Source organism: uncultured Jatrophihabitans sp., from assembly GCF_964252635.1.
In the GTDB taxonomy this organism is placed as follows: Bacteria; Actinomycetota; Actinomycetes; order Mycobacteriales; family Jatrophihabitantaceae; genus Jatrophihabitans.
Genome location: NZ_CAXUNP010000036.1, coordinates 1 through 41,608, shown reverse-complemented (window position 1 = coordinate 41,608; position 41,608 = coordinate 1). Strand labels below are relative to the sequence as shown.

Annotated in this window: 39 protein-coding genes; 7 read left to right on the top strand and 32 right to left on the bottom strand. The window is 71.9% G+C overall.

Annotated features, from left to right (window positions below; translation table 11 throughout):
- Window positions 1–126 precede the first annotated feature (126 nt).
- Window positions 127–420 (top strand): excalibur calcium-binding domain-containing protein, encoded by a 294-nt coding sequence (locus ACFFCA_RS15045; RefSeq protein WP_375486179.1) that lies wholly within the window; start codon window positions 127–129, stop codon window positions 418–420.
- A 3-nt stretch (window positions 421–423) separates the two neighbouring features.
- Here the strand turns inward: ACFFCA_RS15045 and ACFFCA_RS15040 are convergent, their stop codons facing one another.
- From ACFFCA_RS15040 to ACFFCA_RS15005, 8 genes are all read right to left on the bottom strand, one after another.
- Window positions 424–4,092: a helicase-related protein gene (locus tag ACFFCA_RS15040; RefSeq protein WP_375486177.1), complete on the bottom strand. Its 3,669-nt coding sequence runs from the start codon at window positions 4,090–4,092 to the stop codon at window positions 424–426.
- A 35-nt stretch (window positions 4,093–4,127) separates the two neighbouring features.
- Window positions 4,128–4,952: a shikimate dehydrogenase gene (locus ACFFCA_RS15035; RefSeq protein WP_375486175.1), complete on the bottom strand. Its 825-nt coding sequence runs from the start codon at window positions 4,950–4,952 to the stop codon at window positions 4,128–4,130.
- 3 nt (window positions 4,953–4,955) lie between these two features.
- Complete coding sequence (gene mltG, locus ACFFCA_RS15030) at window positions 4,956–6,233, bottom strand: endolytic transglycosylase MltG (RefSeq protein WP_375486173.1); 1,278 nt, start codon at window positions 6,231–6,233, stop codon at window positions 4,956–4,958.
- Window positions 6,234–6,294: 61 nt separating this feature from the next.
- Window positions 6,295–6,741, bottom strand: coding sequence for a Holliday junction resolvase RuvX (gene ruvX / locus ACFFCA_RS15025; RefSeq protein WP_375486171.1), 447 nt, complete (start codon window positions 6,739–6,741; stop codon window positions 6,295–6,297).
- On the bottom strand, window positions 6,741–9,452 hold the full coding sequence (alaS, locus tag ACFFCA_RS15020) for an alanine--tRNA ligase (RefSeq protein WP_375486169.1): 2,712 nt from the start codon (window positions 9,450–9,452) through the stop codon (window positions 6,741–6,743). Before alaS ends, ruvX begins: the two co-directional genes overlap by 1 nt.
- A 45-nt stretch (window positions 9,453–9,497) precedes the next feature.
- Window positions 9,498–9,761 carry a hypothetical protein gene (locus ACFFCA_RS15015; protein WP_375486167.1) on the bottom strand — a complete coding sequence of 88 codons (264 nt, stop codon included), beginning with the start codon at window positions 9,759–9,761 and terminating at the stop codon, window positions 9,498–9,500.
- A complete protein-coding gene (locus tag ACFFCA_RS15010; protein WP_375486165.1) occupies window positions 9,761–10,174 on the bottom strand; it encodes a DUF948 domain-containing protein in 414 nt (137 codons plus the stop codon). Before ACFFCA_RS15010 ends, ACFFCA_RS15015 begins: the two co-directional genes overlap by 1 nt.
- 81 nt (window positions 10,175–10,255) lie before the next feature.
- Window positions 10,256–11,527 carry a replication-associated recombination protein A gene (locus tag ACFFCA_RS15005; protein WP_375486189.1) on the bottom strand — a complete coding sequence of 424 codons (1,272 nt, stop codon included), beginning with the start codon at window positions 11,525–11,527 and terminating at the stop codon, window positions 10,256–10,258.
- A 353-nt stretch (window positions 11,528–11,880) separates the two neighbouring features.
- Between ACFFCA_RS15005 and ACFFCA_RS15000 the strand changes: the two genes are divergently transcribed.
- Genes ACFFCA_RS15000 through ACFFCA_RS14990 form a run of 3 tightly spaced genes read left to right on the top strand, consistent with a single transcriptional unit; the run spans window position 11,881 to window position 15,749 of the window.
- On the top strand, window positions 11,881–13,608 hold the full coding sequence (locus ACFFCA_RS15000) for a phosphatidylglycerol lysyltransferase domain-containing protein (RefSeq protein WP_375486187.1): 1,728 nt from the start codon (window positions 11,881–11,883) through the stop codon (window positions 13,606–13,608).
- On the top strand, window positions 13,605–14,591 hold the full coding sequence (locus ACFFCA_RS14995) for an alpha/beta hydrolase (RefSeq protein ID WP_375486163.1): 987 nt from the start codon (window positions 13,605–13,607) through the stop codon (window positions 14,589–14,591). Before ACFFCA_RS15000 ends, ACFFCA_RS14995 begins: the two co-directional genes overlap by 4 nt.
- Before the next feature lie 12 nt (window positions 14,592–14,603).
- On the top strand, window positions 14,604–15,749 hold the full coding sequence (locus ACFFCA_RS14990) for an alpha/beta hydrolase (RefSeq protein WP_375486162.1): 1,146 nt from the start codon (window positions 14,604–14,606) through the stop codon (window positions 15,747–15,749).
- Here ACFFCA_RS14990 and ACFFCA_RS14985 read toward each other — a convergent pair.
- Genes ACFFCA_RS14985 through ACFFCA_RS14965 form a run of 5 tightly spaced genes read right to left on the bottom strand, consistent with a single transcriptional unit; the run spans window position 15,718 to window position 20,771 of the window.
- Window positions 15,718–16,137, bottom strand: a complete 420-nt coding sequence (locus ACFFCA_RS14985) for a nitroreductase/quinone reductase family protein (RefSeq protein ID WP_375486160.1) — start codon at window positions 16,135–16,137, stop codon at window positions 15,718–15,720. The genes ACFFCA_RS14990 and ACFFCA_RS14985 overlap by 32 nt on opposite strands.
- Complete coding sequence (locus ACFFCA_RS14980) at window positions 16,137–16,967, bottom strand: SseB family protein (protein ID WP_375486158.1); 831 nt, start codon at window positions 16,965–16,967, stop codon at window positions 16,137–16,139. The genes ACFFCA_RS14985 and ACFFCA_RS14980 overlap by 1 nt, the downstream gene beginning before the upstream one ends.
- Window positions 16,964–18,754 (bottom strand): aspartate--tRNA ligase, encoded by a 1,791-nt coding sequence (gene aspS / locus ACFFCA_RS14975; RefSeq protein ID WP_375486156.1) that lies wholly within the window; start codon window positions 18,752–18,754, stop codon window positions 16,964–16,966. Before aspS ends, ACFFCA_RS14980 begins: the two co-directional genes overlap by 4 nt.
- Before the next feature lie 2 nt (window positions 18,755–18,756).
- The gene (hisS, locus tag ACFFCA_RS14970; protein WP_375486154.1) at window positions 18,757–20,109 is read right to left on the bottom strand and encodes a histidine--tRNA ligase; all 1,353 of its coding nucleotides are present in this window, start codon (window positions 20,107–20,109) and stop codon (window positions 18,757–18,759) included.
- Window positions 20,106–20,771 carry an MBL fold metallo-hydrolase gene (locus tag ACFFCA_RS14965; protein ID WP_375486152.1) on the bottom strand — a complete coding sequence of 222 codons (666 nt, stop codon included), beginning with the start codon at window positions 20,769–20,771 and terminating at the stop codon, window positions 20,106–20,108. Before ACFFCA_RS14965 ends, hisS begins: the two co-directional genes overlap by 4 nt.
- Before the next feature lie 119 nt (window positions 20,772–20,890).
- Here ACFFCA_RS14965 and ACFFCA_RS14960 point away from each other — a divergent pair, with 119 nt between their 5' ends.
- The gene (locus ACFFCA_RS14960; RefSeq protein WP_375486150.1) at window positions 20,891–21,631 is read left to right on the top strand and encodes an FKBP-type peptidyl-prolyl cis-trans isomerase; all 741 of its coding nucleotides are present in this window, start codon (window positions 20,891–20,893) and stop codon (window positions 21,629–21,631) included.
- 4 nt (window positions 21,632–21,635) lie between these two features.
- A complete protein-coding gene (locus ACFFCA_RS14955) occupies window positions 21,636–21,809 on the top strand; it encodes a hypothetical protein (RefSeq protein ID WP_375486148.1) in 174 nt (57 codons plus the stop codon).
- 3 nt (window positions 21,810–21,812) lie between these two features.
- Here the strand turns inward: ACFFCA_RS14955 and ACFFCA_RS14950 are convergent, their stop codons facing one another.
- The 9 genes from ACFFCA_RS14950 to ruvC all read right to left on the bottom strand — a co-directional run bounded on the left by ACFFCA_RS14950 (window position 21,813) and on the right by ruvC (window position 31,549).
- Window positions 21,813–24,215, bottom strand: a complete 2,403-nt coding sequence (locus ACFFCA_RS14950; protein ID WP_375486147.1) for a RelA/SpoT family protein — start codon at window positions 24,213–24,215, stop codon at window positions 21,813–21,815.
- 120 nt (window positions 24,216–24,335) lie between these two features.
- Window positions 24,336–24,881: an adenine phosphoribosyltransferase gene (locus ACFFCA_RS14945; RefSeq protein ID WP_375486145.1), complete on the bottom strand. Its 546-nt coding sequence runs from the start codon at window positions 24,879–24,881 to the stop codon at window positions 24,336–24,338.
- Window positions 24,878–25,966, bottom strand: a complete 1,089-nt coding sequence (secF, locus tag ACFFCA_RS14940; RefSeq protein WP_375486143.1) for a protein translocase subunit SecF — start codon at window positions 25,964–25,966, stop codon at window positions 24,878–24,880. Before secF ends, ACFFCA_RS14945 begins: the two co-directional genes overlap by 4 nt.
- A complete protein-coding gene (secD, locus tag ACFFCA_RS14935; RefSeq protein ID WP_375486141.1) occupies window positions 25,966–28,368 on the bottom strand; it encodes a protein translocase subunit SecD in 2,403 nt (800 codons plus the stop codon). The genes secF and secD overlap by 1 nt, the downstream gene beginning before the upstream one ends.
- Window positions 28,369–28,428: 60 nt before the next feature.
- Window positions 28,429–28,758 carry a preprotein translocase subunit YajC gene (gene yajC / locus ACFFCA_RS14930; protein WP_375486139.1) on the bottom strand — a complete coding sequence of 110 codons (330 nt, stop codon included), beginning with the start codon at window positions 28,756–28,758 and terminating at the stop codon, window positions 28,429–28,431.
- Window positions 28,759–28,769: 11 nt separating this feature from the next.
- Window positions 28,770–29,807 carry a Holliday junction branch migration DNA helicase RuvB gene (gene ruvB, locus ACFFCA_RS14925; protein ID WP_375486137.1) on the bottom strand — a complete coding sequence of 346 codons (1,038 nt, stop codon included), beginning with the start codon at window positions 29,805–29,807 and terminating at the stop codon, window positions 28,770–28,772.
- A 61-nt stretch (window positions 29,808–29,868) separates the two neighbouring features.
- Window positions 29,869–30,486 carry a Holliday junction branch migration protein RuvA gene (ruvA, locus tag ACFFCA_RS14920; RefSeq protein WP_375486135.1) on the bottom strand — a complete coding sequence of 206 codons (618 nt, stop codon included), beginning with the start codon at window positions 30,484–30,486 and terminating at the stop codon, window positions 29,869–29,871.
- The gene (locus tag ACFFCA_RS14915) at window positions 30,483–31,037 is read right to left on the bottom strand and encodes a hypothetical protein (RefSeq protein ID WP_375486133.1); all 555 of its coding nucleotides are present in this window, start codon (window positions 31,035–31,037) and stop codon (window positions 30,483–30,485) included. Before ACFFCA_RS14915 ends, ruvA begins: the two co-directional genes overlap by 4 nt.
- Window positions 31,034–31,549: a crossover junction endodeoxyribonuclease RuvC gene (gene ruvC, locus ACFFCA_RS14910; RefSeq protein WP_375486185.1), complete on the bottom strand. Its 516-nt coding sequence runs from the start codon at window positions 31,547–31,549 to the stop codon at window positions 31,034–31,036. The genes ACFFCA_RS14915 and ruvC overlap by 4 nt, the downstream gene beginning before the upstream one ends.
- 185 nt (window positions 31,550–31,734) lie before the next feature.
- Between ruvC and ACFFCA_RS14905 the strand changes: the two genes are divergently transcribed.
- Window positions 31,735–32,568: a site-2 protease family protein gene (locus tag ACFFCA_RS14905; protein WP_375486131.1), complete on the top strand. Its 834-nt coding sequence runs from the start codon at window positions 31,735–31,737 to the stop codon at window positions 32,566–32,568.
- Between the two features lie 21 nt (window positions 32,569–32,589).
- On the opposite strand, the gene ACFFCA_RS14900 is transcribed toward ACFFCA_RS14905, so the two are convergent.
- From ACFFCA_RS14900 to pgsA, 10 genes are all read right to left on the bottom strand, one after another.
- A complete protein-coding gene (locus ACFFCA_RS14900) occupies window positions 32,590–33,357 on the bottom strand; it encodes a YebC/PmpR family DNA-binding transcriptional regulator (RefSeq protein ID WP_375486129.1) in 768 nt (255 codons plus the stop codon).
- Window positions 33,358–33,391: 34 nt separating this feature from the next.
- Window positions 33,392–33,988, bottom strand: a complete 597-nt coding sequence (pdxT, locus tag ACFFCA_RS14895; protein WP_375486183.1) for a pyridoxal 5'-phosphate synthase glutaminase subunit PdxT — start codon at window positions 33,986–33,988, stop codon at window positions 33,392–33,394.
- Window positions 33,989–33,996: 8 nt separating this feature from the next.
- Window positions 33,997–34,374 carry a hypothetical protein gene (locus ACFFCA_RS14890; RefSeq protein ID WP_375486127.1) on the bottom strand — a complete coding sequence of 126 codons (378 nt, stop codon included), beginning with the start codon at window positions 34,372–34,374 and terminating at the stop codon, window positions 33,997–33,999.
- Window positions 34,375–34,613: 239 nt separating this feature from the next.
- Window positions 34,614–36,107, bottom strand: coding sequence for an asparagine synthase B (asnB, locus tag ACFFCA_RS14885; RefSeq protein WP_375486125.1), 1,494 nt, complete (start codon window positions 36,105–36,107; stop codon window positions 34,614–34,616).
- Between the two features lie 67 nt (window positions 36,108–36,174).
- Complete coding sequence (gene pdxS, locus ACFFCA_RS14880; protein ID WP_375486123.1) at window positions 36,175–37,083, bottom strand: pyridoxal 5'-phosphate synthase lyase subunit PdxS; 909 nt, start codon at window positions 37,081–37,083, stop codon at window positions 36,175–36,177.
- Window positions 37,084–37,130: 47 nt separating this feature from the next.
- Window positions 37,131–38,195 (bottom strand): DUF3048 C-terminal domain-containing protein, encoded by a 1,065-nt coding sequence (locus ACFFCA_RS14875; protein ID WP_375486121.1) that lies wholly within the window; start codon window positions 38,193–38,195, stop codon window positions 37,131–37,133.
- On the bottom strand, window positions 38,192–38,794 hold the full coding sequence (locus tag ACFFCA_RS14870; RefSeq protein ID WP_375486119.1) for a hypothetical protein: 603 nt from the start codon (window positions 38,792–38,794) through the stop codon (window positions 38,192–38,194). The genes ACFFCA_RS14875 and ACFFCA_RS14870 overlap by 4 nt, the downstream gene beginning before the upstream one ends.
- A gap of 24 nt (window positions 38,795–38,818) precedes the next feature.
- Entirely contained in the window at window positions 38,819–39,940 is a 1,122-nt protein-coding gene (locus ACFFCA_RS14865) for a glycosyltransferase family 4 protein (protein ID WP_375486117.1), read from the bottom strand.
- Window positions 39,941–39,956: 16 nt separating this feature from the next.
- On the bottom strand, window positions 39,957–40,886 hold the full coding sequence (locus ACFFCA_RS14860; protein WP_375486115.1) for a phosphatidylinositol mannoside acyltransferase: 930 nt from the start codon (window positions 40,884–40,886) through the stop codon (window positions 39,957–39,959).
- Window positions 40,886–41,572 (bottom strand): phosphatidylinositol phosphate synthase, encoded by a 687-nt coding sequence (gene pgsA / locus ACFFCA_RS14855; protein ID WP_375486181.1) that lies wholly within the window; start codon window positions 41,570–41,572, stop codon window positions 40,886–40,888. Before pgsA ends, ACFFCA_RS14860 begins: the two co-directional genes overlap by 1 nt.
- Window positions 41,573–41,608 lie beyond the last annotated feature (36 nt).

Below are 41,608 nucleotides of genomic sequence, written 5' to 3'. Positions count from 1 at the left end.
GCAGTCGGCCGCGCAGGCCGCGTCGGACGCATCGGCATGGCGCGGTTTCGACGGCGTGGTTTACCCTCTCTTCACACGACGTCCGGCCGGTCGGCCGCCCGGAGTCCGCGACCCTGAGGACCGACCGTGCCCACTCCCCTGACCCGGACCCTGCTCGCCACCGGTGCGCTCGGCCTGTCGCTGCTCCCCGTCCCCGCCCAGGCTGCGTCCGCCCACGCCGCCTCGACCGGCGCCAAGCATTACAAGAACTGCACCGCGCTGAACAAGGCCTACAAGCACGGTGTGGGCAAGGTCGGGGCCCGCGATCACGTGAGCGGACACACGAAGCCGGTCACCACCTTCAAGCGCAGCAACGCCCTGTACAACGCCAACCGGGGCAGCGACCGCGACCACGACGGGATTGCCTGCGAGAAGCGCTGACCGTCAGGCGAGAGCTGTCGCCCCGTGACCGACCGACGCCTCGAGCGCGGTATCGATCTCGGCCAGCCGCGCCTCGGCGGCGGCCAGCTCGTCCGTACGCGTGAAGCGATGGGCGTCGATCAGTCGTTTCGCGTCCTCACCCGCCCGGTGTGCGTCCAGCGCCTCCTGCTCGACGGCCAGCATCCGCTCGTCGAGGCGGGCGACCCAGCGGCGTAGCTGGGTCACGACCGATTTTGCGCAGGCGGCCGCGCTGCCGCGCAGCAGGGACAGTGGCAGCGGGATCTCGTCGGCCCGCCGGTGCGCGACCGTGATGCGCAGCGAGACCACGTCGGCGGCCTGCGCGTGCCAACCGCCGTCGGGCAGCAGCTCGACGCCCAACCCCCGCCACGGCGCCCGCACCGGAGCCGGGTCGTCCGACCCGTCGGCCACCAGCAGCCGCTCCCGCAACGCCCGCGCCGCCAGGCGCACGTCGGCCTCGGGATCGCTCACCTCCGGGGCGCGCCGGAGCCGTTCACGGGCCTCGGCGAGCAACGTCAGCTGCTGGTACAGGCGGTACTGGTCCTGCTCGGCCCCTTCCAGGCGCGCCCGCGCACCGGTGAGCTCCTGCCGGTTGATCGAGCGCAGCAGGCGCAACCGGGCGACGTCGGCGGCGGCCTGGGCCTGGTCGAGCAGCAGCGCGTTGCCGGTGGCCAGCGCCTTGACCTCGGCGTAGGTCAGCACGGCGTCGCCGAGGTCGTCGACGGTGCGGACGCCCGGGTCGATGCGGTAGAGCTGCTCGACGAAGGCCGCCTTGCGCTGCAGCGCCTGCCACATGTACGCGTCGAACGTGGCCTTGGTGACGTAGCGCCGCACCTCGACGACGGGGTTGAGGTTGCCGGGGCGGAAGGCGCGGCCCTCGCGCTGCTCGATGTCCGAGGGGCGCCACGGGGCGTCGGCATGGTGCACCGCCCGCAGCCGACGCTGGACGTTGGTGCCGACGCCGAGCTTGTCGGTGGAGCCGATGAGCACCGACACCGCACCGTCGCGGCACTGGGCGAACAACCGGGCACGGGCCTCGGGCGTGCGCGCCTCGTGGACCCAGCGGACCCGGTCGGCCGGGACGCCGCGCTGCGCCAGCAGGATGCGCAGGCGGCCGTAGCTCTGCGGACCGTCCGACCCCGGGGTGCCCTGGTCGCAGAAGACCAGCTGCAGCACGCCCGGGACGTCGCTGCCCGGGAAGCGGTGCCCGGCGTGCTCGTGGTGGATCTCGGCAACCCCGTCGGCGACGGCGGCCAGCTTCGCGGACGGCTCGTCGATGCCGACCAGCCGCGGGTCGAGGGCGGCGCGCCGGCCGTCGCCGCACACCGCCAGCATGTTGTCACCGCCGGGTTCGGAGCGGACCTGTTCGCGACGGATCTTGTCGACGCGTGCGCCGAGGGAACGGACGTAGCTCAGCTGCCCGTCGCCCGGCGCGCACACGACGGTCTGCTCGGCACGCTCAGGGCGTTCGAGGCCCAGTTCCTCCGGACGCAGGATGTCCGAGCAGCCGGCGAGCATCCGGCGCAGCTCGGGCAGGTTGCGGATGCGCGCGGCCCGTTGCACCAGCCGCACGGCCGACGCGTCCGGCGTGATCTCGACGGTCGTGGCGTAGTCGACGAACACCGCCGCCCACGCGTCGAAGTGCTCGACGCCGGCGGCGGCGAGCGCGTCGGGCTGCAAGTAGGTCTGCCAGACGAAGGTCTCGGCGATGGTGTTGGACCACGGGGTCCCGGTGAACAGGGCCAGGGTCGGGCGGCGGCCCCGGCGACGGCGCAGGAGCTGCGCCTTGAGGTGGAGGTCGGCCGCGCGGCGCGACGAGCCCAGCGAGATGCCGGCCATGCGCGACGCGATCGGCAGCCGTTTGAAGTAGTGCGCCTCGTCGACGAGGAGCAGGTCGACGCCGAGGTCGTCGAAGGTGATGGCCGGACGCGGCGCGACGCGCAGGTGCTCGATCCTGGCCTCCAGTGCGGCGACCCGGCGCTGCAGCACCGAGCGCCCGTGCCGCCCGCCCTGGCCGGCGGCGATCTGACGCTGCGCAACCGCGACCTCGTCCTGCAGGTGCGCGATCTCGGAGTCGGCCTGCACCGGGAGGGCGCTGAACGTGCCGTGCGAGACGATCACCGCGTCCCAGTCGCCGGTCGCGCAGCGGGCTGCGAGCTGCTCGCGATGTCGCGGCTCGTCGGTGCCGTCGGTGCCGCCGTGCACGAGGAAGCGCCCGAAGGGGTAGGCCTGGCGGGCCTCGCGCGCGGTCTGCTCGACGAGGTGGGCGGGGACCGTGATGAGCGGTTTGGCGGCCAGCCCGAGCCGCCGGGCGGTCAGCGCGGCGCACACCATCGAGCGGGTCTTCCCGGCCCCGACCGCGTGGGCGCACAAGGTGGCCGGCGACGACACGATCTGCGCCACGATGTCGCGCTGCCACGGCCACAACTCGAGCCCGTCGGCGAGCCCCGGGAAGGTCAGCGCCGAACCATCGTGCCGGCGTACGAGGTGGGTGTTGAAGCGACGGTTGTACTCGCGGGTGAGCCGTGCCGTGCGCTCGGCGTCCTCCCAGAGCCAGGTGCGGAACCGCTCCTGCAGCGCAGTGAGCCGTTCGACGGCGGCCAGGCTGGCCTCGGCGTTGCGCAACCGCAGCCGGCGCCCGGTCATGTGCACGGTGTCGAAGACGACGGGGGCCCGCCCATTGAGGCCCGCCGTCAGCAGATCGTAGGCACCCATCCGCGGCGTGCTGTAGAGCCCGAAGCCGCCGACGGGGGTCTTGCCGAGCGGGACGATCTTCCAGGACGCGGCCGAGGGCAGGTGCCAGACCTTGACCCGCCCGCCCAGCACCTCGTGCACGAACGCCTCGACGTCGCTTGCGGCGACCCACCGCGCGCCGAGGGACACGAAGATCTCGAGCGGACCGAGGTCGGCCGGCTCGACCTCGGCCAGCGCCGCGACGTTGCGGCGGTAGCGGCGGTCGTCGCGGGCGGCCCGCTCGGCCACGGCGCGCTTGGCCCGGACGTCGCCGGTGAGGTAGTCGCGGCGGCTGACCCACCGTCCGTCGCAGTCGGGGTCGCGGAACACGAGATCGCCCAGCGCCTCCACGGCGTCGGCCGCGGTGCGCAGGCCGAGCAGCTCGGCGACCCGCGCGGGGTCGACACCGTCGCCGCCCTCGCCGAGGCACACGAGCAGCGCCTCGTGCGCGTCGGCGGCGCGGCGCACCGGTTCGGGACGCCCGTGCACGCGGCGCAGCAGGATGGGGGCGGGTTCGGCCGCGCGGGTGGCGGAGTCGAACACCTCGAGCGCCATCACCGGGTGGTAGTCGGGGTCGAGGCGGAACCCACCGAGATCGGGACGCCGCCAGACCAGGTCGGGCTCGCCGGTCTGCGGGTCCGGACGGCCGCCGCGCAGCTCACGCAGCTCTCCGCGGTTCAACGGACCGAACCGCTCGACGTAGGCGGTGTAGAGCCCGAGCGCCCGGGCGCGGGTCGGCGCGATGGCCACGTCGTCGAGCGTGGCGTCGGCCTCGAGGGCGAGCAGGGCGAGCGCGGCGTCGCGCAGGTCGATCAGGGCACGTAGTTCCGGCGTGTCCGCGACAGCCTCGGCCCCGCCTGCTGCGTCCAGGCGCACGGTGCGCCCGTCGCGCACCGCGAACGAGCCGGCCTGTTGCGTCACCGCGCCATTCTCGCCCGCGCCACCGACAGTCGGTCCTACAGGCCGGCGTGCGGGGTCGCCGCGCGCAGCGCCTCGCGCATCTCGTCGACGGGTGGTTCCTGGCCGGTCATGAGCTCGACCTGGACGGCGGCCTGGTGCAGCAGCAGCAGGGCCCCGCTGATCACCCTCGCCCCGCCCCGACCCGCCGCCTCGGCGAGGGCGGACGGCCACGGGTCGTAGGCGACGTCGAACAGCGTCTGCGTGGGCGCCCAGGGCCGGGTCGCGAACGGGTCCGCCGCCCCGCTCGGCAGCGTGGACACGACGAGGTCCGCCCCCAGCGCCGCCGCGTCGGGGTGCAGGGTCTCGACGGCCACCGCGACGCCGAGCCGCCCCGCGGTGTCCAGGGCACGGTCGATGCGGGCCGGGTCCCGCACGAGGACGGTGCACGCCGGCACCCCGAGCGCCAGCAGCGCCGCGAGCACGGCCTGCGACGTGCCGCCCGCGCCCAGGACGGTCACCGTCCGCGGGGCCACCGCGAACTCGGCGAGCGCGGCCACGATGCCGGCGACGTCGGTGTTGTCAGCGACCCAGCCGTCGGGGCCGGGCAGCAGGGTGTTGGCCGAGCCGACGGCGCCCGCGAGCGGGCGCACCTCCGCGGCGATCTCGAGCGCGGCATGCTTGAGCGGCATGGTGCACGAGAACCCGGCCCAGTCCGCGCGCTCGGACAGCACGCCCGGCAGGTCTTCGGCGCCGCACTCGATCGCCTCGTAGGTCCAGTCGAGACCGAGCGCTGCGTAGGCGGCTCGGTGCAGGACGGGCGACAGCGAGTGCGCGACCGGCTGCCCCAGCACCCCGGCGCGGCGCCCGGTCGAGGTGGCCATGCGTTAGCCGCAGCCCCAGTTGTTGGCCCGGCAGGTCGCCGCGGCCTTCGCGAACGCGGTCTCGCTGTTGGTGAAGAACAGATGGCCTGCCGCGTCTGAGTTGACGTAGTACAGCCAGTTGCCCGCCGTGGGGGCGGCGGCGGCGGCCATCGCCTCGGTGCCGGGGTTGCTGATCGGCGTCGGCGGCAGACCTGCGTGGGTGTAGGAGTTGTACGGGCTGTCGACCTGGGCGTAGACGCACTTGGTCGCCGGCGTCCCGGCCACCTTGCAGGCGTAGGCGCTGGTCGCGTCGATCTGCAGCGGACGCGCGGCCTTGATGCGGTTGAGGATGACCCGCGCCACCTTGGCCATGTCGGCGGGGAAGCGGGCCTCGGCCTGCGCGATCGAGGCCACGATCAGCTGCTGGTACGGGGTCAGGCCGAGCGCCTTGGCCTGCGCGCTGAACCGGGTCGTCCGGGCCTGGTCGGTGAACTTGCCGACCATCTGCTGCAGTGCCGAACCGGCCGAGGTGGTCTCGTCGAAGGGGTACGTCGCCGGGAACAGGAACCCCTCCACCGAGGTGGGGACCTTGCCGTTGACGGTGAAGTCGGTCGGCAGGCCCAGCGCGCCCACGTTCTTCAGCGCCTTGTCGACCTGGGCCGCGGGCAGCCCCAGCCCGCACACCGTCCCGGAGGGCGAGCCGGCGGTGCACGGAGCGGCGACGAGGCGGTTGCGCACGTCGAGGCTGGTGGCGCCCTCGGTGACGACCACGTCCGAGTTGACCCGTGCGGACGGGTCGAGCAGCAGCGCGACCGCGCTCTTGGCCGACATGTGGTGGCGCAGGCGGTAGGAGCCCGGCTGGATGTTCGCCGACCTGCTGTTGTCCTTGGCGGCATCGGTGAAGGACCGCTGGCTGGCCACCACACCGGCGTCGTGCAGCGTCTTGCCGATCTGCGCCGCGCCGTCGTTGGCGCGGACGGTGACGACCACCGTCCCGGTGCCGGTGCCGCCGTAGTCGGCCGGGTTGAAGTAGCGGTAGACGGGGACGCCGATGAGCCAGCCCGAGACGCCGACCACGACGACGAGCAGGAAGGCGAGGAAGACCAGCAGGCGACGGCGGTGTCGGCGGCGGGAGTCCAGGCGCTTCGCCACCCGGGACGGGCGTTGCTCGGAGCGCGTCGCACCGCCGTCGTCGCGCTGGTCGTCAGCGACCTCGGCGTCGTCGGGGTGCTCGCCGGGGGTGCCGAACAGCAGGCCGTGCGGGTCGGAGTCGGTCGCCGACTCGACGTCGCGTTGCCTCACGCGCCTGCCCGTCCCCTTCTGCTGTGTCGCTCCACCAGATCCGGACATCGTGTCACAGCGCTCACGGCCGAGCGTCGAGCCAGTGCTGAAGCAGTTCCACGGCGGCGGCCTGGTCGATGAGTGTGCGACCGGCGCGCCCCCGCACCCCGTTCTGGTGGAGCTTACGCTGCGCGGACACCGTGGTCAGGCGTTCGTCCAGGAACTCGACAGGACGTGGCGCGACGAGGGCCGCGAGCTGCGCGCCGTAGTCACGGGCCATCTCGGCCGACGCGCCCTCGCGTCCGGCCAGGGTCCGCGGCAGCCCCACGACGACGCCCACGGCCTCGTACTCGGTGACCAGGTCCCGCAGTTGCGCCAGGTCGCGCCCGCCACGGACGTCCCGGGCGAGGGTCGCCACCGGGACGGCCAGCACGCCGCGCGGGTCGCTGCGCGCCACGCCGACCCGCACCGTCCCCACGTCGACCGCGATCCAGACCCCGGTCGGACCGGGCGTGTCGCCGTCCGACATCAGGCCCGGACGGCGGCCAGCTCGGCGCGGACGGCGGCGAAGGCATCCGCCAGCTTGGCTGCGTCCCCGCCGGCGCCCTGGGCCAGGTCGGCCTTGCCACCGCCGCGGGCGCCGAGCACCGGCGCGAACGAGCGCACGAGGTCGCCCGCCTTGAGCCCGTCGGCCTGCCCGCGCTCGTTGACCGCCACGACGAAGGCGGCGCCGCCCTTGTCGTCGGGCGAGGCCAGCAGCACCACGGCGGGGTCCGACGCCCGCAACCGGCCGCGCACGTCGAGCGCCAGCGAGCGGAGGTCGTTGCCGCCGACGCCCGGCGGGGCCTGGGCGGCGACGAGCTGCACGCCCGCCACCTGCTCGGCCTGCTCGGCGAGCGACCCCGCGCCGGCGAGCACCTGGCCCACCCGCAACTGATTGAGCTCCCGTTCGGCGGACTTCAACCGGTCGAGGACACCGGCGATGCGCTCGGGAAGCTCCTCGGCGGGGGCCTTGAACTCGGTGGCCAGCGACTGCACCAGGGTGTGCTCGCGGGCGAGGTAGGAGAACGCGTCGAGGCCGACGAGCGCCTCGACCCGCCGGACGCCCGAGCCGATGGACGCCTCGCCGAGCAGCTTGACCATGCCGATGACCGAGCTGCGCGGGACGTGTGTGCCGCCGCAGAGCTCGCGCGAGTAGTCGCCGATCTCGACGATGCGCACCTGCTCGCCGTACTTCTCGCCGAACATGGCGATGGCACCGAGCCGGCGGGCCTCCTCCTGGTCGGTGACGAACCAGCGCACCTCGAGGTCGCGCAGCAGCACCTCGTTGATCTCGGCCTCGACGTCGCCGAGGACGCTGGGCGGCACCGCCCCGGGCGTGGTGAAGTCGAAGCGCAGCCGTCCGGGCGCGTTCAGCGAGCCGGCCTGCGCCGCGGTGTCGCCGAGCGCCCGGCGCAGACCCGAATGCAGCAGGTGGGTGGCCGAGTGGCTGCGCGACACCGAGGCACGTCGCCGGACGTCGACCTCGGCGAGGACGAGGTCGCCGGGGCGCACCTCGCCGGACAGGACGGTGGCGCGGTGGGCGATGAGCCCGGGCAGCGGCTGCTGCACGTCGACGACGGTGAGCACGGCCTCGCGGTCACCGGAGTTGACCGTCAGCCGTCCCCAGTCGGGCTGCTGGCCGCCGCCCTCGGCGTAGAACGGGGTGACGTCGAGGACGACCTCGACCTCGTCGCCCTCGTGCGCCGCGGACAGCAGCCCGGACGCCCCGATCAGCGACGCGACCGTGGCCTCGCGCGTGACCTCGGTGTAACCGGTGAAGGCGCCGGGCCCGCTCTCCAGGGCGGCGCGGTAGACGGAGAGGTCGAGGTGGCCGGTCTTCTTGGCCTGCGAGTCGGCCTTGGCGCGCGCCCGCTGCTCGGCCATCAGGCGGCGGAAGCCCGCCTCGTCGACGTCGATGCCCGCCTCGCCTGCCATCTCGAGGGTGAGGTCGATCGGGAAGCCGTACGTGTCGTGCAGCTGGAAGGCCTTGTCACCGGGCAGCGTCGTGCCGCCGGAGCGCTTGGTCTCGTCGACGGCGAGATCGAGGATGGTGGTGCCGGCGCGCAACGTCTGCCGGAACGCCTCCTCCTCGTTGTAGGCGTAGGTGGAGATGCGCTCGAAGTCGGTCGCGAGCTCGGGGTAGGACGGCGCCATGCAGTCGCGCGCCACGGGCAGCAGGGCGGGCAGCGCCGGGTCCTCGTAACCGAGCAGCCGCATCGCGCGGATCGCCCTGCGCAGCAGGCGGCGCAGCACGTACCCGCGACCGTCGTTGCCGGGCGTCACGCCGTCGCCGATGAGCATCAACGACGAGCGGACATGGTCGGCGATGACGCGCAGCCGGACGTCGTCCGGGTGCGACTCGGTGGCCGCGTGCCCCGAGTGCGCGCCGTAGGTCTTGCCGGACAGCTCCGCCGCGCGCCGCAGGATGGGGCCGGTCTGGTCGATCTCGTAGAGGTTGTCGACGCCCTGCAGCAGGGTGGCCATGCGTTCCATGCCCATGCCGGTGTCGATGTTCTTGCTGGGCAGTTCGCCGAGGATCTCGTAGTCGCCCTTGTGCGGGCCGTTCGACCGGCCGCGCTCGTACTGCATGAAGACGAGGTTCCAGTACTCCATGTAGCGGTCCTCGTCGACCGCCGGCCCACCCTCGGGTCCGTAGTCGGGGCCGCGGTCGTAGAACAGTTCACTGCACGACCCGGCCGGCCCGGGGATGCCCATGTCCCAGGTGTTGTCCTCCTTGCCGCGACGCACGATGCGCTCGTCGGGCACGCCGATGACGCGCCGCCAGATGTCATAGGCCTCGTCGTCGTCGAGGTAGACGGTCGGCCAGATGCGCTCGCCGTCGAGGCCGAACCCGCCGTCCTCGACCGAGTTGGTCGACAGCTCCCAGGCCAGCTGGATGGCGCCTTCCTTGAAGTAGTCGCCGAAGCTGAAGTTGCCGTTCATCTGGAAGAACGTTCCGTGCCGCGTGGTCTTGCCGACCTCCTCGATGTCGAGGGTGCGGATGCACTTCTGGATGCTCGTCGCCCGGGCCCAGGGCGGCGTCTGCTGGCCGATGAAGTAGGGCACGAACTGCGTCATGCCGGCGACGACGAACAGCAGGTTGGGGTCGTCGAAGGGCAGGGGCGCGCTGGGGACCACGGCGTGGCCGTGGCGTTCGAAGTGCCCCAGGAACCGGGACCGGATCTCAGCAGATTTCACGACGACAACTGTGCCAGACGGGCCGTGTCCGGTTTTCCGGAACGGCTACTGCTGGGGCGGGCTCTGCCGCTGGACGCCGCCGGCGGAGCCGTCCAGGCCCGTGCTCTCGCGCAGCTGCGTCTCGCGCTCGCTCATCGCCGTGCGCACGTCGGCGGCGAAGTCACCGATCGACTCGGCGAGGTCGGACAGCCCCTGGCCGATGCCGGCGGCCATGCCGCTGGGCGTCAGCTTCTCCGCGGCCCGGCTGATCTTGCGCACGATCAGGGCGCCGATCGTGATGCCCATCGCCAGCCAGAACAACCGGCGCATCAGGCTTTCCCGTGCTTGGCGCCGGCGGTGCGCCGCTTGCGGCGGGCGGTCTTGATCGCGTCCGCGTCGCGGCGGTCGGAGACCGTCTTGCGCACGCCGTAGGTGAAGGCGGCCGCCTTGATCATCGGGCTGCCGAGCGTGCTGGACACGACCGACGTCATGGCCGCCACGTTCGTGGTCATCGAGTTGACGTTCGCGGCGATGCTCTCCAGCTGGCCGAGCTGGGCGTTGAGCTGGAGGACCGTGCTCTGCGCCTCGGTGAGGATCGGCGCCGCGCCCTCGTGGGTCTTGCGGACGGCGAGCGTGGCCTCGTCCAGGGTGCGGCCGAGCTTGAGGAGCGGGAACGCGAGCAGCAGGACCAGCAGGACGAACGCGCCGGCTGCGATCAACGCAGCGATGGCGGCTCCGGACATCGGGTCTCCCAGGCAGTAGCGACGGTCTACGTGCGGTCCCCGCGGGTTCGGGGGGTCGGCGTACCCGACGACCCTAGCGGGTCACCGTCCGGCGCCCGGGCGGCCTCGGACCGCCGACCGCAGCCGCTCCAGGCGCTCGGCCACGGCGCGCTCCGCGCCACGCCCGGCCGGGTGGTAGTAGTCGCGCCCGACGAGTTCGTCCGGCGGGTACTGCTGGGCGACCACGCCGTCGGGGGTGTCCGGGGGGTAGACGTAGCTGGCCCCGGCCCCGAGCTTCCCGGCACCGGCGTAGTGGGCGTCGCGCAGGGCGGGCGGGACGGCGCCGGCGAGGCCGGCCTTGACGTCGGCCTGGGCCTCGCCGATGGCGCGCACCACGGCGTTGGACTTGGGGGCCAGCGCGAGGTGGATCGTGGCCTGCGCCAGGTTGATCCGCGCCTCGGGCAGGCCGATCAGTTGCACGGCCTGGGCCGCCGCGGTCGCGGCCAGCAGCGCGGTCGGGTCGGCGAGGCCGACGTCCTCGCTGGCGTGCACCACGAGGCGGCGGGCGATGAAGCGCGGGTCCTCCCCCGCCTCCAGCATCCGGGCCAGGTAGTGCACGGCCGCGTCGGCGTCCGACCCGCGGATCGACTTGATGAAGGCGCTGATGACGTCGTAGTGCTGGTCGCCGTCGCGGTCGTAGCGCACGGCGGCGCTGTCGACGGCCTGCTCGAGCGTGGCAAGGTCGACGACGTCGCGGGCCTCGGCCGAAACCGTCCCCGCGGCGGCCTCGAGGGCGGTGAGGGCCCGGCGGGCGTCGCCACCGGCGATGCGCAACAGGTGGGCGCGGGCGTCGTCGTCCAGCGTGACCGCACCGTCGAGCCCGCGCTCGGAGCGCAGGGCCCGGTCGACGAGGCGTCCGACGGCCGCGTCGTCCAGCGGTTGCAGGGTGAGCAGCAGGCTGCGCGAGAGCAACGGCGCCACGATGGAGAAGAACGGGTTCTCGGTGGTCGCGGCGACGAGGGTGACGTGGCGCGCCTCGACGGCGGCGAGCAGCGAGTCCTGCTGGGTCTTGGAGAAACGGTGGATCTCGTCGATGAACAGCACCGTCTGCCGACCGGTGTGGTTCAGCTCGGCCTTCGCCCGGGCGATGACCTCGCGGACGTCCTTCACCCCGGCGTTCAGGGCGGACAGCTGCGCGAACCGCCGGTTCGTCGCGCTGGAGACGATGAGCGCGAGCGTGGTCTTGCCGGTGCCGGGTGGCCCGTAAAGGACCAGCGACATCGGGGCGTCGCCCTCCACGAGCCTGCGCAGTGGCGAACCGGCCGCCAGCAGGTGCTCCTGGCCGACGACCTCGTCGAGCGTGCGCGGGCGCATCCGCGCGGCCAGCGGCGCACCGGTGTCGACCGCGTGCCCGTCGTCCGCCGACGTCGCGTCGGCCTCGTCGGCTCCGAACAGCGTCACGGGGTCAGCGTAGGCGCGCGCCGGGTCGGCTGTGCCACGCGTGGCGGCAGGACCGGCTGCACGCGGGACCTCATCGGCCCCGCCACCACGACCTGGTCGCGTCAGGCGCGATCGCTGTGCCCGTGGAGCGGGTTGGAACCGACGCGACGAACCGTGGGCTGTGCAGCCGCTGCGAGGACGTCAAGCATTCGCTGAGCCGCACCGGAGTTTCCTAACCTCCGGCCAGAGGCTCCTCTCGTCCGTCCGGCCTGGGAGTCCTCGTGAACATGCTCGCCCCGTCCTACCCCCGTCTGTCCGGTGTGCGGCGCCGGCTGGCCGCCCTCGACGCACGGGCACCCCAGCTCAGCGCGTGGGTCGCCGTCGTGGCCGGGTTGCTCTCGCTGTCCGACGTCCTTTGGCCGCACCGTTGGCGGGTCGTCTCGGCCTTCAGCCCCATCCAGCTCGACCCGGGTGACCGGACCCTCGAGGTCGCGGTGGCCGTGGCCGGGTTGCTCCTGCTACGCGTCGCGACCGGGCTGCGTCGCGGCAAGCGGTCGGCCCTGCTGCTCGCGACCGGCGCCTGCGTCGCGATCTGCCTCGTCGACATCGTCCGGGACGACTGGCGGCCGATCGAATCGACGGTGGTCACCGTGCTGCTGGTCGGTCTGGTCCTGTCGCGCAAGCGGTTCCAGGCGGTGGACGACCCGGTCGGACGTGGCTTCGCGCTGCGAGTCGCGGCGCAGTTCGTGGCGGCCGGCGTGCTGCTGGGCGTCGTCCTGCTCTACCTCCCCGGCCACGTCCCGGCAGGCACACCGTTCCTCGACCGGCTCGTCGAGACGGTGCGGTCACTGGTCGGCCTGGGTGGCCACATCGCGGTGCGCGGCGACGACTTCGCCGACGCCTTCCACGCCGCCCTGCTCGGCTTCGGCCTGCTGGCCGTCGTCTCCGGTGTGGTGCTCTACCTCGCGCCATTCCACCCGGCCGCCGGTCTGGCCGAGCAGGACGAGCAGCGGTTGCGCTCGCTGCTCGACCGCCACGGCGCGACCGACTCGCTGGGTTACTTCGCCCTGCGCCGCGACAAGTCCGTCGTGTGGTCGCCGAGCGGCAAGGCGGCGATCACGTACCGCGTGGTGGCCGGCGTGGCCCTGGCCAGCGGGGACCCGATCGGCGACGTCGAGGCCTGGCCCGGCGCGATCGCCGCCTACCGGGACCTGGTGCAGCGACACGGCTGGACCCCGGCGGTCATGGGTTGCAGCGAACGCGGCGCGGTGGTGTGGTCCCGCGAGTACGGGCTGGCCGCGCTCTCCCTCGGCGACGAGGCCGTCCTGGACGTCGCCACCTTCAGCCTCGACGGTCGCCCGATGCGCGGCGTGCGCCAGGCCTGCGCTCGGGTGGAGCGGGCCGGCTACCGGGTGAAGGTGACGCGGGCAGCCGAGGCCGACCCGGCGGCGTTCGAACGCCTCCGTACCGCGGCCGACGCGTGGCGCTGCGACGCCGTCGAACGTGGCTTCTCGATGGCGCTGTCCCGCCTCGGCGACGTGTCCGACCCGGACTGCGTGGTGGTTACTGCCGAACAGGACGGCGAGCTGCGCGGCCTGCTGCATTTCGTGCCGTGGGGCCCCACCGGCATCTCACTGGACCTGATGCGCCGCGCCCGGGACTGCGACAACGGCATCAACGAGTTCATGATCGTGGCCGCGCTGGGCGCCTGCCCCGAGTTGGGCGTCCAGCGGGTCTCGCTGAACTTCGCGGTGTTCCGGGAGGCCCTCGAGCGCGGGTCCCGGATCGGGGCCGGCCCGATCCTGCGCGCGTGGCGGGCCGTGCTGCTCGTGGCTTCTCGCTGGTGGCAGATCGAGTCGCTCTACCGCTTCAACGACAAGTTCCAACCCACCTGGCTGCCGCGGTTCGTGTGCTACCCCGGAGCCCGTGACCTGCCCCGGATAGCCATCGCCGGGCTGGAGGCCCAGGCCTTCCTGGTCCGTCCGCGGTTGCTGCGCCTGGCACGGCGCGGTTGAGCGCCGGTCGCACCGTCGGCGTGCTGCTCGCGGCCTTCGGGGTCGTGGCCGGCGCGCTGACCGGGTGCTCGAGCAGCAGCCCCGCCCGACCTGTTCATCGGACGACGCAGTCGGCGCACCCCGGATCGCCGGCGGCACCGGCCCGCGGGACATCCGACTCGGGCACGCCCTCCGCATCGGCGGTCAACACCACCGTCGGCACGGTGCTGACCAGAGCCATCCCCGGCGGCTCCAGCGGGTTCAAGCCGCGACAGGCCCTCATCTACCTGCCCCCGGCCGCCCGCAGCCATCCTCACGAACGGTTCCCGGTCCTCGTCCTGTTGCACGGCACCCCGGGCGCGCCCACCCGCTGGATCAATGCCGGCAACGCCCGCGCCACGCTCAACGCCTTCGCCGCCGCGCACTCGGGTCGGGCTCCGGTCGTGGTCATGCCCGACGTCAACGGGTCGGAACACGCGGATACCGAGTGCATACGGACGACCTACGGCGCCGATGTCGAGAAATACCTGCTCGACGTCGTCCCGGCCTGGATCCTTGCCCACCTGCCGGTGACGAGGGACCGAGCGAGGTGGGGTATCGCGGGGCTGTCCGAGGGCGGCACGTGTGCGCTGATGCTGGGCCTGCGCGGCACACCAGGGTGGGGGTTCGTCGGGGACTTCTCCGGGTTGAAGAGGCCCACGGTCGGGCCGACGGACGATATGGCCGACACCGTGAAGGAACTGTTCGGCGGTTCCGAGAGCGCCTACGACGCGCATGACCCGTCCCTGTTGCTGGCACGTCATCGCTACCCACACCTCGCCGTGTGGTTCGAGTGCGGAAACGACGACGGGACCGTCCTGAACGACCAGTCGATGCTGGCCCGGCTCGCCCGTCGAACGGTCGGCGCAGTCAAGGTCGCGACGGTGCCGGGTGGGCACACGTGGAAGGTGTGGCAGGAGTCACTGAGGTCGACGCTGCCGTGGTTCTGGACCCATTCGGGCTGATCGGAGGGCGACATGGAACCGGATTCGCGAATTCTCGTGGTCATGCTGTTCGTCCTGGCGGTGGCGGCCATCGTGGGGGTGATGCGCCTACGCCTGCTGGCGGTCAGGCTCGTGTCCGGACTGCTCGCTATTGTCTTGTCGGCTGCGGCCGGCATCGCGGTCGTGAACGACTATTACGCCTACTACCAGTCGTGGTCGCAACTGTCCTCCGACCTCAGCGGCAGCTACTCGAACTTCAATGCCACCCCGGCCGCGATCCGTACCGCCTCGGCCGCGGGCGACGGTCACGTGGAGAGCGTGCTGCTGCGTGGTTCCATCAGCGGCATCACCCGCCGCGGCCTGGTCTACCTGCCTCCGCAGTACTCGGAACCCGCCTACGCACACACCGCCTTCCCGGTGGTCGAACTAGTGCACGGCACACCCGGTGATCCACTGCGGTGGATCGTGCAGATGCGTGTCGCGCACGTGCTCGACCAACTCATCGATGACCACCGGATGGGACCGGTCATCGCCGTGATGCCAGCCATGGCAACCGGTCGACACTACGAGGAATGCGTCGACGCACCGAAGGCTCTCGATGACACGTACCTGACCCGCGACGTGCGCGCTGACGTGCTGGCCCGCTTCCGCGCCAGCCCGGTCCCAGCCGAATGGGGCATCGCCGGCTTTTCCTCGGGGGGTTACTGCGCGGCCAACCTCGCGCTGCGCCATCGGGCGTCGTTCGGCGCCGCCGGCATCATGGACGGCTATTTCCGTCCTAGCGACGGGCCGGCTGCTGCGGCCCTGCACTTCAACCGGGCTGCGGAAGACGCGAACGACCCGTTGCTCGCCGCGCGCCGGCTAGGGAGCGGCACCCACCCGCTGCCGTCGTTCTGGCTCATGGCCGGGACGGGGGACAAGGGTGACTACGTGGCCGCCCAGGCCTTTGTCCACGCGTTGCACGGTGTCGACGCGGTCACCCTGCACCGTGAGCCGTCGGCCACGCACAATTACCGCGCGTGGCGGGCCGCCGATCCGGCGATGCTGAGCTGGTTGTGGACCCAGCTCGCGCCGCCGGACCTGCGCGTCCAGTTCCCGATTACCGGCTCGGTAGGTCTCAAGCGCGTTGCGACACGCGATCACGCGGTTACACGCGGTGTAACGCAACCACCGGGATGACCCGGATGCCCTCGGTCTTCTCGGCGTACCCGGCGAAGCCCGGATAGGCCTCGGCCTGCGAGCCGTAGATGCGTTCGCGTTCCTCACCCGACAGCGTCTCGACGCGAACGTCATAGGTCTCCGTGCCGACCTCGACGGTGGTGTGACCCGCGGCCACGATGTTCGCGAACCACTGCGGGTCCTTCGGCGCTCCCGCCGCCGAGGCGAAGACGTAGATCGTGTCCTGGTCGCTCGGGTCGGGTTTGTACATCAACGGCGTCACGTACTCGCGCCCTGAGCTGCGGCCGGTGTGGTGCAGCAGCACCATCGGCGCGCCCTGGAAATTGCCGCCGACGCGGCCCTCGTTGCTGCGGAACTCGGCGATGACCTGGTCGTTCCAGTCCGACATCAGCTCTCCCCCGCCGGTGATCCCAGCAGCTCCTCGGTGGTGACCGCGGCCCACGGCCCCGACGGGTTGACGACCAGCCCGTCGACCTCGCCCTGACGCAGCGCGTCGTGCACCTCCGCGGTGGACCACACCACGAACGAGTCGCTGCCGGCTCGGGCGGCGGCCTCCGGCCCGGAGGTGAACACCATCAGGGCCGGGCGCTCGTCCGGCAGGGTCGTCGTCCGCAGCCGCACCGTCCCCTCCGGTACGTCGTCAGCCGGCTCGTCGGGGGTGTCGACGGCGAGCACGAACACACCGTCGGCCCGCAACGCGTCGAGCAGCACGGGGCGCTGGTCGGGGTCGACGTTGACGACGTCGAGCGCCTGGCGCACGACGTCGTTGCGCGGCACCCGCAACGCGAAATCGATCTCGTCTCGCGACAGCGCGCAGCTCGGCCCGGCCGGGTCCAGGCACACCCATCGGTGGTCCTGCTGCACGGCCAGCTCGAGCACCGCGGCTGCGGGCTGCACCAGCGACTGCACCGCACCGCCGGTCTCCCCGTCGCCGCTGTGCACCTTCTCGATCTCGGCCATGCTCGTGAAGGCGGCCAGCGCCGACTCCCCGTCGGGGCCGGACGTCACCGCGATCTGCACGGTCGAGCCGGGCTCGATCTCGGTGCCGTCCGCACTCATCCGGATGTCGGAGCCGGTGACGTCGAGCAGCAGGAAACCCTGCAGGCACCAGCGCAGGACGTCGATGCTGCCGCGCGCGCCGGGGTCGGCGACGAACTCGTCGAGCGCCTCCCGTACGGCCGGGTTCGTGACCTCGGCAGCCGGGTCGGGCTCGCTCACGAGACGGCACCGGTGGTGCTGTCCGACGCCGGTTCGGGTTCGGCGTCGACCCCGGCCTCCTTGCGCTGCGCGGGGGTGATCGGCGCCGGGGCGGAGGTCAGCGGGTCGTAACCGCCGCCGGACTTCGGGAACGCGATGACGTCGCGGATGGAGTCCGCGTGCGACAGCAGCGCGCACACGCGGTCCCAACCGAACGCGATGCCGCCGTGCGGCGGGGCGCCGTAGCTGAAAGCGTCGAGCAGGAAGCCGAACTTCTCCTGCGCCTCGGCCTCGGACAGGCCCATGACCCGGAACACCCGCTCCTGCACCGAGCGTTGGTGAATACGGATCGACCCGCCCCCGATCTCGTTGCCGTTGCAGACGATGTCGTAGGCGTAGGCCAGGGCCGAGCCGGGGTCGGTGTCGAAGGTGTCCATCGAGTCCGGCTTGGGCGAGGTGAAGGCGTGGTGGACGGCCGTCCACGCGCCGGTGCCGACGGCCACGTCGCCCGCGGCGACGGCCTGCGAGGCCGGCTCGAACAGCGGGGCGTCGACGACCCAGACGAAACGCCACGCGTTGTCGTCGATCAGCTCGAGCCGCCGACCGATCTCGAGCCGGGCGGCACCCAGCAGGGACCGCGCCGACGCGGCTTCACCGGCGGCGAAGAAGACGCAGTCGCCCGGCTGTGCGCCGACGTGCGCGGCGAGGCCGGCCCGCTCGGCGTCCGAGAGGTTCTTCGCGACCGGGCCGGACAGCTCGCCGTCCTCGCCGACGAGCACGTACGCCAGGCCACGGTGCCCGCGCTGCTTGGCGAACTCCTGCCAGCCGTCGAGCGTGCGCCGCGGCTGGGACGCGCCGCCGGCCATCACCACGGCGCCGACGTACGGCGCCTGGAAGACGCGGAACGGGGTGTCGACGAAGAAGTCGGTGCACTCGACGAGCTCGAGGTCCACGCGCAGGTCGGGCTTGTCCGAGCCGTAGCGGCGCATGGCCTCGGCGTACGGCATCCGGGCGATGGGCGTCGGCACGTCGACGCCGATGAGTTTCCACAGGGCCACGATCAGCTGTTCGGCCACGGCGATGACGTCGTCCTCGTCGACGAAGCTCATCTCGATGTCGAGCTGGGTGAACTCCGGCTGCCGGTCGGCCCGGAAGTCCTCGTCGCGGTAGCAGCGGGCGATCTGGAAGTACTTCTCCATGCCGGCCACCATCAGCAGCTGCTTGAACAGCTGCGGCGACTGCGGCAGCGCGTACCAGCTGCCCGGGCGCAACCGCGCCGGCACCAGGAAGTCGCGCGCACCTTCGGGGGTGGACCGGGTCAGCGTCGGCGTCTCGATCTCCAGGAAGCCCTGCTCGTGCAACGTCTCCCGGGCGGCGTGGTTCACGTCGCTGCGCAGCTTCATGGCCGCGGCGGGACCGGACCGGCGTAGGTCGAGGTAGCGGTACTTCAGCCGCGCCTCCTCGCCGACGCCCGCGTAGTCGTCGAGCTGGAAGGGCAACGGCGCCGCCTCGTTCAGCACCTCGAGCGAGGCGGCCACGACCTCGATCTCACCGGTGGGGATGTTCGGGTTGACGTTGTGGCCCTCACGCAGACGGACCTCGCCCGTGACCTGGATGACCCACTCGTTGCGCAACGCATGCGCCAGCGCGTCCTCGCGCACGACGACCTGGGCGCTGCCCGAGCGGTCGCGCAGGTCGATGAAGGTGACGCCGCCGTGGTCGCGGCGGGTGGCCACCCAACCGGCCAGCGTGACGGTCTGTCCTGCGTCGGACGCGCGGAGCGAGCCGGCGTCGTGAGTCCTCAACATGCTCAACTTCCCTGTGGGGTGTTCGGTGTACTGCGTCGGACGACCTGCGGTCGCAGGTCGTCGGCGGGCGGGGTCCAGCTCGCCGGATCGGCGTCGAGCTGGTCGCCGCTGCGGATGTCCTTGACCTGGTGGGCGGACCCGTCGCTGCCGGGGAACCAGACGAAGGGGATGCCCCGGCGCTCGGCGTAGCGGATCTGCTTGCCGAACTTCTGCGGCGTGGCTGCGACCTCGACCGGGATGCCACGCGCGCGCAGATCCTGTGCGATCGCGTCGCAGGCCGCCCGGTCGTGGTCGGCGGGGAGGGCGACGAGCACCGCCGACGGCACCGAGCGCGATGCCCCGACGACCCCGTCGGCGAACAGCGGCACCAGCAACCGGGTGACGCCCAACGAGATACCGACCCCGGGGTAGGTGACCTTGCCGTCGCTGGCCAGCGCGTCGTAGCGGCCGCCGGAGCAGATCGAGCCCAGCGAGTCGTAGCCGGCCATCCGGGTCTCGAAGACCGTGCCGGTGTAGTAGTCCAGCCCCCGGGCGATGCGCAGGTCGGCCTCGACGCTGACCTGCGCACCGCTGATCGCGGCGCAGCCCTCGATGACGGCCGCCAGCTCGGCGAGGCCGACGTCGAGCAGCTCGTGGGTGACGCCGAGCGCACGCACCCGGTCGACGAACGAGGTGTCGGTGCTGCGGATGTCGGCCAGGGCGAGGCACTGCGCGGCCTGGGTCTCGATGAGCCCGGCTTCGTCGACCAGCTGCTGCGCGACCGCCCCCGCGGGCATCTTGTCCAGCTTGTCGATCACCCGCATGACGGCCGGGACGTCGGTCGCGCCGAGGCCGCGGTAGAAGCCCTCGATGAGGCGGCGGTTGTTGACCTGGAGGCGTAGCGGGGGCAGGAAGTCGAGCGCGGCGAGCGCCTCAGCCATCACCCGCGCGACCTCGACGTCGTGGTGGAACGGCAGCACGTCGCGGGCGACGACGTCGATGTCGGCCTGGGTGAACTCGCGGTAGCGGCCGGTCTGCGGGCGCTCGCCCCGCCACACCTTCTGGATCTGGTAGCGACGGAACGGGAACTCCAGGTGCCCCGCGTGCTCGAGGACGTAGCGGGCGAACGGCACGGTGAGGTCGAAGTGCAGGCCGAGCCCCGCGTCGGAGGTCTCGTCGCCGGCCTGCAGGCGGCGCAGGACATAGACCTCTTTGTCGATCTCGCCCTTGCGGAGCAGTTGCTCGAGCGACTCGACGGCCGGGGTCTCGATCGGCGCGAAACCGTGCAGCTCGAACGCCGTCCGCAGCCGGTCGAGCACGGCCAGCTCGGCGAAGCGCTGGGCCGGCAGCAGTTCGGGGAAGCCGGAGATGCTCATCCGACCAGGTCCAGCAGGAACGGGTTGACGGCCCGTTCGCGGGCGATGGTGGTCTGCGGCCCGTGCCCGGGCCGCACCACGGTGGCGTCGTCCATCGGCAGGATGACGTTACGCAATGACGCCTGCATGTCGGCCATGGAGCCGCCGGGCAGGTCGGTGCGCCCGATGGAGCCGGCGAACAGCACGTCCCCGGAGAACAGGACCGCCTCGTCGGCGCCCTCGATGCGGAAGACGACGGACCCGGCGCTGTGCCCCGGCGCGTGCGTGACGGCGAACTCCAGCCCGGCGACCGGCACGGTGCCGTGCGCGGGGAGCTCGCGGACGTCGTCGGGCTCGGCGAAGGTCAGCGAGCCGAACAGCGGCGTTCCGGGCGGGATACCCACCCCCGACCACGGGTCGGCCAGCTGGCTGCGGTCCCGGGGGTGGATCCAGGCGGGGACGTCACGGGCCTGGCAGACGGGCAGCACCGAGAAGGTGTGGTCGAAGTGCCCGTGGGTCAGCAGCACCGCGACCGGTTGCAAGCGGTGCTCGGCAATGATCTCGTCGAGCTGGCCGGTGACGCCGATGCCGGGGTCGACGACGACGCACTGCTCGCCGTCACCGGGGGCGACGACGTAGCAGTTGGTGTCCGTCGCCTGCGACGGGAAACCGGCAATGAGCACGGCCGCGAGCCTACCGAGCACGCGCACCCGGGCCGCCCAGGGCGGTCGCCTAGACTGCCCGAGATCCACCCCGTGGCTGACGCGGGGCCGCCGAACAGCACTCTGGAGGACCCTGCCGGATGGACGCGAGAAGCAAGCGCCGTGAGGCCACCCGCCGCCAGCTCGAGCAGCAGCTGCGGGAGCGTCAGGCCCGGGAGGCACGGCGCAAGCGGGCCACCCTGATCGCATCCGTGGTCGGCACGGTCGCCGTCATCGCCCTGGTGATCGTGCTGGTCGTCACCCTCGGCGGGGGCAGCGACAACGGCAAGAAGCAGGCCGGCTCGAGCGACGCGGTCAGCGCCACCGCGACCCCGTCCGCGTCGCCGTCCACAGCCGCCTCGTCGGCCCCGCCCCTGGCCGCGCCGGCCGCGTGCGCGAAGCCCAGCGGCAAGGCTTCGGCGACCTTCGACGGCGTCGGGGTCGGCAACGCCGTCAACCTGAAGAAGGACCCCAAGGTCACCTCGACGTCGACCACGACGCCGAAGGCGCTCACGTGCTCCGACCTCGTGGTCGGCAAGGGCAAGGCCGCGTCCGCGACCTCGACCGTGTCGGTGCAGTACTCCGGCGTGCTCTACAAGAACGGCAAGCAGTTCGACTCCTCCTGGGCCCGCGGCGGCAAGCCCGCCTCGTTCTCGCTGGCCCAGGTCGTGCCCGGCTTCACGCAGGGAATCGCCGGCACCGGCAAGGTCCCGCCGATGAAGGTGGGGGGCCGTCGGATCCTCATCCTGCCGGCGCAGCTCGGCTACGGTTCGCAGGCTCAGCAGGGCATACCCGCGAACTCGACGCTCGTCTTCGTGGTCGACCTGGTCTCGGTCTCCTGACGCGGTGGCCACCGCCCGGCAGCGCCGCGCCGCCGAGGCGCGCCGTGCGCGGCGCCGGGCCGGCCGTTGGGAGCAGCAGGCCGCGCGTCGCAGGCGGATCAACCTCGTCGTCACGGTCGTCGGCATCGCGCTGCTCGCCGCGTTGGTCGCCGTGGTCATCACCGCCACGACCAGCTAGTGGTCAGTGCGAGGCGTGCACCCGGTACACGTCGTAGCAGCCCTCGACGGACCGGATCGACTTCAGCAGGTGGCCGAGGTGCTTGGCCTCGGCCATCTCGAAGGTGAACTTGCTGACCGCGACCCGGTCGCGGTTCGTGGAGACGTTGGCCGACAGGATGCTGACCCGTTCCTCGGTGAGCACCCGGGTGATGTCGGACAGCAGCCCGTGCCGGTCGAGGGCCTCGACCTGGATGGACACCACGAAGCTCGAGCCGCCCGTCGGCGCCCAGTCGACCTCGACGAGGCGCTCGGGCTGACCGGTGAGCGACGAGGCGTTGGTGCAGCTGGCCCGGTGGACCGACACTCCCCCGCCGCGGGTGACGAAACCGATGATCTCGTCGCCCGGCACCGGGGTGCAGCAGCGTGCGAGCTTGACCCAGACGTCGCTGACCCCGCGGACGACCACGCCGACGTCCCCGCCCCCGCGGCGCCCGGCCTGCGGCACGTCGTCGGTGGGGACCATGACCTCGGAGATGTCCTCGACCGACCCCTCGGACCCGCCGAGCTGGGTGACGATCTTCTGCACCACCGACTGCGCCGACACGTGGCCCTCGCCGATCGCGGCGTAGAGGGCCGAGACGTCCTGGTAGTGCATGTCCTGCGCCAGGGTCAGCAGCTGGTCGCCGCCGAGCAGCCGCTGGATGGGCAGAGCGGCCTTGCGCATGGCCTTGGTCAGGTGGGCCTTGCCGGCGTCGATCGCGTCCTCGCGCCGTTCCCGGGCGAACCACTGCTTGATCTTGGTGCGGGCCCGCGGTGACTTGACGAACTCCAACCAGTCGCGGGAGGGGCCGGCATTCTCGGACTTGGAGGTGAACACCTCGACGGTGTCGCCGTGGTCCAGGGTGCTCTCCAGCGCCACCAGCTTGCCGTTGACGCGCGCTCCGATGCAGCGGTGGCCGACCTCGGTGTGCACGGCGTAGGCGAAGTCGACGGGGGTCGAGCCCTGCGGCAGCGGGAACACGTCGCCGCGCGGCGTGAAGACGTAGACCTCGGTGGCGCCCAGGTCGTAACGCAGCGAGTCCAGGAACTCCTCGGGCTCCTGCGCCTCGCGCTGCCAGTCGAGCAGCTGCCGCAGCCAGCCCATGTCGTCGGCCATGCCCGCTGGCGTCGACACGTCGACGTCCTTGTGTTCCTTGTACTTCCAATGGGCGGCGATGCCGTACTCGGCGGTGCGGTGCTGGGCGTGCGTGCGGATCTGCAGCTCGACCGGCTTGCCGCCCGGGCCGATGACCGTCGTGTGCAGCGACTGGTACATGTTGAACTTCGGCATCGCGATGTAGTCCTTGAACCGGCCCGGGACGGGTTGCCAGTTCGCGTGGATGACGCCGAGGGTGGCGTAGCAGTCGCGCTCGGACTCGACGAGCACGCGGATGCCGACGAGGTCGTAGATGTCGGTGAACTCGCGGCCGCGCACGATCATCTTCTGGTAGATCGAGTAGTAGTGCTTCGGTCGGCCGGTGACGTCGGCCTTGATCGCGCCCTTCGCGAGATCGGTCTTGACCCGCTCGATGACCTGGCCGAGGTAGGTGTCGCGGCTCGGGGCCCGCTCGGCCACCAGCCGGACGATCTCGTCGTACCGCTTGGGGTACAAGGTGGCGAACGCGAGGTCCTCGAGCTCCCACTTGACGGTGTTCATGCCGAGGCGGTGGGCCAGCGGGGCCAGCACCTCGAGCGTCTCGCGCGCCTTGCGTTCCTGCTTCTCCGGTGGCAGGAAGCGCAGCGTGCGCATGTTGTGCAGCCGGTCGGCGAGCTTGATGACCAACACCCGCGGGTCGCGGGCCATGGCCACGATCATCTTGCGGATGGTCTCGGTCTCGGCCGCCGCACCGTACTTGACCTTGTCGAGCTTGGTGACGCCGTCGACGAGGTGCGCGACCTGCTCACCGAAGTCGCGGGTGACGTCGTCGAGGGTGAGACCGGTGTCCTCGACCGTGTCGTGCAGCAGCGCGGCCACGATCGTGGTGGAGTCCATGCCCAGCTCGGCGAGGATGGTCGCCACCGCGAGCGGGTGGGTGATGTACGGATCACCGCTCTTGCGCAGCTGGCCGCGGTGACATCGCTCGGCGACGTCGTAGCCGTGCTGGAGCGCGCGGGCGTCGGCCTTGGGGTGCGCGGCACGATGGATGGCGAGCAGCGGCTCGAGCACCGGCTTGACCGGGCTCTGCCGCTGGGTGTTGGTGACGAGGCGGCGGGCGAGGCGGTCTCGGACGCGCCGACGGTGGGTGGCGCTGCCGTCACTCGTGCCGCTCGGCGGTTGACCGGCGTTCGCGGGGGCCGCGTTCGCGGGATCGGTGCTCGCGGGATCCGCGCTCGTGGCGCCGGCCCTTTCGGGGGCAGGTCGGGAGTCCTCGAGGGCCCGCGGCACGGTGGTCGTCGCGTCGGCGGGCTGCTCGTCGTTCCGGGTGCCGGTCTCGCTCGTCAGGGCCGGGCCCCCTCCCTCGAAGACGTGATGGATCTCAGTCTACGGACGGCGGGCAATCCTTGGTCAGAGCGTCAGCAGGGACACCACGGGCAGCGCGTCGCCGAGCAGGTCACGGCCGTGCAGGAAGCCGAGCTCGACGATCACGGCCATCGCGGTGACGGTGGCGCCGGCGTCCGCGAGCAGCTCGGCGGCGGCCCGCAGGGTGCCGCCGGTGGCGAGGACGTCGTCGACGAGCAGCACCCGCTTGCCGTCGAGCAGCCCGAGCGGGACCTCGATCTCGGCGCTGCCGTACTCGAGGTCGTAGGAGCGGGCCAGGGTCGGCGGCGGCAGCTTGCCCGCCTTGCGCACGGGGACCAGCCCGACGCCGAGCTCGGTGGCGATCGCGCCGGCCATCAGGAACCCCCGGGCCTCGACCCCGGCCACGACATCGACGTCGCCGCCGGCGGTGGCGGCCAGCGCCTCGACCACGTCGGCGAACGCGGCCGCGTCGGCGAGCAGCGGCGAGATGTCCTTGAACAGCACGCCGGGCTGCGGGAAGTCCGGGACGTCGCGCAGCAGGGCGTCGATCCGGGCTGCCAACCCGGTGTCGGAGGTGCTCGTGTCCGTCACGTGCGCTTGCGGCGCGCGGGTCGGGCGCCGACCCTCGGCGCGGGCGCCGGCCCACCGGTGCGGGCCGACGTGGCGGTACCGGCACCCACGCCGGCGAGGCCCGCCTCCTCGGCCTTGCGTGCCTCGCTGGAGCGCTTGGCCATGACCCGCTTCGTCAGCGCCTTGTACTGCGGCTCGCGCTCGGTGAGGTCGACGACGACCGGGGTGGCGAGGAACAGCGACGAGTACGCGCCGGACAGCAGGCCCACGAACAGGATCAGCGCGAGGTCCTCGATGGTGCCCACGCCGAGGATGCCGGCGCCGACGAACAGCAGGCCGGCGACCGGCAGCAACGCGATGACCGAGGTGTTGATCGACCGCATCAGAGTCTGGTTGACGGCCTTGTTCGCGGCCTCGGAGTACGTCGTTCGAGAACCGGCCAGGATGTCCTTCGCGTTCTCACCGACCTTGTCGTAGACGACGACGGTGTCGTACAGCGAGAAACCGAGGATGGTCAGCAGGCCCACGATCGTCGAGGGCGTCACCTCGAAACCGACCACCGAGTAGACGCCGGCGGCGATGATGAGGTCGTGGAGCAGGGCGACCATGCCGCCCACCGCCATGCGCCACTGGAAGCGCAGCGCGATGTAGATCGACACCACGACCAGGAAGATGATCAGGCCCTGGAGGGCCTTGATCGTCGTGTCGTGTCCCCAGTCGCTGCCGATCGAGGTCGCGCTGATGTTCTTGTTGCTGATCCCGAGGTCCTTGATGACGGCGTTTTGCACGTCTCGCTGCGGGCCGGGCTGCAGGGTGTGGGTGTTGACCACGATGGTGTTGCTCGACCCGACGCTCTGCGGCGCACCCTCGGGCTCGGCACCGGCCTTGTCGAAGGCATCCGTGACCTGGCTGATCGAGATGTTCTTGACCCCGGTGAGGTTGAAGGTCGTCCCGCCCTTGAACTCGATGCCGTAGTTGAAGCCGCGCACGATCAAGCTGATGACGCAGATCAGGATCAGCACGGCCGACGCGGCGTACCACCGCTTGCGGCTACCGATGAAGTCGATCTTGGTCTCGCCGCGGTACAGCGTGGTCAACCTGGACATCAGGAACCGCCCTTCTCGCGCTGCTCCCGCTGCCGGGCGCGGCGTGCCGCGGCCCGTTCGGCGGCCGTGCCGGCCTGCGGGGTCGTACGGCGTCTGACTCGCGGCTCCTCGACGACATCGTCGGTCTCAGGAGTGTCGACGGCGTCAGTGGTGTCGGCGGCGTCAGTGGTGTCGGCGGCGTCATTGCTGTAGACGGCGTCAGTGGTGTCTGCGGCGTCACTGTCGACGGCGTCGTCGACCTCGACGGGCTCGTCGTCGGTATCGTTCACCACGTCGGTGTCGTCGGCATCCGGCTTGTCCAGGACCGCCGTGGCCCCGCGCCGTCGACGGGCGCGCTCGGTCGCGCTCTCGGTGCTGCCCGAGGACGACGACGACGTCGTGCGGGTCGACCCGGCCCGGGTGGGCTTGCGGGTGCGGCGCGCCGGCAGTTCGTCGTCGATGACGCCGCTGATGCGCACCGAGTTCAGCCCGGTGAAGCGCGGCGAACCGAAGGTGGCGCTGCGCGACAGCAACGACACGATCGGGTGCGTGAACAGGAAGACGACGACGAGGTCGAGGATCGTCGACATGCCGAGGGTGAACGCGAAGCCCTTCACGTCGGCCGAGGCGAAGTAGTACAGGATCGCCGCGGCCAGAAAGGACACGGTGTCGGCCGAGAGGATGGTGCGCCGCGCCCGCACCCAGGCGCGCGGAACCGCGACCCGGATCGAGCGCCCTTCATGGACCTCGTCCTTCAATCGTTCGAAGAACACCACGAAGGAGTCGGCGGTGATGCCGAGCGCCACGATGAAGCCGGCGATGCCGGCGAGGTCGAGGGTGAACCCGATCTGCTTGCCGAGGATGACGAGCATGGCGTACGTCAGGCCGGCCGAGACGACCAGCGAGGCGATGGTGACCAGGCCGAGGCCGCGGTAGTACAGCAGCGAGTACAGCACCACCAGAGCCAGCCCGATGCCACCGGCCAGGAACGCCGCCTTGAGCTGCTGGGAGCCCAGGGTCGCCGAGACCTCCTCGTTGGCGTCGGTCTTGAAGCTCAGCGGCAACGAACCGTAGTTCAGTTGCTTGGCCAGCTTGTTCGCCGACGACTGGTTGAAACCGCCGGAGATCTGGGTCTGGGTGCTCAGCACGGCGTTGGTCACGGGCGCCGAGACGATCTCGCCGTTGAGGGTGAAGGCCACGAAGTCCGAGCACGGGATCGCCGACGCCGCCGTCACCCCGCAGGGGGCGGTGTCCGACGTCTGCACGGCGGAAACGCTCGTCGAGCTGGTGTGGTAGGCGCTGGTCCACTTGCTCCACTGGTCGCCGCCGGAGCTCTTCAGGGTCAGGGCCACCGTCCAGTCCGCGTTGCTGCCCCCGCTGCCGGTGCTGGGCGCCTGGGCGCTGGCCGAGTCGACCTGCTTTCCCTTGACCACCACGTGACCGAGCAAGTAGGCCACCGACGTCCCGCCGGAGTTGTCGCAGGCGATGTAGTAGCGGTTGGCCAGGTCGGGTTCCTCGACCGCGGAGTTGCAGTCGTAGTTGCGCAGGGCGGCCGTGACGGCCTGCTGACGTGCGGTGCTGAGCGACGAATACGCGCGGCAGGCGCCGTCCTGGGTCGGCGAGGGGCACTTCTCGGCGTTCGGGATGAGGTTCTTGAGCCCCGGGTCGGCCTTGATCGCCGCGGCGAACGGATCACCGGTGCACCGGGTCGCCGCTGCGGTGGACGACGCGGACGCCGCCGGGGTGGATGCGCCCGTGCCGGTCGGCTTGGCGGTGCCGGACGCACCGGTGGCACCGGTCGTGGCCGGCGTCGTGGCCGATGCCGTGCCCGAGCTACCCCCCGGTGACGGGGTGGTGGGTGCTGCGGCCAGGGGCCGCTCGCGCGCGGAGTTCCCGGACGCCGAGCTCGAGCTGGTCTTGGCGCTCGGGGTGCCCGATGCACCTGATGACGCCGCGCCGGACGAGCCGGTCTTGGCCCCGGGCGGCGTGCACGTGACGATCTGGGCCGGGGCGACGACGCCGCGGAAGTTCAGCACGGCCGGCTGGCCGAGCGCGGCCACGTCGGTGTCGGTGCCGCCGGGGATGAGCACGACCAGCTGGTCGCCGCCCTGCACCTGCACCGTCGAGCCGGTGACACCGGTGCCGTTGATGCGGTCCTCGATGATCTGCCGTGCCTGGTTCATCGACGACGACGTGGGCGTGGTCCCGTTCCCGGTCCGCGCCTGGAAGATGACGCGCTTGCCGCCGACCAGGTCGATGCCGAGCTTCGGGGTGTGCCGGGCCCCGGGGAAGCCGACGACCAGGTAGAGCAGACCCAGCAACACGATCAGGGCAGCGAAGTAGCGCCCGACGCGCAGCGTTCCGGGTGGTGGTGCCACGGGGTCGATCTCCTCGGCGTTCTCGATGACAGTGGTCCGGCGCAAGCCGTCGCACAGTATGACCGACCGCTCCCGGCGTTCGCCGTGGACGGTGCGGCGGGCGGGTCAGGTGGTGGGGTCGCTCTTGTCGAGATCGACCGAGTGCGTGGTGTCGTCGTCGCGGACGTAACGATCGGGCAGCGACGCCGTGTCGCGCAGCGCCGCGAGCTCCCAGCGCACCTCGACGCCGGGGGCGATGGACAGCGTGACGGTGCCGTCGTCGCTCTTGGCCACGACCGTTCCGTGCAGGCCGGAGGTGGTCATGACGTCCGAACCGACCCCGATGCGCTCGGACCGCTCGACCTCGGCGAGTGCGGTGCGGCGGCGGTTGCGTGCCGCGAGCGCCAGCATGCCGACGATGATCACCGCAAAGATGACGAACGGGAGATAGTTCATGTCGGGCGAGCCTACGCGTCGAACAGCGTGGGGCCGCCGTTCGCTGAGGGCGGTGCCAGGTGCAGGTGCTCCCAGGCGGCGGGGGTGGCCACCCGGCCACGGGGGGTCCGGGCCAGCAGCCCGGCCCGGACGAGGAACGGTTCGGCCACCTCCTCGACCGTCTCGATCTCCTCGCCGACGGCCACCGCCAGGGTGCCGACGCCGACCGGTCCGCCGCCGAAACGCCGCACCAGGGCGTCGAGCACGGCGCGGTCCAGGCGGTCCAGGCCGAGCTCGTCGACGTCGTAGACGGCCAGGGCGGCCTGTGCGATCGCCTCGGTGACCACACCGTCGGCGCGGACCTCGGCGTAGTCGCGGACCCGACGCAGCAGACGGTTGGCGATACGGGGCGTGCCGCGCGAGCGGCCGGCGATCTCGCGGCCGCCGTCCGGGCGCAGGTCCACCCCGAGCAGGGCGGCCGAGCGCCGCAGGACCTGCTCGAGCTCGCCGGCGTCGTAGAAGTCCATGTGCGCGGTGAAGCCGAACCGGTCGCGCAGCGGGCCGGTCAGCAGCCCGGCGCGGGTGGTGGCGCCGACCAGGGTGAACGGGGCGAGCTCCAGCGGGATGGCAGTGGCGCCGGGGCCCTTGCCCACCACCACGTCGACCCGGAAGTCCTCCATGGCCATGTAGAGCAATTCCTCGGCCGGACGGGCGATGCGGTGGATCTCGTCGATGAACAGCACCTCGCCCTCGCCCAGGCTGGTGAGCAGGGCGGCGAGGTCCCCGGCCCGCTCGATGGCGGGCCCACTGGTGACGCGGATCGGGGCGTTCAGCTCGGCCGCGACGATCATGGCCAGGCTGGTCTTGCCGAGGCCGGGCGGCCCGGACAGCAGCAGGTGGTCGGGCGGGCGGCTGCGGCGCAACGCGCTCTCCAGTACGAGCTGCAGCTGCTCGCGGACCTTCGGCTGCCCGACGAACTCGGTCAGCTGCTTGGGCCGCAGGGAGTTCTCGACGTCACGCTCGTCCGGCAGCTGTTCGGCGTCCACGACATCGTCGTCGAAGTTGTTCACGCCCTCACTCCGTTCGGCCGCCGGAGGACGCTGTGCCCATGATTCGCTCCGCGAGCGTCGCTCATCGGTTGCGCCCCAGGAGCTGGATGGACCGGCGCAGCAGGGCGGGCACGTCGGCCGGGGCGTCGTCGGTGACGTCGGCGGCGACCACCTCGATGGCGTCGCCGGCCTCCTTTCCCGAAAAGCCGAGACCGGCGAGCGCGTGCGCCAGCTGGTCGCGCCACGGCGCCACCGCGACCACGCCGGCCCCGGTCTGGACCCCGGAGTCGGAGCCGTCGATGGCGCCGATGCGGTCGCGCAGTTCCAGCACGATCCGCTCGGCGCCCTTGCGACCGATCCCCGGCACCGCGGTGAGGCTGGCCAGGTCGGAGGTGGCGACGGCCCGGCGCAGCTCGCGCGGCGGGTGCACGGCCAGCATGGTCTGGGCCAGCTTCGGGCCGACGCCGTTGGCGGTCTGCAGCAGCTCGAACAGCGCCCGCTCGTCGTCGTCGGCGAAGCCGTAGAGGGTCAGCGAGTCCTCGCGCACGACCAGGCTGGTCGCGAGGCGGGCCTGCTCCCCCAGCCGCAACCGGGCCAGCGTGCCGGGTGAGCAGGACACGGCGAGCCCCACCCCGCCGACCTCGACCACCGCGCCGTCGGGGGCGAGCGCGGCCACGGTGCCGCGCACGCTGGCGATCACTCGTCGGCTCCGAGCCGGCGCGCGGCGGCCTCGAGACCGAGACGCGACGCGGCCCGGTCGGGGTCGGGCAGCTCCAGCTCGTCGCGGATGGCGAGGGCGCGAGCGAAATGGTCGCGGGCGTCGGCCCAGTGCCCCTGCTCGAAGTCGTCGAGGCCGGCGTAGTGGTGGGTGTAGGCCTCGATGACGGGGCCGAACTGCTGGGCGGCCGGAAGGAGCTCGGTGACCATGACCGTCGAGTCGGCGTCCCCGCGACGTTGGTGCGCGCGCGCCAGCCGCAGCCGAGCGGTGTGCTGCATGGCCGCGTTGCCAGCGATCTCGGCACGGTCGGCGGCGGCGTTCGCCTCGTGCAGGGCCTCGTCCGGTTCTTCCAGGCCGATCAGCAGGTCCACGAGGTCGCCGCGGGCCACCAGCTCACCGATCTCGTCGGGGGCGGTGCGGATCTCGGCACGCAGCTCGTCGGCGCGGGCTCGGGCCGCCGCCGGGTCCGGGTAGCTCTCGCGCAGCGTCTCGGGGTCGACGGTGGGGACCAGGGGCTCGGCCGGCTCGCTCATGCCCTCATCCTCGCAACCGCGGCCGTGCGGCGTGCCTGGGCGGTGCCGCGCCAGACGTGACAGATGGCCAGCGCCAGCGCGTCCGAGGCGTCCGCGGGCTTCGGCAGCTGCGTCAGACGCAGCAACCGGGTGACCATCGCCCCCACCTGCGCCTTGTCCGCCGTGCCCGACCCGGTGACCGCGGCCTTGACCTCGCTGGGGGTGTGCAGCACGACGGGCAGTCCGGCGCGGGTGGCGGCGACGATCGCGAGACCGGCCACCTGGGCGGTGCCCATGACGGTGCGGACGTTGTGCTGGCTGAAGACCCGCTCGACGGCGACGACGTCCGGGCGATGGGTCGCGATCGCGTGGGCGATGGCGTCGGCCTGGGCCACCAGCCGGTCACCGATCTCGGCGTTCGGCGGGGTACGGACGACGTCGACGAAGACGAGGGACAGCGGGCGGCCTGGCGCACCGTCAACCACGCCGATGCCGCAGCGGGTCATACCCGGGTCGACACCCAGTACGCGCACTGCCCACCTCGGTCCGGTCATCGAACGGTCGTTCGAGCAGCCTAGGACGCGACGGACGCGCGTCCCCCCGGACACGCCGGACACCGCCGGACACCGGTCTCGAGTCCGCCGAGCACAGGTCTCGGCGCCGCCGGGCACAGGTCTCGGCACCGCCATACACAGGTCAGGTCCGTACCGTCGCGCCCATGTCGGTCTACAACCTGGGCCAGCGGCGCGGCGTCATCCGGCCCAGCCCACTGTTCCTGGCCTTCGTCGGCGTCGCCGTGCTGGGCGGCGTGCTGGCCTGGTTCGAGACCGACCGTGGGTCACGGCTCGGCGACTTCGGCGTGCTCCTGCTGGTGCTCGGCGGCTGGATCGTGTCGGTGTGTTTCCACGAGTTCGCGCACGCCTACACCGCGTACCGCGCCGGCGACCGCAGCGTGGAGCAGGCGGGCTACCTGACCCTCAACCCGTTCAAGTACACCCACCCGGTGCTGTCGATCCTGCTGCCGCTGTTCTTCATCGTGCAGGGCGGCATCGGCCTGCCCGGCGGTGCCGTCTACCTGCACCGCCACGCCTTCCGCAGCCGGGCCATGCAGAGTGCCGCGTCCTTCGCCGGCCCGGCGGTCAACCTGGTCCTCGGAATCGTCCTGCTCCTCGTGGCGAAGTCGCACGACGGCCAGGTCGCGACGTTCGTCTTCACCCCGGGTGGAGACGTCGGGCACGCACGGTTCTGGTCGGGCGTGGCCTTCCTCGGCTTCCTGCAGATCACCGCTGCCGCGCTGAACCTGCTGCCCGTGCCCGGGCTCGACGGCTGGGCGATCATCGAGCCCTATCTCGCACCCGAGACGCAGCGGCTCGGCGACAAGATCAAGCCGTGGGGCATGCTCGGCGTGATCGTCGTCCTGTTGTACGTCGGCCAGCTCAACCACTACTTCTTCCGCTTCGTCGACTGGCTGGCCGGACTCACCGGAACCTCGCAGCTCCTGTGGGCGGCGGGGCGGGAGTTCTTCAGGTTCTGGTCGAAGAACCCGCTCTGAGCCCAATATGAGCGCGTCCGCTCAGTCGGCCCCGACGGCCTCGAGCACCTCGTCGCTGACGTCGAAGTTCGCGTACACGTTCTGCACGTCGTCGAGGTCCTCGAGGGCGTCGACGAGCCGGAGCACCTTGCGGGCGCCGTCCTCGTCGAGCGGCACCTGCAGGGTGGGCAGGAACGACTGGTCCGCCGACTCGTACTCGATGCCGGCGTCCTGCAGCGCGGTGCGGACCGCCACCAGGTCGGTGGGCTCGCAGATGACCTCGAAGGCCTCGCCGAGGTCGTTGACCTCTTCCGCACCGGCGTCCAGGACGGCGAGCAGCACGTCGTCCTCGGCGAGCTTCTCCCCTGCCGTGGGCTGCGGGACGATGACGAGGCCCTTGCGATTGAACAGGTAGGAGACCGAGCCCGGGTCGGCCAGCGAGCCGCCCGCACGGGTCATGGCGGTGCGGACCTCCATGGCGGCGCGGTTGCGGTTGTCGGTGAGGCACTCGACGAGCAGAGCGACGCCGCTGGCGCCGTAACCCTCGTACATGATCGTCTGCCAGTCGGCACCGCCGGCCTCGGCGCCCGAACCGCGCTTGACCGCACGGTCGATGTTGTCGATCGGGACCGAGTTCTTGCGCGCCTTCTGCACCGCGTCGTAGAGCGTGGGGTTGCCGTCGATGTCGCCGCCGCCCATGCGCGCCGCGACCTCGATGTTCTTGATCAGTTTGGCGAACAACTTGCCCCGCTTGGCGTCCTTGGCCGCCTTCTGGTGCTTGGTCGTCGCCCATTTGGAATGACCGCTCACACCGGCATCCTAGCCGCGGGCGGCATAGGCCTACTCAGCCGCGGGCGGCGCGGGCCATCTCCACGAACAGGGCGTGGACCCGCAGGTCGCCGGTCATCTCGGGGTGGAACGAGGTGGCCAGCAGTGCGCCCTGGCGCACCGCGACGACATGGCCGCTGCGGGTGGTGCCCAGCGCGGTGGCCCGCGGGCCGACCTGCTGGACCCACGGTGCCCGGATGAACACCGCCCGCACCGCGGCCCCGTCGACGCCGTCGATGGCGACATCCTCCTCGAAGCTGTCGACCTGACGGCCGAAGGCGTTGCGCCGGACGGTGATGTCGATGCCGCCGAAGGTGGCCTCGATCGCGTCGCCGCCGGAATCGACCCGGTCGGCGAGCAGGATCATGCCGGCGCACGACCCGTACACGGGCAACCCGCCGGCGATGCGCTCCCGCAGCGGCTCGAGCAGCTCGAAGGTGCGCGCCAGCTTGACGATGGTGGTCGATTCGCCGCCCGGCAGCACCAGCCCGTCCAGGTGCTCGAGCTCGGCGGGGCGGCGGACGACCAGGGCGTCGGCGCCGGCGGCCTCGAGAGCCCGCAGGTGCTCACGGACGTCACCCTGCAGGCCCAGCACACCGATCGTCAGCACGATGATCCAGGCTACTGTCCGCCCAGAGCGTCGTTGACCGCGACGAGTGCCTCCCGCAGCCGGTCGACCGCCCGGGCCAGCTCGTCGTTGTCACGCGGCGGCGCAAGACCGATCCGGATGAGGTTGCGCGCCAGCACACTGGGCCGCAGGCCTCGCGCTGCGGCGCGCTCGTTCAGCGCGGTGAGTTCCGTTGGGTCCAGTCGAACCGTGAACACGACGGAGCTGCCGGTTGCTTGACGCTTCGACGGCCTGGTCGGCGCGGGACGCAGCTGGATCTTCTCGGCCGCCTCGTCGGCGGCTCGATCGGCGGCCTCGAACGCGGCGAGCTGGCGCTCCACGGCTTCGATGGCCATGACGGACGCCGGCGACAGGCCAGTGGTATCGATCATGCGCGGACCGTAGCGAGGGCTTCCGACAGAACCTTTCTGCTGATGACGGCCAGCGGGTGCCGGAAGGTGTGTCACAACGTGTTACGCACCGACGTAACACGCTGTGACACACCTTCGGGCGAGCCCATCGGTCCGTCGCGAGGACGAGGCCGGGTGCCCGAACCGCCCTACGCTGTCGCGCTAGTACAGCCCTACGCTGTCGCGCCCGTACCGCCCTACGCTGTCGCGCTCGCACCGTCCTACGCTGTCGCGAACCTCGTCAACGTCCGGGCGGGGTCGACGTCGGGGAGCCAGGCGCGCCACACGCGGTAGTACGCCAGCTCCTCCTTGGTGCGGATCGGCGGCGTGACTTCGTAGCGCTCGGCCTCGAACTCGGCGTCGGTGACGTCCTCACTCACCACCTCGGACAACACACCCCGCGCACCGGACCCGTCGCCGAACTGCGACTTGACCCGCCACAGCAGGTCGTCGGGCAGCCAGCCCGTGAAGGCCTCGCGCAGCAACGCCTTCTCCATCTCCCCCTCGGCCGGCACCTTGAGCTCGATGGGCAGGCGCATCGCCCAGTCGATGACCTCGAGGTCCAGGAACGGCACCCGCGCCTCGAGTGAGTGGGCCATCGTCACCCGGTCGGCGCGCTGCAGGTTGAGGTTGTGCAGGCCGTCGACGGTGCGCTCGAGCTCGTCGTGCAGGGTCTGCGCGTCGTGGATGTCGCGCATGTACTCATAACCGGCGAACAGCTCGTCGGCCCCCTCACCGGTGAGCACGACCTTGACGTGCCGGGCGGTCTCGCGGGCCAGGAAGTAGTTCGGCACGGCGCTGCGCACGAGCGCGGGGTCGAACGACTCGATCGTGCGCACCACCACGGGCAGCGCCTCGAGCGCCTGCCGGGCGTCGTAGACGATCTCGTGATGATCGCTGCCGATGTGCTCGGCGACCCGGCGGGCGGCCGCGACGTCCGGGCTGTCGACCGTGCCGACCGCGAAGGTCTGCAGGGTCTCCCCCTGCTCCGCGCAGTGCCGGGCGGCGATCGCGGCGACCAGGGAGGAGTCCAGGCCACCGGAGAGGAACACGCCGACCGGGACGTCGCCCATCATCTGCCGGTCGACCGCATCGATGAGCACGTCGCGCGCGCCGCGCAGCGGGTCGCCCGGCACGGGGCCGGTCACGCGCGGGATGGAGTCGGCGAAGCGACGGACGCCGGTCTCCGGGGTCCAGTAGCAGCCCGGCGGGAAGGGCTCGACCGCGCCCTGCCAGTCCGGGTCGAAGGCGTGCAGCTCGGAGGCGAACCGGATCGTCGCGCCGCGCCGGGCCCAGTACAGCGGCTTGATGCCGACCGGGTCGCGGGCGGCGACGAAGCGCCCGTCCTGCGCGGCGAAGACGAGGGCGAACATGCCGTTCGTGCGCGCGAGCGCGTCCGGGCCGTCGCGGTCGATGAGGTGCAGCGCGACCTCGTTGTCCGACCGGGTCAGCAGCGTGCGCCCGGTCAGCACCCGCCGCAGCGTCGCGTGGTTGTAGATCTCCCCGTTACCGACGAGCAGGGCCGACGAGTCGGGCAGCCGCAACGGCTGGTGACCGCCCTCGACGTCGACGATCGACAACCGCCGGTGTCCCAGCCAGTGACCGCCGACCTCGACGGTGCCGGCGTCGTCCGGGCCGCGGTGGACGAGCCGGTCGAGCATGGGCTCGAGCTCGGCCGGGTCGCCGGGCCCGTACTGGGCAACGATGCCGCACATACCGCCGAGGCTAGGCCGATCGTGTTCCGGTCCGGTTACCAGCCTCGATCGGGCGGTCGGTGTACGGCTACCAGCCCCGCTCGGCCAACCGGTGGGGCTGCGGGATCTCGTCGACGTTGATGCCGACCATGGCCTCGCCCAGACCGCGGGAGACCTTGGCGATGACGTCCGGGTCGTCGTAGAACGTGGTGGCCTTGACGATGGCCTCGGCGCGCTGGGCGGGGTTGCCCGACTTGAAGATGCCCGAGCCGACGAACACGCCCTCGGCCCCGAGCTGCATCATCATGGCGGCGTCGGCCGGAGTGGCGATCCCGCCCGCGGTGAACAGCACGACGGGCAGCTTGCCGAGCGCCGCGACCTCGCGGACCAGCTCGTAGGGCGCCTGCAGCTCCTTGGCGGCCACGAACAGCTCGTCCTCGGGCAGGTTCTGCAGCCACCGCAGCTGGTCCCGCAGCTTGCGCATGTGCGTGGTGGCGTTGCTGACGTCGCCGGTGCCGGCCTCGCCCTTGGAGCGGATCATCGCCGCTCCCTCGGTGATGCGCCGCAGTGCCTCGCCCAGGTTGGTGGCCCCGCAGACGAACGGGACGGTGAAGTTCCACTTGTCGATGTGGTTCGCGTAGTCGGCCGGCGTCAGCACCTCGGACTCGTCGATGTAGTCCACGCCGAGCGACTGCAGCACCTGAGCCTCGACGAAGTGCCCGATCCGCGCCTTGGCCATGACCGGGATCGACACCGTCGACACAATGGACTCGATCATGTCGGGGTCGCTCATGCGGGACACGCCGCCCTCGGCCCGGATGTCGGCGGGCACGCGCTCCAGGGCCATCACCGCGACGGCGCCCGCGTCCTCGGCGATGCGGGCCTGCTCGGCGGTGACGACGTCCATGATGACGCCACCCTTGAGCATCTCGGCCATGCCGCGCTTGACGCGGGCGGTGCCGACGGCGGGGCGGGAATCAGCTGCAGACTCGGACATGGTGCCGATTCTACGTTCGCCACCGCTGCGCGCGGCGACGGCCGGGTTCAGCCGCTGACGCCGATGCCCTTCCGGACGAGCACGACCCAGGTGTTCCCCGGGTTGAGCGGTAGCGCCTTGCCGGCGGTCGTCCTGAGGACGGTGCCCGAGGACGTGTTGCGCCGTGACCAGGTGCCGTCGACGCGCTTGCCCTGCCGGAACACCGAGACCTTGCCCGAGCCGATCGTGGTGGTGAACTGCGCCGGGTAACCGTTGACGTCGCGGTCCGCCGAGTAGGTGTGCACCTCGCAGGACTGCACGACGACGTTGGTGGCAGTGACGAGCTTCCCGTCCGCGGCGTGCTGGGCCGTCCCGTCGATGTAGCGGACGTACTTCCTTAGGCCGGCGTTCCACTTGAACTGGACGGGGGTGCCGGTGCCGACCGGGTAGGTGCCCGTGACGGTGGTGCGCACGTTGGTGCCGGTCGAGGTCGACAGGCCGGACAGGCTGGGGTCGAACGTCCAGCCGATGCTCTTCGGCTTGTTGGTCCTGACCTTCTTCGCGACCTTGGCCAGGTTCAGGGTCAGGTTGATGTAGGTGGACTCGGAGCGGTTGTTGCGCACGTAGTAGGCCGCACCGGCGTCGTTGCTCCAGCCGGTGAGGCCGCTCTTCTTGCGGATGTTCAGCGACACCCGCGCCCCGCCGGAGTAGGCCTCGGTGATCTTGCCGTACTGCAGCAGCAGGTCGGGGTCACTGGGCCGGGTGCTGCGCACGTAGCCCACCGTGGGCTTGTTGGTGCCGAAGATCGCGGCCAGGCGGGTGTACCCGGCCTCGACGGCCTCGATGTAGACGATGTCGGCCTTGTCGATGTTGACCTGGGGCCGTCCGGGTGCGGTGTCGTCGATCTTGACCGCGATGACCGGCGTCGTGGGGACGCCGCCGACCCCGGTGTAGGGGTTCTTCGCCGCCGGCTTGGGCGCGGCGGACGAGGACGAGGCGGTGGCGCTGGGGGTCGTCGACGCGGGTGTGGGCGTGCTGCTGCTCCTCTTGCTGCTGCTGCCGGAGCAACCGGCCAATGCGACCAGGGCGACCGTGGTGGCCAGAGCGACGGCGGTGCGGGTCGTGCGGGTCATCGATCCTCTTTCAGACGTTCGTCGAGCGGACGTGCGGCGTCGAGCCTCGCATCCGCGGGCGCGGCGACCGGCGTAGGGGGCAGCGTGTCGTCGATGTCGAAGAATTCGGGCTGGTCGCGGTGTCCGGCCAGGTGCAGCAGCCGCGGCATCCTCCGGGCCCGTAACGAGCGGGTGTCCCGCACCGCGTCGTTGTAGAACCGGCGGGCGATCAGGACGCGCGCCGCGGCCTCGCGCAGCTCGCTCTCCGCGGCCGGGTCCAGGGGTACGGGCTCGGCGAGCAGGGCGGTCACGGCCCGGCCGACGGTGTTCTCGACCACCTGACGCTCGTTCGAGGTGGCCCGGTCGGTGACGGTGCCTGCTGCCACCCGCTGGGCCGCGGCACCGAGGGCCGCCCGGTCGTCCTCGCCGAGATGTGCGCGGGACGCGTCGATCAGGTGCCCGACGGCGACCGCGCGCCGCACCAGCTGCGCGTCCAGCGCGGCCTCGGCGGCGTCGACCCGGGCGTGCAGGCGGTCCAGGCGGGTCAGGGTGAAGGTGACCCACATCGTCAGCAGGATGGCCAGCACGACCGCGACGACGAACCAGCCGATCGGAAGCACGCAGCGACTGTAGGCGAGCGCGGTTCAGGCCGGGGCGCCCGCTCCGGCGATCGCCAGCTCGTACACCCGCAGGACGTCGGCGACGATGACCGACCAGTCGAACGGCGCGACGGCCCGCATGCCGGCGGCGGCGAGCTCGGCCCGCAGCGAGGGGTCGGCGAGAACGTCCCGCAACGCGTCGGCCAGCGTCACCGGGTCGCCGGTGGGGAACAGCCTCCCGGCGCGCCCCTGGTCGAGCACCCGCCGGAACGCGGGCAGGTCGCTGGCCACGACCGGGCGACCCGCCGCCATGCCCTCGAGCAGGATGACGCCGAAGCTCTCGCCGCCCGTGTTCGGCGCGCAGTACACGTCCACGGACGCGAGCATCCGTGCCTTCTCGTCCTCGCCGACCTGGCCCAGTAGGACGAACCGGTCGCGCAGGTGCGCCGGCAGCCCGTCCAGGAAGTCCTCGGCGTCGCCGCGACCCGCGACCAGCACGCGCAGTGCCGGGTGGTCCGCCGCGAGCAGCTCCAGCGCACCGACGAGGGTGTCCATGCCCTTGCGGGGCTCGTCGTAGCGGCCGATGAAGCCGATCGTCCCGCCCTCGCGCGGGTACCCGGGCAGCGGCCGGGCGTCGGTGTAGTGCCGGACGGCCACCCCGTTCGGGATGACCACGGCGTCGCCGCCGAGGTGCTCGACGATGACCTTCCGGGCCGCCGGCGAGACCGCGATCTTGCCGGTGATCTTCTCCAGGAACGGCTGCAGCACGGTGTCGAACATCGACAGGAACCGCGAGCGCACCGTGGCGACGTGGAACGTCGCCACCAGCGGCCCCTCGTGGATCATGCAGGTCAACAGCGACAGGCTGGGCGGTGCCGGCTCGTGCACGTGGACGACGTCGAACGCGCCGTCGCGCAGCCAGCGACGTACCCGGCTCGCCGACACGAGCCCGAACTGCAGGCGCGCCACCGAACCGTTGTACGGCACGGGCACCGCCTTGCCCGCCACGACGACGTACGGGGGCAGGCCGGCAATGTCGTCGTCGCCCGGTGCCAGCACCGAGACGGTGTGGCCGAGGGCGAGCAGCTGCTCGGCGAGGTCACGGACGTGCGTCTGGACCCCGCCGGGGATGTCCCACGAGTAGGGGCAGACGATGCCGATGCGCATGCCGATCAGGGCCGCGTCAGGTCGCGACCGGGGCCCGGCGCGGGGTGAGGTCGGCCAGCCACAGCTTCTGCAGCATGTGCCAGTCGGCGGGGTGGTCGAGGATCTTCGCGGCGAAGCGGTCGGCGAGCCGCTGGGTCAGCTGCTGCACCTGCTCGACACGGTTGCCGTCAGGGGCGGTGAGCGGGGCGCTGATGGAGTGGCCCCAGCTGTCGTCGCCGACGAAGTAGGCGTGCACGCCGAGCAGCGCGGCACCGGTCTGCTGGGCGAGCAGCGCGGGCCCGGCCGGCATCCGGGTGGGCTCGCCGAAGAAGTTGACCTCGATGCCCCGGCGGGACAGGTCGCGGTCGGCGACCAGGCACACGACCTTGTTCTCGCGCAGCCTCTCGCCCAGTACCTCCACCGGCGGACGCGCGCCCCCGGTGGCGGGCAGGACCTCCATGCCCAGGCTCTCGCGGTAGGCGACGAAGCGGTCGAACAGCGACTCGGGCTTGAGCCGTTCGGCCACGGTGGCGAACGGGCCGTGATGGGCGACCAACCACACCCCCGACGCCTCCCAGTTGCCCGAGTGCGGCAGCGCAAGGATCACGCCCCGGCCGGCGGCCAAGCCGGTCTCGATGTGCTCGCGGCCCTCGGTGTGGGCGTCGACCTTCGCGGCCACGTTGTCGAGGTCCATGCTCGGCAACCGGAACGTCTCGAGCCAGTACCGCGAGTACGAACGCAGCGCCTCGCCCACCAGGGCGTCCATCCGCAGCTCCGAGACCGCCGGCCCGACGACGCGGCGCAGGTTGCGGCGCAGCTGCTGGGTGCCGGCGCCGTTGCGGACGGCGGCCGCGTCCGCGGCGGCGCGGAAGGCCCGGCGGGTGAACGGTGCGGGCAGGGCCTTGAGGGTGCCCCAGCCCGCGGCGTAGCCGAGATCGACGGCGCGGCCCCGGGTGCGGTCGAGCATCAGACCTCCGCCGTCTCCGGAGCCCCCTGCGCCGGTGGCGTGCCCTCTGCCGCTGGTGTGCCGGACGCCGCGGCCTCCTTGGCCCGCGACTGCTTCCAGACGGTCGCGAAGCGCTGGTACACGGTGATGGTGGAGGCCGCGACCAGCAACCACAGCGCGACGGGCAGGACGTAGGGCACGTGGTAGCCGGGGAAGTCGCTGAGCCCGGTGCCGACCAGCACGATGATGAGCCGTTCGGCGCGTTCGGCGATGCCGACGGTGGCGGTGAGCCCGGCCGCCTCGGCCCGGGACCGGATGTAGGACGTCAGCGAGCCCAGGACCAGGCACAGCAGGGCGGCGAGCAGCACCCACTGCTGGCCGTGCCGGGCGTAGTACCAGGCCACGGTGCCGAAGACCGCGGCGTCGGCCACCCGGTCGCAGGAGGAGTCCAGTACCGCGCCGAACAGCGAGGACCGGCCCCCCAGGCGCGCGACGGTCCCGTCCACCAGGTCGAACATGACGAAGAACCAGATGATCAGCGTGCCGACGAAGAACCAACCCTGCGGGAAGAAGATCAGCGCGCCGGCAACGGCGCCGACGGTTCCGACGGCGGTGATGGCGTCGGGGGTCACGCCGGCAGCCACCAGCCGGGTGGCGAGCGGGGTGATCGCGCGGGTGAAGAAGCCACGCGCATGGACGTTCAGCACGCTGTCAGGGTGTCCGATCGGGGTCCGGGGCGGGTG

What these genes read in the sequence shown, in the direction of transcription:
- ACFFCA_RS14875 (WP_375486121.1), bottom strand. Translation starts at nt 38,195, where the DNA reads ATGACCCGCACGACCCGCACCGCCGTCGCTCTGGCCACCACGGTCGCC.
- secF (WP_375486143.1), bottom strand. Translation starts at nt 25,966, where the DNA reads ATGTCCAGGTTGACCACGCTGTACCGCGGCGAGACCAAGATCGACTTC.
- aspS (WP_375486156.1), bottom strand. Translation starts at nt 18,754, where the DNA reads ATGTTGAGGACTCACGACGCCGGCTCGCTCCGCGCGTCCGACGCAGGA.
- ACFFCA_RS14915 (WP_375486133.1), bottom strand. Translation starts at nt 31,037, where the DNA reads ATGAGCGAGCCGGCCGAGCCCCTGGTCCCCACCGTCGACCCCGAGACG.
- ACFFCA_RS14865 (WP_375486117.1), bottom strand. Translation starts at nt 39,940, where the DNA reads ATGCGCATCGGCATCGTCTGCCCCTACTCGTGGGACATCCCCGGCGGG.
- ACFFCA_RS14960 (WP_375486150.1), top strand. Translation starts at nt 20,891, where the DNA reads ATGGACGCGAGAAGCAAGCGCCGTGAGGCCACCCGCCGCCAGCTCGAG.
- ACFFCA_RS15015 (WP_375486167.1), bottom strand. Translation starts at nt 9,761, where the DNA reads ATGCGCCGGTTGTTCTGGCTGGCGATGGGCATCACGATCGGCGCCCTG.
- yajC (WP_375486139.1), bottom strand. Translation starts at nt 28,758, where the DNA reads ATGAACTATCTCCCGTTCGTCATCTTTGCGGTGATCATCGTCGGCATG.
- hisS (WP_375486154.1), bottom strand. Translation starts at nt 20,109, where the DNA reads ATGAGCATCTCCGGCTTCCCCGAACTGCTGCCGGCCCAGCGCTTCGCC.
- pdxS (WP_375486123.1), bottom strand. Translation starts at nt 37,083, where the DNA reads ATGTCCGAGTCTGCAGCTGATTCCCGCCCCGCCGTCGGCACCGCCCGC.
- ACFFCA_RS14890 (WP_375486127.1), bottom strand. Translation starts at nt 34,374, where the DNA reads ATGATCGATACCACTGGCCTGTCGCCGGCGTCCGTCATGGCCATCGAA.
- ACFFCA_RS15000 (WP_375486187.1), top strand. Translation starts at nt 11,881, where the DNA reads ATGCTCGCCCCGTCCTACCCCCGTCTGTCCGGTGTGCGGCGCCGGCTG.
- ACFFCA_RS14860 (WP_375486115.1), bottom strand. Translation starts at nt 40,886, where the DNA reads ATGCTCGACCGCACCCGGGGCCGCGCCGTCGATCTCGGCTACGCCGCG.
- ACFFCA_RS14990 (WP_375486162.1), top strand. Translation starts at nt 14,604, where the DNA reads ATGGAACCGGATTCGCGAATTCTCGTGGTCATGCTGTTCGTCCTGGCG.
- asnB (WP_375486125.1), bottom strand. Translation starts at nt 36,107, where the DNA reads ATGTGCGGCATCGTTGCCCAGTACGGGCCCGGCGACCCGGCCGAGCTC.
- ACFFCA_RS15010 (WP_375486165.1), bottom strand. Translation starts at nt 10,174, where the DNA reads ATGTCCGGAGCCGCCATCGCTGCGTTGATCGCAGCCGGCGCGTTCGTC.
- ACFFCA_RS15035 (WP_375486175.1), bottom strand. Translation starts at nt 4,952, where the DNA reads ATGGCCACCTCGACCGGGCGCCGCGCCGGGGTGCTGGGGCAGCCGGTC.
- ACFFCA_RS14905 (WP_375486131.1), top strand. Translation starts at nt 31,735, where the DNA reads ATGTCGGTCTACAACCTGGGCCAGCGGCGCGGCGTCATCCGGCCCAGC.
- ACFFCA_RS14985 (WP_375486160.1), bottom strand. Translation starts at nt 16,137, where the DNA reads ATGTCGGACTGGAACGACCAGGTCATCGCCGAGTTCCGCAGCAACGAG.
- ACFFCA_RS15005 (WP_375486189.1), bottom strand. Translation starts at nt 11,527, where the DNA reads ATGCGCCCGCGCACGCTCGACGAGGTCGTCGGCCAGGAGCACCTGCTG.
- ruvX (WP_375486171.1), bottom strand. Translation starts at nt 6,741, where the DNA reads ATGTCGGACGGCGACACGCCCGGTCCGACCGGGGTCTGGATCGCGGTC.